The organism is Dyella agri (assembly GCF_044904705.1).
Taxonomy (GTDB): domain Bacteria; phylum Pseudomonadota; class Gammaproteobacteria; order Xanthomonadales; family Rhodanobacteraceae; genus Rhodanobacter_A; species Rhodanobacter_A agri.
This window is the reverse complement of the sequence record NZ_JADIKL010000015.1, coordinates 1-57,098: the sequence shown is the minus strand read 5'-3', so window position 1 is coordinate 57,098 and position 57,098 is coordinate 1. Positions and strand designations below refer to the sequence as shown.

Genomic DNA, 57,098 nt, shown 5'->3' with positions numbered 1-57,098 from the left:
CTTCACGCCGCGCTCGATCAGCAGCTTGGCGAATTCCCACACCTTGTGCTGCGCCTGCGCCACCGCCATGCCGTAGCCCGGCACGATCGCCACGCGCTCGGCATAGGCCATCATCACCGCCGCGTCGGCGGCCTCGATCGGCTTCTGCGCGCCGGCGATTTCCTGCGCCGCACCGCCCGCCGCCGCGCCGAAGCTGCCGAACAGCACGTTGCCCAGCGAACGGTTCATCGCCTTGGCCATCAGCTGGGTCAGCAAGGTACCGGCCGCACCCACCACCATGCCGGCGATGATCATTGCCTCGTTGCCCAGCACGTAGCCCTCGAATGCCACCGCGAGGCCGGTGAAGGCGTTGTACAGCGAGATCACCACCGGCATGTCGGCGCCGCCGATGGGCAGCGTCATCAACAAGCCGAACAGCAGGGAAAGGACGAAGAAGGCCGCGATCACCGGCAGTTCGAGGTGCCCGGTCAGCAGCATCGCGCCATGCACCAGCGCCAGCAGCAGCACCAGCAGATTCACCACGCGCTGGCCGGGGAACACGAAGCGCTTGTCCATCCAGCCCTGCAGCTTGGCGAAGGCGACCAGCGAACCGGAGAAACTCACCGCGCCGATCAGCGCGCCCAATACGCCAAGCAGCAACGCCACCGGCGACAGCGGGGCCACCGCGGCAACCTGATGCAACGCACCCATCGCCCAGCTTTCCGGTCGCAATGGCGACGTATCCGGCACCGCCACCGCGGCGCGCTGCACGTGCGCCACCAGCTCCGCCGCGCCGATGCCCGCCGCCGCGCCGCCGCCCATGCCGTTATACAAAGCCACCATCTGCGGCATCGCGGTCATCGCCACGCGACGGCCGCTCCACCAGGCCGCAGCCACGCCGATCAGCACCGCGGCAAGGATCAGCCCCCGGTTGTGTATGTCGGGCAGCGCGAACGTGGCCAGCACCGCCAGCAGCATGCCCACGCCTGCCCACACGATGCCGCCGCGCGCAGTGCGCGGCGAACTCATGCGTTTCAGGCCCAGGATGAACAGCAGTGCGGCGAGGAAATAGCAGGCCTTGACCAAGGTGGGCAGCCAGCTCATGCCTTGTCCCCCGGCTTGCCGGCGCTGGGCTTGAACATCTCCAGCATGCGCTCGGTGACCACGTAGCCGCCGGCGGCGTTGCCGGCGCCGAGCAGCACGGCGAGGAAGCCCAGGCCGGTCTCGAACGGCGTGGAGGCATGGCCAAGCGCTATCATGGCGCCCACCAGCACGATGCCGTGAACAAAGTTGGAACCGGACATGAGCGGGGTGTGCAGGATCACCGGCACCCGCGCGATGATCTCGTGGCCGGTAAACGCGGCCAGCATGAAGATGTACAGCGCCAGGAACCCGTCGATCATGACCCCGCCCCCAATGAGTGCCGCCTGCCGGAACACCGGCATTCCCGCATCATACGGGTGCCGGTCAACCCGCGCGAGCCTGCAGCGTTGAGCACGGGTGTCGATCCGATGGAGCCCAGGCATGCATCTGCCGACGATGCGGACGAGGCGGCCATGAACAGCCTCGCCGGCGCACTCGATTCCGAACTGCTGGCCGAGACTGCGCAGGAGACCCCGGCCACCCTCGACGCCTTTCTGGCGCAGGTGGAGCGGCGCGCCTTCCGCGTGGCCGAACTGAACCTGCGCCAGCGCGAGGACGCCATGGACGCGGTGCAGGACGCCATGTTGCGGCTGGTCAAGCATTACCGCGACAAGCCGGCCGGCGAATGGGCGCCGCTGTTCTGGGGCATCCTGCGCCGCCGCATCGTCGACCTGCAGCGCCGCCGCAAGGTGCGCTCGATCGTGGTGGGCTGGCTGGGCGGCGGTCGCGACGACGAAGGTGACGAGTTGCCCAGCTGGGAGCCGGCCGACCACGGTCCGGGTCCGTTGGATCGCGTACAGGACGCGCAGTCCTGGAGCGACCTCAGCGCCGCGCTGCGCGAATTGCCGCAGCGCCAGCGCGAGGCCTTCATGTTGCGCATGCTCGAGGGTCTGGACGTGGCCGAGACGGCGCAGGCGATGGGCTGCTCCGAAGGCAGTGTGAAAACGCATCTGTCGCGCGCCATGCAACGGCTGCGCACGCAATTGGAGGACTGGCGATGAACACGCCTGACACGCGCAGGCCCGATACGGGCAGGCCGGACAACATGACGGACAAGCCGCTGGAACAGCGCGCCCGCACCCTTTACCACGAGGCCGCGCGGCGCATCGACCCGACCACCGCCGGACGCTTGCGCGCCGCGCGCCGCGAAGCGCTGGCCGGCACGCAGCACGGGCATCGCCCGCACCACCTCGCCCGCTGGCTGGTTCCGTCCGGTGCCTGCGCGATGATCGCGCTGGCCGCCTTGCTGGCATGGCCGTCCGCGCCGCGCCCGACCGCCGAAGCCCCGGCCACCGCGGCCACCGCGGCGGCCGCCGCCGGCAACGGCAGCGAGACCGACAATGCGCTGCCGCCCGACCCCGAGCAGGCCGATCCCAACCTGTACCAGAACCTCGACTTCTACGGCTGGCTGGCCGCCAACGACAGCCAGCCGCCCACCCACTGAATCCATGACCTCATCCGCCCGCCCGCTGCTGTCGCTTGCCCTCGCTGCCCTGATCGGCGGCCTCGTCGCGCCTGCGCTGCACGCGCAGAACGCGCCCGCGCCGACCACATGGAACAGCCTCACGCCTGCCCAGCGCGACGTGTTGGCGCCTTTGCATCAGGAATGGAACAGCATGCCGCCGCGGCGGCAGCAGCGCCTGCTGGAGAAAAGCGAGCACTGGGTGACCCTGCCCCCCGGGAAGCGCGACGAGATCCGCGAGCGGATCCAGCACTGGCAACAGATGACGCCGAACGAACGCCAGCAAGCACGCGAGAACCAACGCCTGTTCCACCAGCTTCCGCCCGCACAGCGCGACCAGCTGCACGCGGCCTACCAGCGTTTCCAGCAGTTGCCGCCGGAGCGTCGCGCCCAACTGATGAAGCAGTGGCACGCGATGCCGCCCGCCCAGCGGTTGCGCTGGCTGCACCAGGCCCCGGGGCGCTGACCGGCGCGGGGCGCCGGTGCGATCAGCCTTTGAACAACACCTCGCCGGCACGCACCAGGCAGCTTTTCGCCACCAGTTCGTCGTCGTAGTCCGGCTGCAACGCCCCGTCCTTCAGCAGCAGTTCGGCGAAGTTCGCCACGTTGCGCGCATACATCTCCGAGGCATGCAGCGGCGCGCCGGCCGGCAGGTTGAGCGGCCCCAGGATGGTGACGCCGCCGTGCTCCACGCGCTCGCCCGGCCGGGTCAGCTCGCAATTGCCGCCGCTCTCGGCGGCAAGGTCGACGACCAGCGCGCCAGGCTTCATGCCCGCGATCATCGCGGCCGACAAGATCTTCGGCGCCGGCCGGCCCGGCACCGCCGCGGTGGAGACGACCACGTCGAACACCTTCAAGTGTTCGGCCAGCGCCTGTTGCTGCGCCGCGCGCTCCTCCACCGACAGCTCGCGCGCATAACCGCCGCTACCCGCGGCACTGACACCGAGGTCGAGGAACTTGGCGCCCAGCGACTCGACCTGTTCGCGCGTCTCCGGGCGTACGTCGTAGCCCTCGGTCTGCGCGCCCAGCCGGCGCGCGGTGGCGATCGCCTGCAGGCCGGCCACGCCGGCACCGATCACCAACACCTTGGAAGGACGGATGGTGCCCGCGGCAGTGGTGAGCATTGGGAAGAACTTGGGGCAGGCCTCGGCGGCGATCAGCATGGCGCGGTAACCGGCCACCGCCGCCTGCGAGCTCAGCACATCCATCGCCTGCGCCCGCGTGGTACGCGGCAACAACTCCAGCGAGAACGCGCTGAGCCTGCGCGCGGCCAACGCCTCGATACGCGACGCCGCGCCGTAAGGACGCAATTGCCCCACGACCACGGCGCCTTCGCGCAAGGCTGCGAACACCGCATCGTCCGGCGGCAGCACGCAGGCCAGCAGGTCGGCCTGTGCCAGCACGCCCGCGGCGTCGGCGAAATCCGCATTCGCATAAGCGTCGTCCGGGAAACCCGCGGCCGTGCCCGCGCCGCGCTCAAGCAGCACGCGCAAGCCCTTGCCGCTGAGCTTCTTCGCCATCTCGGGCGTGATCGCCACACGGCGTTCGCCGGCGGCGGTTTCGCGCAAGGCGGCAACGGTGATCGGCATGGCGCATCCCCTGCTGGAAGATCATTGCATCTTGCCACGACTGCGCGCGTTTGGACGCCTCGCCCACGGCGCGCTACTCTGACCCGCCGCCCGGGGGAACACGGAGAACACGATGTCCGTTTCCATCCCGCATGACGAACTGCTGGCGCTGGCGCGCGCCGCACGCGAACAGGCGCATGCCCCGTATTCCGGCTTCGCTGTGGGCGCGGCCCTGCTGGCCCGCGACGGCCGCCGCTTCGCCGGCTGCAACGTGGAGAACGCCTCCTACGGCCTGTGTAACTGCGCCGAGCGCACCGCCTTGTTCGCCGCCATCGCGGCCGGGTGCAAGCCGGGCGACTTCGCGGCGATCGCGGTGATCGCCGACACCACGTCGCCGGTAAGCCCCTGCGGCGCCTGCCGCCAGGTACTCAGCGAGCTGTGCGACGGCGATATGCCGGTGTTGCTTGCCAACCTCAACGGCGATACCAGCCAGACCAGCGTGGCGGCACTGCTGCCCGGCGCGTTCACACTGCCCCCGCGCCGAGCGCCTGTTCAATAGCTTCGCATCGCGCGGGTTACCATGCGGCTTTCCGCGACGCGATCCCGCCATGGCCACCCCGCTCGAGCTGCTGCAGCAGCGCCACTCCGTTCCCTCGCGCCAACTGGGCGAACCTGCGCCCGACGAAGCCACGCTGCGCGACCTGCTCGACGCCGCGATCCGCGTGCCGGATCACGGCAAGCTGGTGCCGTTCCGCCTGATCCGCCTTGCGGGCGAGGCCAAGCTGCGCTTCGGCGAGCGATTGGCAGAACTTGCGATCCGCAAGCAGCCCGAACTCTCTGAAGCCAAGCGCGAGAAAGAACGCCTGCGCTACACCTTCGCACCGTTGGTGATCGCGGTGGTCGCGCGGTTCGACGACAGCAGCACCGTGCCGGAGATCGAACAGCGCCTGTGCGCCGGCAATGTGGCCTACAACATCTTGCTCGGCGCGTATGCACTGGGCTACGGCGCGCAATGGCTCACCGGCTGGGCCGCCTACGATCCCGACGTGGCATCCCTGCTCGGCCTGGCCGCCAACGAGCACGTGGTCGCCTTCGTGCACCTGGGCACGCCGCAGGTCGAGGTTCCCGACCGCGAACGCCCCGCGCTGGCCGACCTGCTGAGCACGTGGGCGCCGTGAACGCGAACCGTCGCAACGCCGCGCATCTGGTCGACGGCAGCCTCTACGTGTTCCGCGCCTGGCATTCGATGCCGGACGAATTCCACGACGCCGACGGCCATCCAGCCAACGCCGTGCACGGCTACACGCGCTTCCTGTGCGAACTGCTGGAAAAGGTGCGGCCGGAGCGCCTGGCAGTGGCCTTCGATGCCTCACTCACCAGCTCGTTCCGCAACGCCATCTACCCGCCCTACAAGGCCAACCGCGAACTGCCGCCGCCCGACCTGGAACGCCAGTTCGTGCTGTGCCGCGAAGTCACCGCGGCGCTGGGCATCCCGGTGATGATCGACCACAGCTACGAGGCCGACGATCTGATCGGCAGCGCGCTGTGGAACCTGCGCGCGCATGGCGTGCCCGGCGTGATCGTCTCCGCCGACAAGGACTTCGGCCAGCTGCTGGGCGAGCACGACGAGCAGTGGGACTACGCCCGCAACCTGCGCTGGGGCCCCGCCGGCGTGCACGAAAAACTCGGCGTGCACCCGCACCAGGTGGCCGACTACCTCGCTTTGTGCGGCGATGCGGTGGACAACATTCCCGGCGTGCCCGGCATCGGCGCCAAGACCGCCGCGGCCCTGCTCAGCCACTTTGGCAACCTCGAAGCGCTGCTCGAACGCGTGGACGAAGTGGCCTTCCTGCGCCTGCGCGGCGCCGCCAGCTGTGCCGCGAAACTGCGCGAACACGGCGAACAGGCACTGCTCTACCGGCGGCTTACCCGCATCGCGCTCGATGCGCCGGTGCCGGAGGGTGCCGACGCGCTGCGTCGCCGGCGCGGCGACGGCAGCGCGCTGCAGGATCTGTGCGAACGCCTGCGCTTCGGTCCACTCACGCGTAGCCGGCTGAGCGCTCTGGCCGGCGGGGATGCGGACGACTGAAACGCCGCGGCGTGCCATCATCGGCGCATGCAAGGCGTACCCGGCCAGTTCGATCACCCCGCCGACACGGCGCAGTTCCGGCATCCGCCACACCGCGCCGTCATCGAGCTGTATCGCGCGCATATCGTGCGGCACGCCTTCGATCTGCATTGCCATGACGGCTTCGGCCTGGGGGCGATCGAATCCGGCGTGGAACGGTTCCGCTACCGCGGCGCCGAACACCTGGCGCCGCCTGGCTCGCTGGTGACGATGAACGCCGACGAGCTGCACACCGGCAGCGCCGAGACTGCAGGCGGCTGGCGCTACCGCATGATCTATATCGACCCGGTGCTGACGGCACAGGTCTCCGGCGAGCCAGGCTGGTGGTTCGACCAGGCGGTGCGCACGGACCAGAGTGGCGCACACGAAGTCGCCGCCCTGCTCGACGCGCTCTGGCAAGCCGACGAGCCACTGGCCTTCGACAGCTTGCTTGCGGTGCTGCTCGACCGTTTCCGCACACATGCCCGCACGCCACGCCCGGCGCCGGTGCAGGCGGCCATGCGCTTCGCGCCGGTGATCGACTATCTGCATGCGCACCTGGCCGACCGCCTCAGCCTCGACCAGCTGGCCGCCGTGGCCGGACTCAGCCCGTTCCATTTCCTGCGCCAGTTCCGCGCGCAACATCACGCCACCCCGCAGCAGTTGCTGATGGCGTTGCGGCTGTCCCGCGCCAAGCGCCTGCTCGATACGGGCGAGCCGCCGGCCCAGGTGGCAGCGGCCACCGGCCTCAGCGACCAGGCCCATCTCACCCGTGCGTTCGTGCGGCGCTATGGCGTGACGCCGGCGCGCTACCAGCGACAGGTACGAAGCTGAGCACGGGCACGCCCACAGCAATCTGCTTCAAGACGGACGCCCCGCGGCACGCCACGCTGCGCGCATGTTGAAAGGAACCCTCTACGCACTCGTGGCCGGCCTGATGTGGGGCATGGTCTTCGTCGCGCCCTTGTTGTTGCCGGACTACCCGCCGGCCTTGCAGTCGGTAGCGCGCTATCTCGCCTTCGGCCTGATCGCGCTGCCGCTGGCGTGGCTGCACCGCGGCGCGTTGCGCCGGCTCGACCGCGCCGACTGGATCGAGGCGATCAAGCTCGTCACGGTGGGCAACCTGCTGTACTACCTGTGCCTGGCCAGCGCCATCCAGCGCGCCGGCGCACCACTGCCCACGATGATCGTCGGCACCTTGCCGGTGGTCATCGCCATCGCCGCCAACCTGCGCAACGGCCGACGCGATGGCCGGCTGCCATGGCTGCGGCTGGCTCCCCCGCTGCTGCTGATCGTCGCCGGCATCGCCAGCGTGAACCACGCCGAGCTGGCCGCGTTGCGCCACACGCACGAAGACCTCGCGCGCTACGCCGCCGGCGCCCTGTTCGCCTGCGGCGCCGTGGCCTGCTGGACCTGGTATCCGCTGCGCAACGCCGACTGGCTGCGCCATCACCCCGACCGCAATCCGCGTGCCTGGGCCACGGCGCAAGGGGTGGCCATGCTACCCCTGGCAACGCTCGGCTATGCCATGGTCTGGGGCGCAATGAAGGTCGGCGGCAACGCTTTTCCGATGCCGCTGGGGCCGCACCCCGCGCTGTTCGTCGGCCTGATGGCGGCAATCGGCCTGTTCGCCTCGTGGCTGGGCACGCTGTGCTGGAACGAGGCCAGCCAGCGCCTGCCCACTGCACTGGTCGGTCAACTGATCGTGTTCGAGACGCTTGCCGCGCTGGTCTATGCCTTCGTGCTGCGCCATCACCTGCCGGCGCCGCCGGCCCTGTTCGGTATCGCGCTGCTGGTGGCCGGCGTGGTGCTGGCCGTGCGCGTGAAACCCGTGCTGCTGCCCGTCGCCGAAGCAGGTGGCGGCCCCATCGCGGGCTGAGTGTTCACCCGGCCGGGTCCGCCTGTCCAACTTGAGGGTGGAGTGCAGCGAACGCCGGCACCTGGTCAACTCCGACAACAATCGCCCGGCTTGTCGAAAAGACTTCTGCCCGCTCGTCGCTGCCGTGAAAGGTCGCCATCGCGACCTCGCTCCGCAAGGAAACCCTCATGAGCCTGTTGCTCTACATGCACCCCTTGTCCTCGTTCTGCCACAAGGTACTGATCGCCTTGTACGAGAACGACACGCCGTTCGAACCGCGCATGGTGCGTCTGGACGACGAAGCCTCGCGCGAGGATTTCCGGAAGGTGTGGCCGATCCTGCGCTTTCCGGTGCTGCGCGATGAGGCGCGCGGCCGGACCGTGCCGGAGTCCAGCATCATCATCGAGTACCTGGCGCTGCACTATCCCGGCCGCACGGCGCTGCTGCCCGCCGATCCGCAGGCCGCGCTGGAAGTACGCGAGCGCGACCGTTTCTTCGACCTGTACCTGCACGTGCCGACGCAGAAGATCATCACCGACCGGCTACGCCCGGAGGACGGTCACGATCCCGTCGGCGTGGCGCAGGCGCGTGCGCAGTTGCGCACGGCCTATGCGCTTGTCGAACAGGACATGCGCGAGCGCACCTGGGCAACCGGCGATACATTCACCATGGCCGACTGCGCGACGGCGCCGCCGCTGTTCTATTCCGACTGGGCCGAGCCGCTGGACGACTTCCCGCATCTCGCCGCCTACCGGCGGCGATTGATGGAGCGCCCCTCTTTCGCCCGCGCGTTGCGCGAAGCGGAACCGTACCTGCAATACGTGCCAAAAGCGTAACCGCAGGAGCGCACCCCGTGCGCGATGGCTCTGGCCTCGGTCAAGCGCCAGGGCATTCGCGCACTGGGTGCGCTTCTACACCACAGCTTTCAGCCCAATGCCAGCACGTCGCCCAGCAAGGCTTGCGCCGTGACCTCCGGCCCCGCGCCCGGCCCTTGGATCACCAGCGGCTGGGTGTGGTAACGGGTGGTGGTGAGCGCGAACTGGTTGTCGGTGCCGTAGAGGCGCGCGGCGGGATGGTTGGCCGGCACCTCGGACAGGCCCACGCGGGCCCGACCGCGCTGGTTGAGCCGGGCCAGAAAACGCAACACGTTGCCGCGCGCCTTCGCCTCGGCGTGGCGGGCGGCAAGCGGCTCGTCGAGCTCTTCCAGGCGATCCAGGAAAGCCTCCGTGCCCAACGCTCGCAATGACTCGGGCACCAGGCCTTCCACCTGCACCTCGTCCCAGCCCAGCGCGAAGCCGGCGTTGCGGGCGATGATGAGCAGCTTGCGCGCCACGTCCTCGCCCGAGAGATCGGCGCGCGGATCGGGTTCGGTGTAGCCGCGCTCGCGGGCCTCGCGCAACAGCACGGAGAACGGCCGGCTGCCGTCGTAGCTGTTGAAGAGGTAGGAGAGCGAGCCGGAGAACACACCTTCCAGCGTGAGCAGCGCGTCGCCGCACTGGCGCAGCCGGCGCAGTGTGGAAAGCACCGGCAGGCCGGCGCCCACGGTGGCGGAATCGCCATAACGCGCACCGTTGGCCAACGCAGCCTGCAGCGTGCGCCAGCCCGGCAGTTCGCCGCCGCCCAGCGACTTGTTGGCGGTAACCACGTGGTAGCCATGTGCCAGCCATTCCGCATGGCGCGCCGCGAGTTCGGCGCTCGCGGTGGCGTCCACGATCACCTTGATCGCCGCGCCGCTGGCATCAAGCGCGGCGAGCAAGGCCGCGTCGTCGCGCTGCGCACCAGTGCTCTTCAGCTGCTCGCGCAGGTTGCGTTCGGCAAGCTTCACGGGTTCGGTCTGCTGACGGCGCGAGTTGGCCGCGCCGACCAGCCGCAGCGAGGCGGCGGCTGGTGTATTCAGCAGCTTGAGGAAAGCTCCGCCGACGACGCCGGTGCCGAGCAGCACCACGGCAATGGCGGGCACCGGCTCACACTCCGCCGCCGGCACGGCCTGGGCCAGCACCGCGTTCATGCACCCACCGCGCGTTTGGATTTGCTCGCGGCCACGGCGCGCGCCAGCCCGGCATCGAGGTCACGCAGCAAGTCGTCGCCGTCCTCGATGCCCACCGACACGCGCAGCAAGGCATCGGCGATGCCGGCCTTGCGGCGCGCTTCCGGCGCCATCGCAGCATGGGTCATGGTGGCGGGATGCGCGATCAGACTCTCCACGCCGCCCAGCGATTCGGCCAGCGAGAAGTATTCAAGGCCATCGACGAAGGCAGCGATCTGTGCCTCGTCGCCTTCCAACTCGAAACTGAGCATGGCGCCGAAACCCTGTTGCTGGCGCGCGGCCAGCGCGTGGTACGGGTTGGACGCGAGGCCGGGGTAGTACACCTTGCGCACCGCGGCATGGCCGTCCAGGTGCGCGGCGATGCGCTCGGCGTTCTCCTGGTGCTGGCGCAGGCGCACGCCCAGCGTGCGCAGGCCGCGCAGGGTGAGGTAGCTGTCGAACGGCGCGCCGGTGAGGCCGTTGCAGTTGCCCCACCACTTGAGCTGCTCGGCCAGCTCCGGCGTGCGCGCCACCACGGCGCCGCCCACCACGTCGCTGTGGCCGTTGATGTACTTGGTGGTGGAATGCACCACCACGTCGGCGCCCAGCGCTAGCGGCTGCTGCAGGGCGGGCGAGAGGAAGGTGTTGTCCACCACCACCAGCGCGCCCGCGGCGTGCGCGGCCTGCGCCACGTGGCGGATGTCGGTGATGCGCAGCAGCGGGTTGGACGGCGTTTCCACCCACACCAGCGCAGGCTTGGCGGCAAGGCCGGCAGCCAGCGCTGCGGGATCGGTGAGGTCGGCGAACTGCACCGCGAAGCGGCCTTTCTTCGCCCAGGCGTCGAGGATGCGCCAGGTGCCGCCGTAGCAATCGTGCGCGGCCAGCACCGTGGCGCCGGCCGGCACCAGTTCCAGCGCCAGCGCCACTGCGGCCATACCGCTGGCGGTGACTACCGCGCCCGCGCCCTGCTCCAGCTCGGTCAGCGCATTTGCCAGCAGATCGCGCGTGGGGTTGCCGCTGCGCGAGTAGTCGTAGGGGCGCTTCTTGCCGAAACCCTCGAAGCTGTAGTTGGTCGACAGGTGCAGCGGCGGCACCACCGCGCCGTGCTGGGTATCGCTCTCGATGCCGGCGCGAACCGCGCGGGTACAGGGGGATGTGGTTTCGCTCATGGTGGTACTCCCGAAATTCAAAGTCGCGATGGTGTCGTCGTAGTGAGGCTCAGCGCAGGGCTTCGCGCAGCAGTGGCGCGAGTTGCTCCGGCTCCTTGAGGAAGGCGTCGTGGCCGTAGGGCGACTCCACCACTTCCAGCGTGGCCGGGCCGCGCAGGCGGCGCTGCAATTCGCAAAGGTCGGCCAGTGGCACGAGGCGATCGGAGGGAAAACCGATCAGAGTGGCCGGCAGCGGCACCTGCTCGGGGGCCACGTCATGCAGGTCGATGGACTCGGACAGCGCCAGGAAGCGCTCGGCGTCGAAGCGCTCGACAAAGCGGCGGCCCTGGTGCTCCAGGTAATCCTCGACCGGGAAATGGAAGCGATCCCCGCGCCATTCCGGCCCGCCGGCGAAACGGCGGCCGAACTCGGCACTGCCGCGATAAGTGGTCATCGCCAGCTGGCGCGCCAGCGCCAGCGCCTCGTCCAGCTGGCCGCTCTGCTGGCCTAGCCGCACGATGCCGCGCTGCACGCTGCGCTGCGCGGTGGAGAGCGGATGCGCGCGGTGCGCGCCACACAGCAGCACCAGCCGCCCCACCCGTTGCGGGTGCCGCGCGGCGAAGGCCAGCGCCACCATCGCGCCATAGGAGGAACCCACGAAAGCGTGCGCCCTGGCGATGCCGAGCGCATCCAGCAGCGCTACCAGTGCGTCGGCCTGATCCTCGCTGGAGATGGTGGCGGTGCCGAGTTCGGCCGGGGTGAGCCAGTCGATCGCCAGTACGCGGAAGCCGCTGAGGTCGATCGCGGCGCCCTCGGCCACCAGTTCCTGCCACCAGCCCGGCGCCGCATCGGCCGGCGCGGTGACGTCGCGGTTCGCGGAGATGCCGCCCTGCACGATCACGGTGGGTGCATCCGGCGCACCGCTCCACAGGTAGCGCACATCGACCTCGCGCGGGCCGCTGCCGTACTTCGGGTTGAGCACCAGCCGCCGCGCGCTGCGCTGCACGCCAAGCCCGCCACGCGCACGCGGCGCGACGGGAAGCGCGATCACCTCGGCGCTACAGGGGGTGCGGGTTTCGGGCAGCTGGCTCATGCGTCTCTCCGTTCGGCATCGCCCTGCGGATGCCGGAGAGGAGCCCCGCGCGTACGGCACGAAGCCGACTGCGCAAGCCGCCCATCTGCCGGCGGGCGCCATGCGCCGCCGCAGGAGTTGGCACCGTCGCGGAACATTCCGCAGGTTGCCCCGGCTTCAAAGGGCCTGTCCCTCAGCCGGTCTCGATGAGTGCGGACGATATTGCCGATGCCCCGCCATCCTGTCAATAGACGTCTAAACGTCTGGACGTTCATATGCATATTCGTGATATGTATTGGCCGTCTGCGCAAAGGCCGGCGCAAGCTGAAGCCCCACCTGCGCCTGGTGCCCGCGCCTCACCCCCAATCCCCTGCCCCAGTGCCGACCAAGAGCATCCAAGCAGGCCTTTCCGCCCGCGTGGGCCGCACCCCGTTGATCCGCCTGCGCTATGCCAGCGAGCTCACCGGCTGCGAAGTACTGGCCGACGCCGGCACGCGCTACCAGGCCAAGCTGTTCAATCCCGCCTTCCTGCGCGAGAAGGGCATCCCGGTGCCGGCGTGGCTGGAGCAGGCGTTCCCGACCGGGGCACCGATCCGGCCACCTCATGCGGAAGTCGCGCCTCGCGCCTTCGCAAAAGCACTCTGAGGTACCGCCCCGGCACGGCCATCGGCAAGCCAGTGCCGTTTCATGCGCTTCCTGCTAGCTTGCGCGCATGAACGCCCCCACGCCCCCCGATTTGCGCGCCGCGCTGCGACGCGACGGCTTCACCTTCGTCACCGCCGATGCCATGCGCGGCCTGCTCGACGCTGCCACGCTGGCCGACTGGCCTGCCTTCGCCGCGAGCTGGGACGATCTCGGCGAAGACAGCTACCTCGCCGCACGCGGCCGCCAGCGTCGCCGCCGGCACGCGGTGTTCGCCGCCGATGCCGACGGCACGATCCGCCGCGAACCGCACCAGCCGCATTACCAGAGCCTGGCCTACAACACGCTGCAGGGTGACATCGAGCGCTGGTTCGAACCGGTCGTGCCGGCGATCGCGGACAGCGCCAGCCTGCAACGCATCCTCGCGTTCTGCCGCGACGGTTTCGGCGCACTGGCGCCGGCGGCACAGCACTGGCGCATCGAGGTGCATCAGTTCCGCATCGAGGCAAGCGCCGGCGAGGCCGGCGAACCCACGCCCGAAGGTGTGCATCGCGACGGCGTGGACTATGTGCTGGTGCTGCTGATCGACCGCGAAAACATCGAACGTGGCACCACCACCATCCATGCGCCCGACGGCCGCGAACTGGGCCAATTCACCCTCGCCCATACCTTCGACGCCGCCCTGCTCGACGACCACCGCGTGTTCCATGGCGTCACCCCGGTGGTGCCCAAGGATCCCGGGCGGGCGGCGCATCGTGACGTACTGGTGGTGACGTTCAAGGCGGCCTGAACCAGGCCCTGCATGACAGGCGGGCCGCCCCGCTACAATAGGCGGTTCACGCTACGCGCCTACCCCATCGCCATGTCCAGTCATCTCGCCGAAACCCACCGCCGCCGCACCTTTGCCATCGTCAGCCATCCTGACGCGGGCAAGACCACGCTGACGGAAAAGCTGCTGCTGTTCGGCGGCGCGATCCAGATGGCCGGCTCGGTGAAGGGCCGCAAGGCCGCGCGCCATGCAACGTCCGACTGGATGGCGCTGGAGAAAGAGCGTGGCATCTCGGTGACGTCGTCGGTGATGCAGTTCCCTTACGAGGGCAAGATCGTCAACCTGCTCGACACCCCCGGCCACGCGGACTTCTCCGAGGACACTTACCGCGTGCTCACCGCGGTGGACTCGGCGCTGATGGTGATCGACTGCGCCAAAGGCGTTGAGGAACGCACAATCAAGCTGATGGAGGTGTGTCGCCTGCGCGACACGCCGATCATGACCTTCATCAACAAGCTCGACCGCGAAGGCAAGTCGCCGATCGAACTGCTGGACGAGGTGGAATCCGTGCTCGGCATCGCCTGTGCGCCGCTGACCTGGCCGATCGGCATGGGCAAGCGGCTGAAGGGTGTGTACCACCTGCTACTGGATGAAGTGCACCTGTTCGAGCAGGGCAAGAACTTCACCCGCCAGGACTCCACCATCTTCAAGGGCCTGGACGCACCGGGCCTAGAAGCAGCCATCGGCAGCGAGGCGCTGGCCGAGTTGCGCGACGAGCTGGAGCTGGTACAGGGCGCCGCGCCCTCCTTCGACCTGGACGAGTACCTCGCTGGCAAGCTCACCCCGGTGTTCTTCGGCTCGGCGGTGAACAACTTCGGTGTGCAGCTGCTGCTGGACTTCTTTGTCGAGCACGCGCCCGCGCCACGCGCACGCACCACCACCTCGCGCGAAGTGCAGCCGGAGGAGGAAAAGCTCACCGGCTTCGTATTCAAGATCCAGGCGAACATGGACCCCGCGCACCGTGACCGCGTGGCCTTCATGCGCGTCTGCTCGGGCACCTACAACGCCGGCATGAAGATGATCCAGACGCGCACGAACAAGGAAGTGCGCATCGCCAACGCGCTCACTTTCATGGCCTCGGACCGCGAGATCGTGGAAACCGCCTACCCCGGCGACGTGATCGGCCTGCACAACCACGGCACCATCTCCATCGGCGACACCTTCACCGAGGGCGAGCCTGTTTCCTTCACCGGCATCCCCAACTTCGCGCCCGAGCTGTTCCGCCGCGCCCGCCTGCGCGACCCGCTGAAGATGAAGGCGCTGCAGAAGGGCTTGGCGCAGCTGTCCGAGGAGGGTGCCACCCAGTTCTTCCGCCCCTTGATGTCGAACGACCTGATCCTTGGCGCGGTGGGCGTGCTGCAGTTCGACGTAGTGGCTTACCGGCTCAAGGACGAGTACGGCGTGGACGCCGCGTTTGAGCCGGTGACCGTGGCCACCGCACGCTGGGTGCATTGCGACGACGCGAAGAAGCTGGAGGAGTTCCGCGAGAAGAACGCGATGAACCTCGCCATCGACGCCGCGGGCGAGTTAGTCTACCTGGCGCCCTCGCGGGTGAACCTGCAGCTGGCGCAGGAACGTTCGCCGGCGGTGCGCTTCTCGGCCACGCGCGAGCACGCGACCGCGATCGAGGCGTGACCTCTGGCAAGGCATGACTGAGGTCACTGGGCGCCGACTTGCGGCGCCCGGCAGACTCATGCCCACCAACAATCACCAAGGGGTTTTCATGATCGTCTCCGGCCAACAGGTCGCTTTCGTCACGCCCGCAGGCACGCCCGGCTGGCAACGCTGGATGGTGTTTTCGCCACTGGCGCGGCTGCTCGCCTTCGTGATCGTGTTCATTCCCGGCGTGAGGCTGGTGGAATTCGCCATGCACATGCTGGGATGGACCAGCAAAGGCACGCCACTGCAGGCAGGGCTGGGCCAGATGGTTGGCCGCATCCTCCCAGCCCTGGTGGCCTACCTGGTGGTGACCTTCTTGATCGAGCGCCGCAAGCCGGCCGAACTGCTGTCGCGCAACGCTGCATCGCGGGCCATCGTCGGCATCGCGGCTGGCGCCGCCCTGTTCAGCACCGTGGTCGGCGTACTCTGGCTGCTGGGTGTCTACCACGTCACCGGGTTCAATCCGCATGCCAACTGGGTGACACCGTTGCTGATGGTAGGTATCGGTGCCGGCGTGGGCGAGGAGATCATGTTCCGCGGCGCGCTGTTCCGCTTCGTGGAAGAAGGCCTCGGCACCTGGGCGGCGCTGCTGGTTTCGTCGCTGTTCTTCGGCCTCGCCCATGCCGCCAATCCTGGCGCCACGGTGTGGAGCTCGCTGGCGATCACGGTCGAGGCGGGGCTGCTGTTCGGCCTGCTGTACAACGTGACCCGCTCGCTGCCGCTCTGCATGGGCCTGCATGCAGCCTGGAACTTCTGCCAGGGCACGGTCTACGGCATCCCGGTGTCGGGCATGAAGGCCGATGGCTGGCTGGTGTCCACGCGCACCGGGCCAGACTGGCTCAGTGGCGGCGTGTTCGGCGCCGAGGCTTCGGTGGTGGCCTTGACGCTGTGCCTGCTGTGCTCGACGGCCCTGCTGGTGCTGGCCCTGCGTCAGCGCTCGCTGGTACCGCCCAGCTGGCGGCGCCGCTGAGCCCGCGGGGCGCCCGGCTATGGCTGGGCGCCCGCAACGGTTACCCTGTGCGCAGCAGCAGCCCCGCGCACGGCAGGGACGTGCGACGGCCAGTCCACCGACATGCCCGGCGACACGACCATGCCCGCGACTAACCGCACGACGCCCCGCAAGTACTCCTGGCTGGCCAACCAGCCGATCCAGCGCAAGATCCAGCTGGCCATCGCGCTGCTGCTCGGCGTGGCGCTGGCTGCCAACCTGATCACGCTGGATTCGCTGCGCCAGCAGGACGTGGCGCGGCACTGGTATGTGCATACCTACGCCGTGCTGCAGCAGATCGACGAAATCCACGATACGACCGCGGCCGCCCAGCTCGGCGTGCGAGGCTATCTGCTGAACCGGCGCACCGAGGAACGCGACGCCTACCTGACCGGCATGCAGGCACTCGGCGGACAGCTCCGCCAACTGCGCGAACTGACCGCAGACAACCCGTTGCAGCAGACGCGCATCGACCGGCTCGAAGCCGCGATCGCGCAATGGCACCAGGAAGCAGACGACCGCGTGGCGGTTCCGATGGCACGCTTGGACACACTGGATCCGACGCAGCAGGCAGCGGAGCTGCAGCGCATCCAGGCCATTTACATGGATCACCGCTCGGTGCGCGCCAGCGACATCCTCAACCTGCTCGCCCAGATGACCAGCAGCGAACAGAGCCTGCTGGCCAGCCGTACCGCGCGCCTGGACGATCTGATGGCGCGCACCCGCGTGATCGACGCGGTGGTCACCCTGCTCATGCTGGTGCTGGGCCTCTGGGTGATCGTGCTGTGCTACCGACTGATCACCCGGCCGCTGCGGCGCATGACCGACAAGATGAACCAGCTCGCCGCGCATGACCATAGCATCGTGATCCGCCAGATAGAGCGTCGCGACGAGATCGGCGAGATCGCCCGCGCGCTGCAGGTATTCAAGGAAATGGCCATCGAGACGCACGACAATGCCCGGCTGAAGAGCCAGGTCGCGGCGATCTCGCAGCAGCTGCAGGAGGCCACTACCCACCGCGGGTTCGCCGAGCAGCTGACCGAAGAGCTGATGCCGCTGCTCAAGGCCGGCGTCGGCGTGCTCTACCTGCACGACGAAGCCAGCGGCCGGCTCGACCTGATCGGCAGCTACGGCCTGCGACTGGGCAACCACCCCGCCGTGCGCTACATGCCGGGCGAGGGCCTGGTCGGCCAGTGCGCACTGGACCATCAGCCGATCGAACTGGATCATCTGCCGGACGACTATCTGCGCATCGACTCCGGCAGCGGCAACGCGCTGCCGCGCCATCTGCTGATCCTGCCCGTGCTGCTGCGCGACCGTCTGCTCGGCGTGCTGGAATTCGCCGGTTTCGAATCGCCAACGGCGCTGCAGCGGCAGCTGCTGGAACAGCTGCTGCCGCTGGTCGCCCTGTCACTGGACAACCTCAATCGCGCGGTGCGTACGCAGGATTTGCTCGAACAGACCCAGGAACAGGCCGACCAGCTGCGCGTCGGCAGCATCACGATGCGCCAGCAGCAGGACGCGCTGCGCGAGTCGCACGACCACCTGGAAACGAAGACGCTGGAACTGGAGGAACAGTCGCAGCGCCTGCTGGTTTCCGAGGAAGAGTTGCGCGTGCAGGCGGAGGAACTGCAGGCTTCGAACGAGGAGCTGCGTCTGCAGAGCGACACCTTGCAGGAACAGAAGCGCACGCTGGAGGCATTGCAGGCGGAGACGTCTGAGAAGGCACAGGAACTGGCGCGCGCCAGCCAGTACAAGAGCGAGTTCCTCGCCAACATGTCGCATGAGCTGCGCACGCCGCTGAACAGCTTGCTGATCCTCTCGCGCAGCCTGGCGGAGAACACGGGCGGCCGGCTGGACAGCGAGGAGGTCGAATCGGCGCAGATCATCCACGACGCCGGCAGCAGCCTGCTGCGCCTGATCAACGACATCCTCGACCTGTCCAAGATCGAGGCCGGCAAGATGGAGCTGGCGCTGGACGACTACGCGCTGGAGGACCTTGCCCGCAGCCTGCGCCGCAACTTCGACCACGTGGCCCGCGACAAGAAGCTGGACTTCGGCGTGCAGGTGGCCGATGGACTGCCCGAGCGTACCCACACCGATCCCGGCAAGCTCGAGCAGATCGTCAACAACCTGCTGGCGAACGCTTTCAAGTTCACCGCCACCGGGTCGGTGCAGGTACGTATCGGGCGCCCGGCAGCCGACCTGGCGCTGCCCGCGACACTGGCGGGCCAGCCGCTGTTGGCGATCAGCGTGACCGATACCGGCATCGGCATTGCGGCCGACAAGCAGGAAAAAGTGTTCGCCGCGTTCGAGCAGGTCGACTCCAGCACTAGCCGGAACTACGGCGGCACCGGCCTGGGCCTCAGCATCTCGCGTCGCATGGCCGGGCTGCTCGGTGGCGACATCATGCTGCGCAGCGAAAGCGATCGCGGCAGTGAATTCACGCTGTTGCTGCCGGAGCATGGCGTACCCGCCACCTCGGCCACGACCACGACCACGGAACCGCCCGCCGCGGCACCGCCACGGCCGCTGCCCAACCTGGCGCTGCGGCCAGGCACCCTGCCCGACGATCGCGAGCGCCTTGTCCCGGGCGAGGCACCCATCCTGATCGTCGAGGACGACCCTGCATTCGCGCGCATCCTGGCCGACATGGTGCGCCAGAAGGGCCATTCCATGCTGCTCGCTACCGACGGCGAGAGCGGGCTGGAGCTGGCACGCCGCTATCGCCCGCTGGGCATCCTGCTCGACGTGATGCTGCCGGGTATCGACGGCTGGACCGTGATCGAGCGATTGCAGGCCGATCCGAGCACGCGCTCCATCCCGGTGCATTTCCTCTCCGCCGCCGATGGCGCCGAGCACAGCCGCGAACTCGGTGCGGTGGGCTTCCTCACCAAGCCGGTCAGCCGCGAACAGATCAACGATGCGGTCGACCGCCTGCTGCACGTGGCGCGCGACCGCACGCGCCGCCTTCTGGTGGTGGACGACGACGTAGCCGAACGCAGCGCGCTGCGCAACCTGCTGCGGCAAGACCGCGTCGAGATCGACGAGGCGGGCTCCGCCGAGCAGGCGCTGGAACAGATCGCAGGCGGCGCCTACGACTGCATCGTGCTCGACCTCGGCTTGCCGGGCCTCTCCGGCATGGAGCTGCTGGAACGCCTCGCCGCCGGTGGCAGCGTGCCGCCAGTGGTGATCTATTCGGGGCGCGATCTCAGCCGCGAGGAGAACCTGCGCATCCGCCAGTACACCGACAGCATCGTGATCAAGGGAGCGCGCTCGCCGGACCGGCTGCTGGATGAAGTCAGCCTGTTCCTGCACCGTATCCGCCAACAGCCTTCCGCGAGCGCGGCCGATATCGCCGACGGGCTGCAAGGCCACCATCTGCTGCTGGTGGACGACGACATGCGCAACCTGTTCGCCTTGTCGAAGGTGCTGCGCGGCTGGGGGCTCAAGGTCAGCATGGCGCAGGACGGCCCCAGGGCGCTGCGCATGCTGGAGGAGGAGGATGCGCTGGAACTGGTGCTGATGGACATTATGATGCCCGGCATGGACGGCTATGAGGCGATCCGGCAGATCCGTGCCCAGTCACGCCTCGCCCAGCTGCCGATCATCGCGCTCACTGCCAAGGCCATGCGCGGCGACCGCGAACAATGCCTCGCCGCCGGTGCGAACGATTACCTCTCCAAGCCGGTCGACCTCGACAAGCTCAATTCGATGATCCGCGTCTGGCTGCGCCGCTGACCATGGACCGTGCGTCCGACGACATCGAGCTGGAGGGCATCGAGCTGGACCTGTTCGTCGAGGCGATGCGGCGGCGCCATGGCTACGACTTCAGACAGTACGCGCCAGCCTCGCTGCTGCGCCGCGTACGCCAGCTGGCGACGAACTTCGGCGACGGCGCGATCAGCGCGCTCACCCACCGACTGCTGCACGAGCCGGAGTTGCTGCCGCAATTGCTGGAAGGACTGTCGGTACCCGCCTCGGACATGTTCCGCGATCCCTCCGTATTCCGTACCCTGCGCGAGCAGGTGCTGCCGATGCTGGCCTCGTACCCGCAGATCACCATCTGGCAGGCGGGTTGCGCGCACGGCGAGGAAATCTATTCGCTGGCCATCCTGCTGGAGGAGGCCGGGCTGTACGAACGCAGCCAGATCTTCGCCACCGACCTCAGCGCCCGCGCGCTGGAGCGCGCGCGCGAAGGCATCTACCCGTTGCGCGTGGCCCAGCAGTGGTCGCGCAACTATCTGGCGGCAGGCGGCAACCACTCGCTGGCCGACTACTACAGCGCGCGCTACGGTCTGCTCAAGCTCGATCGGCGGCTGCGTCGCCATGTCACCTTCGCCCAGCACAACCTGGCGACCGACACGGTGTTCTGCGAGGCGCAGCTGGTGCTGTGCCGCAACGTACTGATCTACTTCGCCAATCCGCTGCAGCAGCGTTGCCTGGCGCTGTTCCGCGATTCGCTGGTGCGTGGCGGCTTCCTCTGCCTCGGGCTGCGCGAACGCCCGGACTCCGCCGAAGCCGCGGCCGATTTCGCGCCCGTCGACGCCAATCTGCGGATCTACCGGCGCAGCACTACAGCCGCGACGGAACCGGCGCCATGAAGCGCCCGGCCGCCATCGTGCTGGGTTGCTCGGCCGGCGGCCCCGAGGCGCTGAAGGCCGTGCTGGGCGGGCTCGATCCGCACCTGCCGCAGGCGGTGCTGGCCTGTTGCCACACCGGCTCGGAAACGGTGGAGCTGCTGTGCGAACTGCTGGCCCGCGCCTCGCGACTGCCGGTGATCGAGGCCGCGGAACGCGCACCGGCGCGCGGCGGCGTGGTACAGGTCGCCCCCGCCGGCTACCACCTGCTGGTGGAACACGATCTGCATTTCACGTTGTCGGCGGATCCGCGCGTCAACCTGTCGCGCCCCTCGATTGACGTCCTGTTCGCCTCTGCTGCCGCAGCATGGCGCGACGCCGTGGTCGGCGTGGTGCTCAGCGGCGCCAACGCCGATGGTGCCGACGGCCTGCGCGAGTTGCGCCGGCTCGGCGGCTGCGCCATCGTGCAGTCGCCTGACAGCGCGGTGGCGCGCACGATGCCGCAGGCGGCTATCGACCGCGCCGGCGCCGACCACTGCGTGCCACTCGATGCGATTGCCCCTTTGCTCAACCAGTTGTGCCTGCCATGAACGAAACGCGCCCCAAACTCCTGATCGTCGACGACACCCGCGCCAACCTCGTGGCCATGCGCCACCTGCTCGGCGACTGCGGTGCTGAACTGGTCGAGGCAACCAGTGGCAACGAAGCGCTGGCGCTGTGCCTGGAACATGCCTTCGCGCTGATCCTGCTCGACGTGAACATGCCCGACATGGACGGCTTCGAGGTGGCTACCCTGCTCGGCGAGACCGAGCAGCTGCGCGACACACCGATCATCTTCGTCACCGCCGCCTACGCCGACGACCTCAACCGCCTGAAGGGCTACCGCTCCGGCGCGGTGGACTACATCGCCAAGCCGATCAACGACACCATCCTGCGCTCGAAGGTGCGCGTGTTCCTCGAACTCTACAATGCGCGCATGCAGTTGCAGGAAACGCTGGGCGAGCTGTCCGATCGCAACCGCCAGCTGCAGGAAGAGATCGCCGAACGCCAGCGCATCGAAGCCCAGGTGCGCCACCAGGCCACCCACGACATGCTCACCGGCCTGCCGAACCGCGCTCTGTTCCACGAACGCCTGCGCGGTGCCATCGCACAAGCCGTGGATCACGGACGCGGCTTCGCACTGGCCATGCTCGACATCGACGGCTTCAAGGCCGTCAACGATACCCACGGCCATCCTGTCGGCGACGCCTTGCTGGTAGCCATCGCCGCTCGCCTGCGCGAGCACGTGCGCGCCGGCGACACCGTGGCCCGGCTGGGCGGCGACGAGTTCGCGCTGATTCTCGAGGACGCCACCGAACTGCAGCTGCTGCTCCAGCGCTGCCAGCAGCTGTGCGACCTGCTCGCCCTGCCCTATCCGCTGCCTACCCCGTCCGGCGAAGTGGTGGCCCGCGTCAGCGCCAGCATCGGCATTGCACTGTGGGCTGCCGAAACGTCCTCGGACGAGGCCTTGATCCAGGCAGCCGACCGCGCACTCTACCGGGCCAAGCGCGCCGGCAAGAACCGCTGCCTGCTCGACGTACTGGACGCCGCCTGACAACCCGCCTGCGGCAAGCGAACGGGGCGACGCGCGCCCCGTTCGTTGCTTACCACGGCTGCGACGCGGCTACGCCACGTCGGCCAGAGGCTTGCGCTGCTCGTCCATGCGCGCCGACGCCGCACGCAGCTCGGACGGATCGAAGTCGTCCACCGAGATGAACTCGAACACCGCCGCGTGGACCCGCTTCAGCAGATCGTGCTCGGCCTGGCCGATGACGTTGGCGGCCAATGCCTCGGCCAGCTGGCCGTCGTAGTCGTGCGCCTTGAACTGGCCAGCCTTCAGGCCCTTCAGGAACTTGCGCTCCACCGGCTCGGCGGCGATCACGTCGGGCAGCAGCGCGTTCATGCGGCCAACCGTGTTGTTCGCGGTGGGCGTGAGGTACACCCATTCCGTGAGGCGCGCGCGCGCTTCGTTCGGCGCGGTGAGCAACGCCGCCACGCGACGGCCCAGGCGATCGGTCGGCGGCACCTCGCGGCGGCCCAGCGGGAACACCAGCGCGCGCAGCAGCCACGCCACCGGACGCACCGGGAAGTTGCGGATCGCGCCGTCCAGCGCGTTCTGGATCAGCCACATGCACTCGTGGAAACCCCAGGCGAGGAAGGGGCGATCCGCCTCCGGCCGGCCGGTGTCCTCGTAGCGCTTGAGCATCGCGCTGGCGATATACAGGTAGCTCAGCACGTCGCCTAGACGCGCCGAGAGCTTCTCCTTGAACTTCAGCTTCCCGCCCAGCACGCCCATGAAGGTGTCGGCGCACAGCGCCAGCGCCGCGGAGTAGCGGTTGAGCTTGCGGTAGTAGCGGCGCGTGTAAGCATCGCCCGCGGCTTCGCCCATGCGGCCGCCGGACAGCCCCATCGCGAAGCTGCGCACGGCGTTGGAGAAGCCGAAGCCGATGTGTCCGAACAGCGCCTTGTCGAAGCTGCGCAGGCGATCGCCGTAGTCAGCGATCGACAGCGCCTGCATTTCCTTCAGCACGTAGGGATGGCAGCGGATCGCGCCCTGGCCGAAGATCATCAGGCTGCGCGTCATGATGTTCGCGCCTTCCACCGTGATCGCGATCGGCACGCTGGACCAGCCGCGCCCGGCGTAGTTCTTCGGGCCGAGCTGCACCGCCTTGCCGCCGTGCACGTCCATGGTGTCGCCGGCCACCACGCGCGCCCATTCGGTGGCGTGGTACTTGGCGATCGCCGACGGCACCGCCGGCTTCTCGCCGCGATCCACCGCCGCGGCGGTGGCGCGCGACAGCGCCGTGGTGGCGTAGGTGAGACCGCCGATGCGGCCGAGCGCTTCCTCCACACCCTCGAAGCGGGCGATGGCGAGGCCGAATTGCTTGCGCATGCGCGCGTATGCGCCGGTGGCTGCGGCCGAGCCGCGCATGGCGCCGGTGGCATTCGACGGCAGCGAGATCGCACGCCCCACCGACAGGCATTCCACCAGCATGCGCCAGCCGTGGCCGGCCATGTGCGGTCCGCCGATGAGTGTGCTGAGCGGCGCGAACACGTCCTTGCCGTGGATCGGACCGTTCTGGAACGGGATGTTGAGCGGGAAATGGCGGCGGCCGATCTCCAGCCCCGGCGTCGAACGCGGCAGCAAGGCGAGGGTGATGCCGAGGTCATCCTTGTCGCCGAGCAGGCGCTCGGGGTCGTACATGCGGAAGGCCAGGCCCACCACCGTGGCGATCGGCGCCAGCGTGATGTAGCGCTTGTCGAAGGTGAGCTTCACGCCCAGTGTCTCGACGCCGTCCACCACCTGCTTGCAGACGATGCCGTAATCGGGAATCGAGGTGGCATCGGAACCGGCGTAGGGGCCGGTGAGCGCGAAACAGGGGATCTCCTCGCCCACCGCGAGGCGTGGCAGGTAGTAGTTTTTCTGCTCGTCCGAGCCGTAGTGCAGCAGCAGCTCCGCCGGGCCCAGCGAGTTCGGCACCGCCACCGTGGACGCCACCGTGGCCGACATCGTCGACAGCTTCTGCAACACCGCCGAATGCGCCAGCGCGGAGAACTGCAGGCCGCCGTACTGCTTCGGAATGATCATGCCGAAGAACCGGTGCTTCTTGATGAAGGCCCAGATTTCCGGCGGCAGGTCGGCCAGCTCGTGGGTGATCTGCCAGTCGTCGATCATCGCGCAGAGCTCTTCCACCGGGCCGTCGAGGAAGGCTTGTTCCTCCACGCTCAGCTCGGGCTTCGGCTGCTTCAGCAGCTCGTGCCAGTCCGGCTTGCCGGAGAACAGCTCGCCCTCGAAGCCCACCGTGCCGGCTTCCAGCGCGGTCTGTTCGGTCTCCGACAGTTTCGGCGTGACCTTGGCGAACAGCTTCAGCAGCAGCGCGGTGATCTGCCGGCGGCGAAAACCGTCCATCAGCAACGGCACCGCGATGCCTAGCTCGACGATCAGCAGCAGGATCATCGTCCACGGCGCGCCGGCCGCCAGGCCCACGACCAGCGTGGCCACAGGGGCGGCGACTGCGAACATGCGCAGGCTGCTGCGGTGGTAGGCGCAGGCGCCGCTCGCGATGAGCGCCGCCAGCAGGGTCAGTATCACGGCCATCTCGACATCCTCGTTGCGGTCATGCTTGTTGCGGTCGGGCGATGCGCGCGCCCGGCCGGGCGTCTGCATCGTCCAGTGAATGAATGAAACCTGCGATCTCGCGGGTGAACGCATCGTTGGCGTCGCCCGCCAGCATATGGGTGGCGCCGGCCACCTCGACGTGACGCGCGTGCGGCACCAGCTGCAGGAATTCGGCGACCGTGGCGTGCGAGACCACGTCGCTGCGCTCGCCCGAGAGCAGCAGCACCGGCACGTCCACCCGGGCTGCGGCGGCGAGCAGGCGCGGCTGGTAGCGCTCGCTCTCCTGCACCAGATCGCCGCCCAGCAGAGCCGGGTCCCAATGCCAGCGCAGGCGGCCATCGACGCCTTCGCGCAGCAGCGGGCGCAACTGCTCCTCGCTCTTGCGGCCACTGCGTTGCGGCAGGTAGACGGCAATCTCCTCGGCGGCCTCGGCATAGCCGGCGAAGCCATCCGGGTGCGCCTGCATGAAGGCGAGGATGCGTTCCACGCCGCGGGTCTCCCAGCGCGGCGTGATGTCCACCAGCACCAGCGCGCGGAACGGTGCCGGCCGCGTTTCGCCGGCGGCCACCAGCCCCAGCAGGCCGCCCATCGAGGCGCCCACCAGGATCGGCGGTGCCGGTTGCGCGCGCGCCAGCATCAGCATGTCGTCGGCGAACTGCTGCATGTGATAGCTGCCGCCTGGCAGGGGGTCGCTCTCGCCATGGCCACGCGCATCGAAGCTGACGCAGCGGCAACCTCGCGCCGCCAGCGTCGCAGCTGCGCCGGTCCACGCGCGGCGGGTCTGGCCGAAGCCGTGCGCGAACAGCAGGGTTGGCGCACTGTCGGCACCATGTGCTTCCACGGCCAGACGCAGGCCGTCGCCGGTCGCGGCGAACTCGGTACGGCTGGCGGATGTCGATGGCGCGAATTTGTCCATACGGGTGAGTATGGATCGCCCGATCCAGCACAGTCAACCCGGTACCGCCCGACCCGGCGTGCCGCTGCCGTGGATTACAAAGCCGGGCACAGCGGCTACCATACGGTCATGGATTCCAGCCCCAAACCGGAACGCACCCGCCTTACCGCGGAAGATTGGGAAGTTGCCGCCCTGCAGATGATCGCCGACCAAGGCGTGGGCGCACTGGCCGTCGAGGCCCTGGCTCGCCAATTGGGCGTCACCAAGGGCAGCTTCTACTGGCATTTCCGCACCCGCGAGGCCTTGCTGCAGGCAGCGCTGGAGCGCTGGGAGCAGTACGGCGAGCGCGAAGTGCTGGGCCAGATCGAACAGATCGCCGATCCGCGCCAGCGTCTGCCCGAGCTGTTCCGCCGCGTGGCGCACGAACTGCAGCCGCACCGCGTCTACGCCGCCCTGTTGAAAGCACTGGACCATCCGCTGGTGGTGCCGGTGATGGCGCGGGTATCGCAGCGGCGCACCGAATTTCTCAACACTGCCTATCGCGAAGCCGGCCTGCCGCCGCGCGAGGCACTGAATCGCGCGCGGCTTACCTACGCCGCCTACGTCGGTTTCCTGCAACTGAACTTCACCCTGGGCCTGCCGCGCATCAACCACGAGGAATTCGACACCTACGTGGAACACATGATCGCTACTCTGATCCCGGCCTGATCCACCCCGTAAAGAGCTTGCGAAACGGCGCCACGGCGCCGTTTTTTCCATCTCCTGCTGCATGCAACCTTGCAATGCCAGTGCATGCAAACTACGGTTCCTCCTCTCTTTTGTCACAAGACCAGTGAGGAACACGATGGCAAGCACCTTGGAAGCGCTCGAACGCTGGGTCAACGAGGTGGCGGCACTCACCCGCCCCGCGCAGATCCACTGGTGCGATGGCTCGGAGGACGAGTACCGCACCCTGGTGCAGCAGATGCTGGCCGACGGTACCCTGATCGAGCTGAACCAGCAGACGCACCCGGGCTGCTACCTGCACCGCTCCCACCCGTCCGATGTGGCACGCGTCGAGCACCTCACCCTGGTCTGCCACCCGAACCAGGAAGACACCGGCCCGAACAACCACTGGATGGATCCGGCCGAGGCGCACGCAAAGATGGACGCGCTATTCGCGGGCTGCATGGAAGGGCGCACCATGTACGTGATCCCGTACTGCATGGGCCCGATCGACTCGCCGCTGTCGCGCTGCGGCGTGGAGATCACCGACAGCCCCTACGTGGTCGCCAACATGAAGATCATGACCCGCATGGGCAAGGCGGCGCAGGAGCGGATCGAGCGCGAGGGCCTGCTCTCGGACGGCGTGTTCGTGAAAGGCCTGCACTCCACCGGTGAGCTCGACCCGGATCGCCGTTTCATCATGCACTTCCCCGAGGAGCGCACGATCAAGTCCTATGGCTCCGGCTACGGCGGCAACGCTCTGCTGGGCAAGAAGTGCCACGCGCTGCGCATTGCCTCCAACCAGGCTCGCGACGAGGGCTGGCTGGCGGAGCACATGCTGATCGTGGGCATCGAGAATCCCCGGGGCGAAACCCATTACATCGCGGCTGCCTTCCCCTCTGCCTGCGGCAAGACCAACCTCGCGATGCTGATCCCGCCGGAGGGCTACCGCAGGGACGGCTGGAAGGTGTGGACGGTGGGCGACGACATCTGCTGGATGCGCCCGGGCGCGGACGGCCGGTTGTACGCCATCAACCCCGAGGCCGGCTTCTTCGGCGTGGCGCCGGGTACCAGCGACAGCAGCAATCCGAACGCACTGAAGAGCATTGCGCGCGACACCATCTTCACCAACGTTGCCGTCACCGCCGACAACCAGCCGTGGTGGGAAGGCCTGCCCGGCACGCCGGTCACCGACTGGCAAGGCCGCCCCTACGACCCGGCCAACGGCCCGGCCGCGCACCCGAACTCGCGTTTCACCGTAAGCGCAAAGCAGTGCCCCACCTGGTCGCCGAAGGCCGAGGACGCGCAAGGCGTGCCGATCAGCGCCATTGTGTTCGGCGGCCGCCGCCCCTCGCTGTTGCCGCTGGTGATGGAAGCGCGCGACTGGACCCATGGCGTGTTGATGGGTGCGGCGATGGGCTCGGAAACCACCGCCGCGGCCACCGGCGCGGTCGGCGTGCTGCGCCGCGACTCGATGGCGATGAAGCCGTTCGCCGGCTACCACTACGGCGACTACTTCGCGCATTGGCTGTCATTCGATCGCCCAGGCGCCAGGCTGCCGAAGATCTACCACGTCAACTGGTTCCGCAAAGGAAGGGACGGCAAGTTCCTTTGGCCGGGCTTCGGCGACAACCTGCGCGTGCTGGAATGGATGATCAACCGCGTAGAAGGCAAGGTCAGCGGCGTGGAGACGCCGATCGGCACCTTGCCCGCCACCGGTGAACTGAAGCTCGATGGCCTCGCCATCGATCCCGCCACGATGGACGAGCTGCTGACGATGGATCGTGCGGGCTGGCAGGCCGAGCTCGCCGCCATCGGCGACTACCTCGACGGTTTTGCACCGCGCCTGCCCGCGGCCCTGCGCGCCGAGCAACAACGCGTGGCCGGAGCGCTGGGCGACATGCCGCGCGAGGCGGCCACCGCTTGAGAGTCCGTTTGCATCGTCGCGGACCGATCCGGCCGCGGCGATGCAAACCCTGGCGCCACGGGCGGCATCCAAGCTGGCAAGATGATCGCCGCCTGTCCAACCACCGACCGTTCGATGCCGCCAGCCCCCGTTGCCGCAGACAACGACACCGACGACGTGCGCGCGGCGGTGGCTGGCGACCGCCATGCGTTCCAGCGGCTGTACCGCCGGCACGTCGACCGCATCCACGGCGCGGTATACCGGCTTGCCGGCTACGACCACGCCCGCGCCGAGGACCTCACCCAGGAGGCCTTCGTGCGCGCCTGGCAGAAGCTGCCCGGCTTCCGCTTCGAGAGCGCCTTCGGCACCTGGTTGTACCGGTTGTCGATCAACGTGGCGCTGATGGAGATCCGCGCCCGCCGCGCCGATCCGGTTGGCTACGTGGACGAGGAGAGCTTGCCCGAACAAGGCGAGACGCCGTTCTGCGCCGCCGAGCGCAAGGAGCTCGAACGCGCCATCGGCAAGCTGCCGCCGCGCGCACGCGCCGTGCTGGTACTGCACGATGTGGAAGGCTGGCGGCACGAGGAAATCGGCGACGAACTGGACATGGCCGTCGGCACATCCAAAGCGCAACTGCACCGGGCACGGCAGTTGCTGCGCAAGGCCTTGGGAGAAACACCATGAACGAATTCGAATGGCGGCAGCAGATGCGGAACCTGCGCCAGCCGACGGCACCGCGCCGCGACCTGTGGAACGCGATCGACGCCGCGCTGGAAGCGCGCGGTGACCATGCGCCGGCCACGCCGGTCACGCACCACGCATCGCCGCAGCCCTGGTTGCTGGCCGCAGCGCTGGCCGCCGCCTTCCTGCTGGCAGGCGGCATCGGCCTGCGCCTGCATCGCAACGCCAGCCCCATGATGGACGGCGCAGCTGCGCTGGCGCGCGCGCCATCGCCCTGGAACCCGTCCGATCCGCGCTTCAGTGGCGCGGCGATCGAACTGGATGCGGCGCGACTCGAATTGCGGCAGGCCATGCAGCAATCCCCCCACTCACCATCGTTGCAGCGCCTGCTGGCGCGTACCGAACAACAACAGACGCAACTGCGCCAACTCGTCCACGAGGCCGGCTGAACCACCGCCAGGAACGACCATGAAAATCTCCCGTTACGCTCCACTGTTGCTGTGCCTGTGCATCGGCCAGGCCCTGGCCGACACGCCGATCAACCTGCAGCATGCAGCCACGCCCACCGCGCGCATCAGCATCAGCAACGTCGCCGGCGAAGTGCACGTCACCGCCTGGGATCGTCCTGCGGTGCAGGTGGGCGGCCAACTCGGCGACGGCGCCAAACCGCTGGCGATCACCGGCAGCGACGGCAACCTCACGATCCAGGTGCAGCCGCAGGGCAGCAGCGGCAGTTGGTTCAACTGGGGCAACGACAGTCACATGGGACCGACCACGCTGGATCTGCGCGTGCCGCGCGGCGCCACGCTGGACGTGCGCGTGGTCAGCGCGCCACTGGTGATCGACGGCATGGACGGCGGCAGCATCACCGTCAACGCGGTGAGCGGCCGCGCACGGATCAACGCCCGTACGCCCTCGCTCAATGTCGACAGCGTCAGCGGCAACATCGAACTGGCCGGCCATGCCACGCAGGCCAACCTGCAGACGGTCAGCGGCGACATCCTCGCCCCCGTACTGGGCGAACAGGCGAAGCTGCAGACTATCTCCGGCCGCATCCAGGCCAACGGCGGCCCGTGGCGCCAGTTAACACTGAGCACGGTGTCGGGCGACGTGCAGCTCGCGGGCGGCCTCACGCCGGACGGCAAGCTCGGTGTCGACAGCATGAGCGGCAACGTGCAACTGCAACTGCCTGCCGGTACCTCCGCCGCCGTACATGCCAGCAGTTTCAGCGGCGATCTGCGCAGCGATTTCGGCACGGCGCAGAAATCCGAACACGGCCCCGGCAGCAAGCTCGACGCGCGCATCGGCAGCGGCAGCGGCGCGATCGACATCCAGACGTTCAGCGGCGACCTGCGCATCCGCACGTCGAACTGAACCGCGCACTCCCAAACGAAAACGCCGTCGCTATGCGACGGCGTTTTCGTTTGGGATCAGAGATCCTGGTGATATTGCACGTAAGGCGTGCGCGACTGGTCCGGCTCGGGACCCATCGGCGTGTTCGCCGGCGTGCCCGACGACCACAGGTTCTGCGCGCCCACGCTCAGCGAGCCCTGCCACGGCAGGTGCCAGGTCACGCCAAGATCGATGCTGTTCCAGCGACGGTCGGGACCGTAGTTGTTGCCCGGCACGCCGGCCAACGGCTGCATGGTGCGACCGATCAGGGTGCCGCTGACGGGGCCGTGGTCGACACCGAAACTGATCGCCTTCTGATCCAGCGTGCTGATGCCCAGCAGGTTGCCGGGCAGCAGGTGGATACGCCCAACGCTGGCGCCCACGTCGATGCCGCTCTTGCTGCCCAGCGCCAGTCGGCCCTGCGCATTGAACTGGGAGCTGCTGTCGAAACCGGAAAGGCCATCGACGCTCGGCGCCACGCCGGGCAACACGCGCGGCAGGCTGGGGATGCTGTTCGGGGTGCTGTTGGTACCCACGCTCAAGCCGAGGCTGTAACGCCCATCGCTGTAGGTGGCACCCACCTCGCTACCGACCACTCGCAGCAGGCTGTTGACCCAGGACTGCTGACTGACATCGGCATGCGCCTGCCAATTCTGCGTCAGGCCGTATTGCAGGCCCGTGCTCATCACGCTGGTTGCGTCGACGGCATGGAAGGACAGCGGGGAGTCGCGCTGGGTCAGCGCGCCGTTGCGGCTGTCTGCCTTGAGCACGAGCAGGCGGCCGTCCGTGCCACGCCACAACGGCACCACCAGACCCGGCTGTACCTCAGCGACCTGCGCCGGCGGCTGCTTCAGCAGTTGCGCCGCCAGCTTGCCGTTGGCGTCGTCCACGCCTTGCCCGGCCGCCGCGAACGGCAGCAGGCACAGCAGCAATGGAACGAACAGGCGACGCATGGCAAACCATCCGATGCAGTGGATATCGGCCGTATTTGGCGACCAAACTATATCTCATTTTACATTTAACTAACACCCCCACAAGCCCTCGGTACAGTAATCGATGGCATCCTGTGACAAGCGTCTCTATAGACCGGCTTGCGCTCCGCGGGGTTCCTGCTGGCGGCGGTACCGGTTCGCAGGATATAAGGGGCGACGCAGCCTTTCCCGACTCGCTGGGCCCGACCTCATTCATGAATGCAGCCCCCACTTCACGCCATACGCCAGCGCCGCCCACGGCTGACGGACTGGGTGGCGTGCCGGCGGCGATCGAGCAGCTGCTGAAGGCCCACGACAATGCCAGCGTGCTGGAAATCTGCGAGCGCCTGCTGAAGGACTTCGGAATAGCCGGCCGGCTGCAGTGGCGGCCACTGGATGCCGACGATGCCGAGCCAGCCGGCTGGCGGCTCGACCTGGCCGAAGACACCCAGCGCCAGCACATACTCACGCTGAGCTGCGACGAACCGGTCGCCGATACCGTCCGCGACAAGCTGGCCTGGCTGGGCCGCTTGGCGGACACCCGCCTGCGCCAGTTGGCCGAATCCAGCCGCCTGTACGAGGCGATCTCGCGCCTGGCGCTGGCCGAACGCCTGCAGCGCGCGCTCTATGCAATCGCCGAGCAGGCCAGCGCCGAGCACGACATGCCCGCGCTGATGCGCTCGCTGCACACCATCGTCAGCAGCCTGATGTACGCGGAAAATTTCTATATCGCGCTGTACGACCAGGCCAGCGACAGCGTGCGCTTCCCGTACTACGTCGATACCCTCGATACCGAACCGCCCACCCCGGGGCGCAGCGTTCCGTTGCACGAACTGCTGCACGGCATCACCTGGAACCTGCTGCGCCAGGGGCGGCCGCTGTTCGGCGCCGCCGACGAGCTGGCGCAGGAGCTCGGCGGGCAGTTCCAGCTGCATGGCCCGCGTTGCGAACACTGCATTGGTGTGCCGCTGTTCCGCGCCGGGCAGGTCGTCGGCTGCATCGTGGTGCAGAGCTATCGCGCCAACGTGCGCTACACCCGGCACGACCTCGACCTGCTTAGCTACGTGGCGCAACACGTGCAGACGGCGATCGAGCGGCGCAGCGCCCACGTTGAACTGGAACGCCGGGTTGCCGACCGCACCACTGCGCTGCGCGAGGCAAACCGCGTGCTGCGCCAGCAGGTGCTGCAACGCCAGCGCGGCGAACGGCTGCAGGCATCGCTGTTCCGCATCGCCGAACTGGCCAGCACCACCGACAGTCTGGAGGATTTCTACCCCGCTGTGCACCGCGTGATCGGCGGCCTGCTGTATGCGCGCAACTTCTACATCGCGCTGAGCGAAGAGGAAAACCAGCTGATCACCTTCCCCTATTCGGTGGACGAGGTGGACAGCGAGCGGCCGCCACGCAGCCACGGCGGCGGCGCCACCGAATACGTGCAGCGCACCGGCCGGCCGCTGCTGGCCGACGCGGCGACGATCGACCGGCTGTTCGCCGCCGGCGAGATCACCCGCTTCGGCTCGCGCTCGGTGTGCTGGCTCGGCGTGCCGTTGATCTGGGGCGACAAGGTGCGCGGCGTGCTCGCGGTGCAGAGTTACTCGCCCGAACATACCTACACCGAGCGCGACCAGGAGCTGCTGACCTTCGTCAGCTACCACGTCGCCAACGCCCTGCAGCGCAAGCACGCCGACGCCACGCTCAAGCAGGCCTACGCCAGCCTCGAGCGCCGTGTGGTCGAGCGCACCCGCGCGCTGGGCCTGGCCAACCGCGACCTGCGCGAGCAGATCGCCGAGCGTGAGCGCATCGAGCGCCGGCTGAAGTACGAGACCCTGCACGACTCGCTCACCGGACTGCCCAACCGCACCCTGCTGCTGCAACGGCTGGAGCAGGCCATGCAGCGCTACCAGACGAACCCGAAAGAGCAGTTCGCGGTGTTGTTTATCGACCTCGACCGCTTCAAGGTGATCAACGATTCGGTCGGCCACCTGGTCGGCGACGACCTGCTGTTCCAGGTCGGCGGCCGCATTCGTGCCTGCCTGAAGACCCGCGACGTGGTGGCGCGACTGGGTGGCGACGAGTTCGCCGTGCTGCTGGAGCACGTGTCCGACGCGGCCGCGGCGCGACGGATCGCCGAACACGTGCTGGGTGAACTGCAGACGCCGTTCCGGCTGGGTGCGCGCGAGATATTCACCTCCGCCTCGATCGGCATCGCGATGGCCGGCGCGCACTATCGCCAGCCCGAGGAATTGCTGCGCGACGCCGACTCGGCCATGTACCACGCCAAGGACGGCGGCCGCCATCGCGCCTCGCTGTTCGACGATCGCCTGCGCCGCGAGGCGTTGTCGCTGCTGCGCATGGAAAGCGACCTGCGCCATGCGCTGACCCGCCGCGAGTTCGTGCCGTTCTACCAGCCGATCGTCTCGCTGGTCGATGGCCACGTCACCGGCTACGAGGCCCTGCTGCGCTGGAACCACCCCGAACGCGGCCTGCTGCTGCCGCAGGACTTCCTGCTGATCGCCGAGGATACCGGTTGCGCCGAAGCGATCGACTGGCTGATCTTCGAGCAGGTCTTCGCCCAGGTCACCCAGCTGGTCGGCGACAAGGGCACCGTCAGCATCAACGTCTCCGGCCTGCATTTCCGCTACGCCGATTTCGACGCCCGCCTGCTTGCGCTGCTGGAGAAGCATCGCGTACCGCCGTCCAGCATCCGCATCGAGGTGATCGAGCGCACCCTGCTGGACAATCCCACCCAGGTGAAGCAAATGCTACAGAACCTGCGCCACCAGGGCGTGGGCATCGCGCTCGACGATTTCGGCACGGGCTATTCCTCGCTGAGCTACCTGCACCAGTACCCGTTCGACACGCTGAAGGTCGACCGCTCCTTCGTCACCGAGCTCGGCGACGACCGCAAGGACCAGGGCACGGCGGTGATCCGCGCGATCCAGGTGCTGGCCGATTCGCTGGGCATGCAGGTGATCGCCGAAGGCATCGAGCAGGCCGCGCAGCGGCAGGCCCTGCTCGATGTGGGCTGCCGCTTCGGCCAGGGTTTCCTGTTCGCCCAGCCACAGGCCGCCGAATACTGGCTGCGCCCGGAGCGCCGCCTGTCACGGTAGGCGACGGCGCCCCGCCCGGCGCCGTTACTGCGTCGTGCCGGAGACGCTCGCGCCGCCCGCATCGCGCAGCAGATGCTCTGCATCGACCCGGTCGAACTCGTAGCGTTGCGCGCAGAACTCGCAGTTCACCTCGATACGGCCGTCCTGCGCATCCAGCGTCGCCTCCACCTCGTCGCGTCCCAGCGAGCGCAGCATCGCCACCACCCGCTCGCGGCTGCAGCTGCAGCCAAACGTCAGCGGACGCGGCTCGAACAGGCGCACGGACTCCTCGTGGTACAGGCGGTACAGCAGCTGCTCCGGCGCGGTGGCCAGCAGCTCCTCGGCGCCCAGCGTGGCGGTGAGGTGCAGGATCCGCGTCCACGCATCTTCATCCTTCGCCCCGCCATGACCGCCTTCGTCGGGCAGCTTCTGCAGCATCAGGCCCACCGCATGCTCGCCGTCGGCGGCGAGCACCAGCCGCGCAGGCAACTGCTCGGACTGGGCGAAGTAGTTTTCCAGCACGCCCGCCAGATCCGCCGCACGCAGCTCCACCAGCCCCTGGTAGCGCCGGCCGCGCTCCACGTTGCCGATGGTGATCGCCATCACCGCCTGCGGCAGCGCATCCAGCGACAGCGGCTGCGGCAACGGCGCCTCCCAGCGCGCCAGCCCGCGCAGGCGGCCCTGATCGGTGCATTCGGCGAACAGCACGCGCAGCGCGCCGGCGCTCTTCAGCTGCACCGACAGCTCGCCGTCGAGCTTGATGTTGGCGGTCAGCAGCGCACTCGCCGCGAGCGCTTCGCCGAGCAGTTCGCGCAGTGGCGCCGGGTAGTCGGCACGACCGGCCACCTCGCGCCACGCCGGCCCCAGGCGCACCAGGGCGCCGCGCACCCCGGCGCGTTCGAGCAGGAAACGGTGCAGCACATCTTCGACAAGTACGGTTTCCACGCAATCACCTCGCAAAACTATCCCCGCAAGATAAGGGCAGATGGCTGGCGTGCAATGGCTGGTCCAGCGCCATGCCTATACTGCCGCGTATCCCTGCCCTGGACTGCCATGCTCCGTCGCCCGTTCCTCCGTCGCCTGCTTCGCTGGACCGTGCTCGCCGTACTGGCGTGGATCGCCGTCACCTGGCTGGCGGTGCTGGTGCTGCGGTTCGTGCCGCCGGTCACCTCGGCAATGATGCTGAAGCACCGCATCGGCACCTGGGTGCACGGCGAGCGCGATTTCCGGCTGCAGCAGCACTGGGTGCCATGGTCGCAGGTATCGCCATGGGTTCCGCTGGCGATGGTAGCCGGCGAGGACCAGAAGTTCCCGTTCCATCACGGCTTCGACTTCGACTCCATCCACCAGGCGCTCGACGCAGCCGACGATGGCGCGCGCCTCCGCGGCGCCAGCACGATCAGTCAGCAGACCGCCAAGAACCTGTTCCTGTGGAACGGCCGGAGCTTCGTGCGCAAGGGGCTGGAGGCGTATTTCACCGTGCTGCTGGAGCTCACCTGGCCGAAACAGCGCATCCTCGAGGTGTACATGAACATCGCCGAGCTGGGCGACGGCATCTACGGCGTGGGCGCGGCCAGCGAGGCCTATTTCCACGCGCCGCCCGCACGCCTCAGCCCAGCGCAGGCAGCAAGGCTGGCTGCGGTGCTGCCCAGTCCGCGGCGCCTGCACGCCGACCGCCCCAGCGCCTATGTGCTGCGCCGCGCGGACTGGATCGAGCGGCAGATGCGCCAGCTCGGCGGACCGCCGTACATCGAGGGCCGCCGCTGAGGTCTGACCTTTGCGGCACCATGATCGCGGAAACCAAACGGGCGGCGATCCCTGCCGCACTTTGGCTTGGCTTTTGTGATCGTCCATGATCGCGAGTGTCAAACGGGCATCCATCCCTGGCCGCACTTTTCAAGAGGGCGCTTCACGATCCCGCTACACCCTCCGCGGACGACGGCGCTAGACTGGCTCCACCCTCATTCGCAGGGTTCAACCGGAGATCCAGGCATGCGTCAGGTCAGGCATCTGCTGGAAGGCAAAGGTGGCAGCATCTACACCATCGCGCCGGACGCGCCCGTGCTGGAAGCGATCAAATCGATGGCCGAACATCGCATCGGCGCGCTGCTGGTGATGCGCGGCGAACAGCTGCTGGGCGTAGTGTCCGAACGCGACTACGCACGCAAGGTGATCCTGCAGGGGCGCTCCTCGGCGCAGACCGCGGTAGCCGAGATCATGCGTGGCGATCCGCTCACGGTGGGGCCGCAGACCGATGTACTCGACTGTATGCGCCTGTGTACCGACAGCCGCGTGCGCCACCTGCCTGTGCTGGACGGTGGCAAGGTGGTGGGCGTCATCTCGATCGGCGACCTGGTGAAGGCGGTGATCGACGCCCAGGCCGAGCAGATCGAGCACCTGGAACGTTACATCACGGGCTGAGCCGCGCGGCGCGGGGCGCCGGGGATTCCGGCGCCAGATCGGGCGACCAGCCGGCGCGACGCGACACCCAAGTGGCCAGCACCGCCACGCCGACACCCGCCAGCGCCAGTCCGGTGACGCCCACGCCCAGCAAGCGCAGGCCGCTCACCCCAGTGGTCACTACCAGGTCACCGAAGCGCCACACCGCGGTTTCCACGAAGTTCTTGCCCTTGTAGCGCGTCTCGCGCGGCACCCGCGTATACAGCGCATCCACCGCCGGCTTGGTCATGCCGTAGGCGAAGCCACGCGTGGTCGCCATCATCACCGCCAGCAGCGATACACCGTAGCCGGATATCACCACGGCACCGTGGCCGCCAAGCGCGACCATCAGCAGCAGCAGCACGTTCACCACCGCAGGCAGCACCAGTGCCCAGCCGGCACCGCGGCGTATCAGCAACCAGCGGGTCAGGGTGAGCTGCAGCAGCGCACCAAGCGTATTGGTGGCCAGGTCCAGATCGTTGTAGAACATCGTGCGTGCCACGTTGTCGACGAAATGCGCCTTGGCGTAATCGGCCACCAACGCGTAGGCCAGGGTGCCGATGCCGTCGCCGAACAGCATCAGCAATGCCATGTAGCGCAGGAACGGCCGCGACCACAATTCGCGCACGCCGGCCCAGAGCGAACCGCCGATCGCCTCGCCGCCCCGCTGACCGGGCTTCGCCTGTTCGTGCCGCGCCGACAGCCACAGCAGCAGCGCCAACGCGATCGCCAGCGCCAGCGCCGATACCACCAGCAACGGCGCCACGCCAAGCCAGCGCACCAGCCAGCGCGTCAGCAACGGGCCGAAGATCGCCCCGGCCATGCCGCCCAGTGCGATCAGCGAGAACACCCGGCGCGCCCGGCCGCTGCTGAAGATGTCGGCCATGAAGCTCCAGAACAGCGACACCACGAACAGGTTGAACACACTGCCCCAGACGAAGAACAGCACGCCAAGCTCGCGCGCGCCGATGCGGTCCTGTGCCAGGAATGCCGGCACGAAAGCCAGCAGGCAAAGAATGAAGAAGCTGTAGCTCCAGCCCAGCAGCCGTCGCCGCGGGAAACGCGCCACCAAGGTGCCGAACACCGGTGTCAGCAGCAGCATCGCCACGAATACGGCGCCGTAGAACAACGGCAGCGACTGCGAACCCACCGCCCCGATCAGCTGGTCGCGCACCGGGCGGATGATGTAGTACGCGGTCATCACGAAGAAGAACGCCAGCGCGGAAAGCACGGGTTCGGCGCCCTCACGGGTCGCGGCGGCACGGATCGGACTCACCAAGGACATCCAGCACGGGCAAGACCCCGGAGGCTGCAAGGCTAACACGCGCTCCGGGCACTCCCCCTCATCGGCTGTCGGTGGCTCGGAGCCGCGCCGGGTGAACCTGTGCTTGCATTGCGGGTCACATCACCCGCCGCCAGGGCGAACCGCGTTGTCCCCGCGCGCAAAGTGCCGGAGAATCGATGTTTCCATGCGGCCGGCAGACGCCGTCTGCGGCTCTCGTTTCCGGCGCCTCCGCGCCGACCAGCCTTGCGAAGAACATGCAGCCTCGATACCTGCCTCTCGCCCTGGCCTGCGCCATCGGCCTTACCTGCACCAGCCTCCGTGCCGCGCCGGCCGGGCAAGCCAGCGCGCTGCCGCCGGCCAGCGCGCACATCACCGCGGCGGAGCTGCCGGCGACACGCGTCAAGGCCACGCTAGACGACTACCGTCGCTGGCTGGACGAACTCGACACGCGCCGCGGCGTCGCCGGCCTCGCCACCGCAGTGGTGGTCGACGACAAGGTGGTGTTCGAGCACACCCTCGGCTATGCCGATGCAAGCAAGCAGACACCGATAACACCGGACACCGTGTTCCGGCTGGCTTCGCTCTCCAAGGCCTTCGCCACGGCCGTCACCGGTGTGCTGGTGGACAGCGGCAAACTGCGCTGGGACATGAAGCTGGTCGACGTGCTGCCCTACTTCAAGCTCAAGGACCTGCAGGCCACCGACCAGGCCACCGTAGCGGACATCCTCGGCCAGCGGCTGGGCCTGCCGCACAACACCTACGACAACCTGCTCGAAGGCGACGTGTCCTACCAGGAGCTGGTGCGCAAATTGGATGAGGTGGACAACACCTGTCCCCCGGGCCAGTGCTACGGCTACCAGAACGTTGCCTTCAGCATGATCGGCGACGTGCTGTTCGCGCGCACCGGTAACTTCTTCGACCGCCTCGTCGGCCAGCGCATCTTCCAGCCGCTGGGCATGCAGACCGCCAGCTACGGGCGCTACGGGCTGGAGTCCAGCAAGAGCTGGGCGCACCCGCACCGTCCCGGCAGCAACCACAGCTGGATTCCGTTCGAGCCCAGCGAGACCTATTACCGCGTGGCGCCGGCCGCCGGCGTCAACGCCAGCATCCGCGACATGGAGCAATGGCTGATCGCGCAGATGGGTGGCCGCCAGGACGTGCTGCCCACCTCCTTGCTCGACGTCCTGCACGCGCCCGACGTGAATACCCCGACCGAACTGCGCGCCACGCCATGGCGGAGTGCGCGGCTCAGCGCCGCCTATTACGCGCTGGGCTGGCGCGTGTACACCTATGGCGGCGAGACGCTGATCTACCATGCCGGCGCGGTGGCCGGTTACCGCACCATGATCGGCTTCTTCCCGAAATACCACGCCGGCGTGGTCACGTTGTGGAACTCCACCGGCCCGATGCCCAGCGGCTTGATGCCGATGGTGCTCGACAACCTGCTCGGCCTGCCGCACGTGGACTGGGCCGGCGTGGAAAGCCCCGAACCGGCCAGGGCCGCGCCTGCCAAGACGCAGCCCTCGCACAAAGCACGCGCGCGCCGCCACCGCTGATCCGGCGCCATCGGCAAATCCAAACGAAGACGGCGCATGCAACGCATGCGCCGTCTTCGTTTTTCCGGATGGCCAGGGAAATCAGCGGCCGGTGCTGAACTCGATCTTTTGCTGTTTGGTGCTGGCCACCGCGGTACCGTCGCGCATCGCCGGCTTGAAGCGGTAGCGGCCCACGGCTTCCATCGCGGCGCGATCGAACACATGGCGCGGCTGTGCATCGACCACGTGCACGTCCGTGGTGCGGCCTTCCGGCGTAATCGTGAAGCCCACCACCACCCAGCCGCTCTGGCCCGAGCGCAGGGCCGCCGTGGGATAGTTCGGATTCGCCGCCTTCAACAGCACTGCGTCGGCGGTCGGCGCACTGGCCACTGCAGCCTGGGCCGCCGCTGCAGGCTGCGCCTGCTCAGGTGCAGCCGCCTTTTGCTGCTGTTCGGCTCGCTGCTGCTTGGCCTTGGTCGCCTCGGCAGCCAGCTGCGCCTGTTGCTGTTCGGCCTGCTTCGCCGCCTCTTGCTTCTCGGCGGCGGCCTTCTGCGCGGCCAGCTGCGCAGCCTTCTGCTGGTCCTGTGCCTGCTGTTGCTGCTGGCTGGCCAGCTTGCGCTGGGCGTCGAGCTTGGAGCGCAGGATGGTCAGCGTGTAGTTCGCCGGATCGGCCTTGGCCAACAGGTCGATCTCGCGCTGCGCCTCGTTCAAGTCGCGCGAGTTGACCGCCTGCTCGGCATCCGTGGCGGCATACGGGAAGGTCTCGCGCAAAGCGCTGGTCGCCACCGGGTTGTCCGGCTGCTTGGCCAACACGCGCAGATAGAACTCGAACGCGTTGTTGCCCGCCGGCGCCAGCAGGCGCTGGTCCTTCAGGGCTTTACTGGCTTCCGTCAGCAGCTGGTTGACGTCCATCGCCTGCACGTTGGCCGGCACGGCTTCGGTCGGCGTTTTTGCCGCCGACACGGCGGGTACGCCGCCAGTATCCAGCTGCATCTGCTGCTGGTAGGGACGGACGATCAGCAGCCACGCGGCGGCAGCGAGCGCCGCGACGATGGCAACGATGGCGACGGCAACGGGCCGGACGGCTCCGCGCGCGCGGCGGCGCGCGGCAAGTATGTATCGGGTATCCATGGTCTCTCACCGAGTGTCGACAGATACCCGCGCTTTTTCCCCCTGTGCATCCAGGAGCGGCGTGTCCCCTGACTACGTCGCGGCGCGGATGTGCAAAAGGTAACCGCATTGCGCCGGACGGCGCAAATCGCAGAGTTTTCCGCCGCAAGCCGTGACGCATGCCGCTGCAGCCCGGCGGGCGTCGTGCTGCAGAGGCAGGGCACCCTGGCGACGGTATCGGCGCCGGCGATTTCCGGCGCTACAAACGAAACGTCCCGGCAGGGCCGGGACGAAGTTTCCGAATCGATCTCCCCGCGCTGGGCACCGCGGGGAGGCAAGTCGATGATGCCTATTGTGTGATGCTTACTTCTTGGCGGTCTTGCTGGTCTTGACGGCCTTCACCACCTTGGCGGCGGCAGGCTTCTTCGCAGCGGCCTTCTTCGCCGCCGGCTTCTTGGCGACCTTCTTCGCCGTGGTCTTCTTTGCAGCCGCCGGCTTCTTGGCGGCAGCCTTCTTCGCCGCCGGCTTGCGGACGGCCTTCTTCGCAGCAGCCTTCTTGACGGCCGGCTTCTTGGCGGCGGTCTTCTTGGCAGTGGTCTTCTTGGCGGCCTTCTTGGCAGCCGGCTTCTTCGCAGCGGATTTCTTGGCAGTGGCCATGGTTCGTCTTAGCTCCTCATCGGTTGGCAGTGGTTGCCCAGTAAAAGCGTGGAGGAACGCCTCGACCAGCAAATCGCTGTTGGTGGCGTGCCTCAAATTTTTCACCTGACGTTCTGTGCGCAGGTCGGACAGCGTTCGCAATACGTGGAGCGGAATCGAAACGGTGATCTTGCGTACCGCATTCGCCTTCTCTCCATGCTCGACGTAAGGCTTGATGTATTTCGGTGTTGCCATGTTGCCGTTCCCCATGAACTTGGGCGAAAGCTATTCCGTAAGATTTCAGCTGTCAATGGATTTTCGTCGGCAAATCAATCCGTTTCGCCAAGGGGCGCCCGGCACCCGCGCGGGCGGCACCCGCACTCCGATGCCAGCGCCATTTTTGTTTGGATGTCTATACATCCAAACTAAAACAAGACCATTTTCTCTGCAGCCATGAGAAAACCCATGAAACAAGGGGTTTTCGCTCATTGACTGCGAATAACACGGAATGCACGTCAACATCGCGCCACTACATCGGCATCGCGCCCCGAACACCCCGCAACGACGTCCCGCCGAGATGAACGGGACGCGACCGGATTTTTCACGAAAGGTCCGCCAAGGGGGTGATCGCCACCGGCAAAGGCATCGAACGAACGCCTTCCGGCGACTCGTCGCGGCGGCAACGGAGGCGCCGGCAAGGGCCACCGAGACGACGGCGACCATGCCACCGGCATGCGCCCACGCTTCAAATGGCCGTCCATTTGCGGGATAGCCGCGACGCCGGATGCCGGAAACGACGACGGCCGCACAAGGCGGCCGTCGTCAATCCACTCGGGAGCAAGAACGCTCAGTGATCCTCGTTCTCGATCAGTTCCTCGTAGGCGCTGGCGTCGAGCAGACCGTCCAGCTCGGCACGATCGCTGATGCGCACCGTGAAGATCCAGCCTTCACCGTAGGCATCCTCGTTGATGGTTTCGGGCTTGTCGTTGAGCGCCTCGTTGACCTCCACCACCTCGCCGGAAACCGGCGAGTAGATGTCCGAGGCGGCCTTCACCGACTCCACCACCGCGGCGGCATTGCCGGCCGTGACGCTGGCGCCGATTTCCGGCAACTCGACGTAGACCAGGTCGCCGAGCTGGCCCTGGGCATGGTCGGAGATGCCCACGCGCACCAGGCCGCCGTCCTCGACGCGGGCCCACTCGTGGGATTTGTTGAACTTCAGGTCGCCGGGGATCTCGCTCATGGTCGGGTCCAGTTTCGGGTCAGGGGACAGGCGGCCATTCTAGCCGCAAGAAGCTTTGGGGTAAGAGACTGCTCAGATGCCTTCGCAGGGCTTGCCGTCGCGCACGAACGGGTACTTCACCAGGCGCACCGGCACCTCGCGGCCGCGGATGTCGACGCGGATCGCCCCGGGCTCGCCGGCGGGGATGCGGGCAAACGCCACCGCCTTCTCCAGCGTGGGGGCGAAGCTGCCGGAAAGTATCTCTCCCTCGCCGTTCGCGGTGAGCACCTTCTGGCCGTGGCGCAACACGCCCTTCTCGTCCATCACCAGGCCCACCATCACGCGCGGCACGCCATCCGCCTTCTGCTTTTCCAGCGCGGCGCGACCGATGAAATCACGGCCTTCGTCCAGCGCGATGGTCCAGCCGAGGTTGGCCTCCCACGGCGAAACGGTCTCGTCCATGTCCTGGCCGTAGAGGTTCATGCCCGCCTCCAGGCGCAGCGTGTCACGCGCGCCCAGGCCCGCCGGCTTCACGCCGGCAGCAGCCAGCGCCTCCCACAACGCCACGGCATGCTCGTCCGGCACGATGATTTCGAAGCCGTCTTCGCCGGTGTAGCCGGTGCGCGCAACGAACAGCGGCATGCCGTGCGGGCCCTGCGCCGCGGCAGCGGCGAACTTGCCGAGCTTCTCAATGCGCGGACGGTCCACCTCGTGCAGCAGGCCCAGCACCTTGGCACGGGCGTTGGGGCCTTGCACCGCGATCATCGCGAACTCGGGGCGCTCCTTCACTTCGACACCGAAGGCCTTCGCCTGCTGCTCGATCCAGGCCAGGTCCTTGGCACGGGTAGCGGCATTCACCACCAGCCGGTAATGCTCGTCGCCGAGGAAGTACACGATCAAGTCGTCGATGACCCCGCCCTGCTCGTTCAGCATGCACGAGTACAGCGCCTTGCCGTGCACCTTGAGCTTGTCCACGCTGTTGGCCAGCAGGTGGCGCAGGAAATCCTTCGCGCGCGCGCCGTGCAGGTCGACCACGGTCATGTGCGAGACGTCGAACATGCCGGCGTCGCGGCGCACCGCGTGGTGTTCCTCGATCTGCGAGCCGTAGTTGATCGGCATGTCCCAGCCGCCGAAGTCGACCATGCGTGCGCCCAGCGCGCGATGGGTGGCGTTGAGTACGGTCTTCTCGGTCATCGCGGAGGTGCCTTGCGGGGAAGGGAGACGGCCATTATCCCCTGCCCGCGCACGCCATTCCAAGCCGGGCTTCAATGCGCCGACGTATCGATGCAGCGGAAGGTGAGGTTGATGCGCGGCGCGGCCAGTCCGAGCATGCGCGGCAAGTCGTGGCGGTATAGCCGCTGGGTGCTCCCGGCCATGCGCAGCAGGCTGCCGTGCGGCAGTGGCAAGGTGCAGAGGTCGCCGGGCTGCGCCGGCTCGCCGCGTGCACGGCGACGACGGAAACGGAAGCGGCGTTCCGCACCAAGGCTCAACGAGGCAATCACCGGCTGCGCGCCCAGCTCCGGCTCATCGTCGCTGTGCCAGCCCATCGCGTCGTTGCCGTCGCGGTACAGGTTCGCCAACACGCTGTTGAAGCGCGCGGCGCAAGCCTGCTCGATGCGTTCGCGCAGCCCGGCCAACGCCGCCGGCCACGGCCGCGGCTCGAAGCGGGTGCGCGAATAGGTATAGGCGGCGCCGGGGTCGCCGATCCAGCAGCTCAGCCTGGGCGAGGCCAGTTCACGGCCGAACAGGCGGATGCGATGGTTTTCCCAGGCGATCGCCTCCCGCAGTTCGGCGAACAGTGCATCAGCTTCGTCCCTGTCCAGCCAATGCGGCCATAGCGACACATCGGCCTCTGGCAGCGCAATGCGCTGCCAGAGGCCGGATGCCGGCGCTCCGCTCATCGCTCAGACCGCGTAGTCGCCGTCGTCCACCGGCGCGGCGATACGCTCCAGCAGTTGCTCGGTCAGCTGCTCGGCCAGTCGCTCGGCGCGTTCGCCCGCCGTGTGCAGATGCACCTCCGGCGCTTCGGGGGCCTCGTAGGGCGCGTCGATACCGGTGAAGTTGCGGATCTCGCCGGCGCGCGCCTTGCGGTACAAGCCCTTGGGATCGCGCTGCTCGCATTCCGCCAGCGGCGTGTCCACGAACACCTCGACGAACTCGCCCTCGTCGAACAGCTCGCGCACCGAACGCCGCTCGCTGCGGTACGGCGAGATCGCGCTGACCAGCACGATCAAGCCCGCATCCACCATCAGGTGCGCCACCTCGCCGATGCGGCGGATGTTCTCCACGCGGTCCTCGGGGGTGAAACCCAGGTCCTTGTTGATGCCGTGGCGCACATTGTCGCCGTCGAGCAGGTAGGTGTGGTGGCCCAGCGCGTGCAGACGTTTCTCGACCAGGTTCGCGATGGTGGACTTACCGGCGCCGGACAGGCCGGTGAACCACAGGCACAGCGGCCGCTGGCCCAGGCTGGCTCCACGCACGGCCCGGTCCACGTCCACGTGCTGCCAATGCACGTTGGCGGAACGCTTCAGCGCGAAGTCCAGCATGCCGCAGGCCACGGTGGCATTGGTCTGGCGGTCGATCAGGATGAAGCCGCCCAGGGTGTGGTTGGTGGCGTACGGCTCGAACGCGATCGCCTCGTCCAGGCCCACCGTGCAATAGCCCACTTCGTTGAGCGAGAGATGGCGCGCGGCGAGCCGAGCCTGGGTGTTGACGTCGACCTTGTGCTTGATCGACATCACCCGTGCATTGACCGTGCGCGTGCCGATTTTCAGCCAGTAGGTGCGATTGGGCAGCAACGCGCTGTCGCCCAGCCACACCACATGGCAGGCGAACTGGTCAGCCACCGGCGCGGGCCGCAGCGCATCGGCGATCACGTCGCCGCGGCTGGCGTCCAGCTCGCGATCCAGGCACAAGGTCACCGCCTGCCCCTCGCCAGCGCTGTCCAGGTCGCCGTCGGCGATGACGATGCGGGCGATGCGCGCACGCTGCACGCCGGGCTGCACCACCACCTCGTCACCCTTGGCCACGCGGCCGCCACAAATCGTGCCGGCGTAGCCGCGGAAGCTCTGGTCAGGCCGATTGACCCACTGCACCGGCATGCGGAAGTCGGCAGCGCGGGCAGGCGTGGCATCAGCCGCATCCAGCAGCTCCAGCAAGGTCGGCCCCTGGTACCAGGACAGGCGCGTGGAGCGCGTGCCTACGTTGTCGCCGCCGGGAGCGATCACGGGCAGGCAGTCGACCTTGGCGATGCCCAGTGTCTGCGCCAGCGCGCGGTAGGCCTCGGCGATTTCCCGATAGACGCGCTCGTCGCAGTCCACCAGGTCCATCTTGTTCACCGCCAGCACCACCTGGCGGATGCCGAGCAGGCTGCATATATAGGTATGCCGGCGGGTCTGCGGCAGCAAGCCCTTGCGCGCATCCACCAGCACCACTGCCAGTTCGGCGTTCGAGGCGCCCGTAGCCATGTTGCGGGTGTACTGCTCGTGACCGGGGCAATCGGCCACGATGAAGCTGCGCCGCGCGGTATGGAAATAGCGGTAGGCCACGTCGATGGTGATGCCCTGCTCGCGCTCGGCGTCGAGGCCATCGGTGAGCAGGGCGAAATCCAGCGCATCGCCCGCGTCGGCATGCAGCCGGCGACTGTCGCGGGCCAGCGCGGCGAGTTGGTCGTCCGGCACCATGCCGGCGTCGTACAGCAGGCGACCGAGCAAGGTGCTCTTGCCGTCGTCCACGCTGCCGCAGGTGATGAAGCGCAGCAGGCCCTGGCCGGCATGGTTGGCGTTGACGGCGCCCATCAGAAATAACCCTCTTGCTTCTTGCGCTCCATCGAGGCCGTGGGATCGTGATCGATCACCCTGCCCTGGCGCTCGGAGCTCTTCGAATCGGCCATCTCCTGGATGATCTCGTCCAGCGTGCCGGCATTCGACTCCACCGCGCCGGTAAGCGGATAGCAGCCCAGGGTGCGAAAGCGCACCATGCGCGTCTCTACCTTTTCGCCCTCGCGCAAGGTGAAGCGCTCGTCGTCCACCATGATCAGCGCGCCATCACGCGCCACCACCGGACGCGGCTTGGCGAAGTACAGCGGCACCACCGGGATGCCCTCGCGGCGGATGTATTGCCACACGTCCATCTCGGTCCAGTTGGACAGCGGGAACACACGCACGCTCTCGCCCTTGCGGATCAGCGTGTTGTAGGTGTGCCAGAACTCGGGACGCTGGTGCTTGGGATCCCAGCGGTGCTGCGCATTGCGGAACGAGAACACGCGCTCCTTGGCGCGGGACTTCTCTTCGTCGCGCCGCGCGCCACCGATGGCCGCATCGAACTGGTACTTGTCCAGCGCCTGCTTCAAGCCCTGCGTCTTCATCACGTCGGTGTGCACGGTGGCACCGTGGGTGAGCGGCGAGATGCCCTGGCGCACACCCTCTTCATTGATGTGCACCAGCACCTCGACATCGCCCTGTGCGGCGACCTGGTCGCGGAAGGCGATCATCTCGCGGAACTTCCAGGTGGTGTCCACGTGCAGCAGCGGAATCGGCGATTTCGCGGGATGGAACGCCTTGCGCAGCAGGTGCAGCAGCACCGAGGAATCCTTGCCGATGGAATACAGCATCACCGGCCTGCGGAAACTGGCCGCCACCTCGCGGAAGATGTGGATGCTCTCCGCCTCGAGCGTGTCGAGGTGGGAAGGCGCCTGCGCGATGTCTTTGCTCATGCCTGGAACCGTGACTGACCGGGGGCGTCGGCGCAAGCGCGCGACGCTGGATCGGCGATGTTACGCGATCCCCGGCCCGCACCCGAAATAACCGGAGCCGCCCGCTGCGTCCGCATGCGGCATATGCCGGTCAGGCGATCGCCGGATAGACCGGATCGGCATCCAGCGTGGCCGAGCACACCGCGGCCAGCTCCAGCAGGCGCAGGTCCGAACCGCGGCCACCGACCAGTTGCAGGCCCACCGGCAGGCCGTTCGATAGCGTGCCCATGGGAATGCTCACCGCGGGGCAGCCGGCAAGACTGGCGAAACTGGTGAGGTCGGCCTGATTGTCCGGCGCCAGGCCACCAAGCGGGAACGCACCCTGCGGCGTGGTGGGCAGCACCAGCACGTCGATCTGCGAGAACAGCCGACGCATCTTCAAGGTGGCCGCGTCGAGCACGCGATCAGCCTTGGCATAATCGGCGGCACTCTTGTGCTCGGCATAGCGCAACAGCTCGCGGAAGCGCGGCGAGACCGGGTGCGCCGTGTCGGCAAGATCCGCAGCAAAGCTGCCCAGCATCTCCGCCTCCATCAGCAACAGGCCGGCACGGCGGGTGCGGGCAAAATCCCAGTCGGCGAAGTCCACCGTGCGGCGCTCGCCGAGCGCGTGGGCGAGCCTCGCCACCGCCGATTCGAACAGCGCGGCCACCTCAGGCTCCACGCCCAGCGCCGCCAGATCCGGCAACAAGCCACTGCGCAGCTTGCCCGGCTCCCAGTCTGGCAGCGCCAGCGCCACGCGGCGGCGGCGCGAACGCGCATCGTCGGCGTCGTAGCCGGCCAGCACCTGCAGCAACACGGTGAGGTCGGCCACGCTGCGCGCGATCAGTCCCACCGCATCCAGCCGTCGCGCCGCCGGCACCAGGCCGCGTGCGGATATCTCGCCATGGGTGGGCTTCAGTGCGTACACGCCGCAGTAACTGGCGGGAATGCGGATCGAGCCGAGGCTGTCCGACCCCACCGCCGCCGCGGCCAGGCCCGCGGCCACTGCGACCGCGGAACCGCCGGAGGAACCACCGGCGGTATAGCCGCACTTCCACGGATTGTGGGTGGGGCCGTAGTGCGGGTTGTCGGTGGCCGCCCCCAGTGCACCCTCATCCATGTTGGTCTTGCCGACCAGCACCGCGCCCGAGGCGCGCAGTCGCGCCACCACGTGCGCGTCGTCCGTCGCCGGCCTTTGGCGGCCGGGCAGGCCGGCACGGGTGGGCCAGCCGGCGATGTCGAAGTTGTCCTTGACCGCTACCGGGATGCCGTCGAGCCGGCCGATCACGCCATCGCGGCGTCGGTGCTCGGCGGTGCGCGCTTGTTCTTGCAGCAGGCCGGGACTCAGGCCTACGTAGGCGTTGAGTTGCGGATTGATGCGCTCAATCGCCTCCTGGGTCGCCTCGGCCAGCGCCTGCGGATGGGTGCGGCCGATCGCCATCCAGTGCAACAGCTGGCACACGGTCGCGCGGCGCAGGTCCAGGTCGGTGATCGGCGGCAGCGAACTCATGGCATTCCTTAGATGTGCGCTCATCCATGAACGCGAAGATCAAGAAGCGGCCATTCCTGGCCGCACTCTTCAATGGGCGTGGGCGGATTATCGCCATCACCCGTGAAGCCCGCGCAAGCCCGGAGCGCCGGGTTTGTCGCGTAGCACGCGAAACCGGACAATAACGCATTCGACGCGTCGCGCCGGCCAGCGCTGCGACTGGTGCCCCCTCGCTTTTGAATAGCGTGGTGGCTTGGCGTCCGATCCCCCATCCGAAGGAGATTGGACGTGAAGAAGCGGTTTACCGAAGAGCAGATCATCGGCTTCCTAGGTGAGGCGGAGGCCGGCACGCCGGTGAAGGAGCTGTGCCGGCAGTACGGTTTCAGCGAGGCCTTGTAGTACCTGAGGCGTAGCAAGTTCGGCGACATGAGCGCGCCCGACGCCAAGCGCCTGAAGGAGCTGGAGGCGGAGAACGCGCGACTGAAGAAGCTGCTCGCCGAGCATGTGCTTGAGAACACGGTCATCAAGGACACCCTGCGAAAAAAGTGGTGAGCGCACCGGCTAGATGCGAGCCGGTGCAGCGAATGATCGACATGGGCCTCAGCAAACGGCGATCGCCGGCACGAGCGCCAGCGCGTATCGCTATCCAACGCACCCGGATCACAACATGGAACCCCCGCAACGGATCCTGGCTCTGGCGCGGCGACACAAGCGCTACAGCACGGGGATGATCCATCTGTAGCTGCGGCTGGCGGGATTGCAGGTGAACTACAAGCGCGTGGAACGGCTGTATCAGGAAGCGAAACTGCAGGTGCGGCAGCCCGGGCGAAAGAAGGCGCCTGTCGTCTAACGGCAGCCTCTCGCCCGACCGAAAGCAGCCAACGAGGTCTGGTCTATGGACTTCGTGTTCGATCGCACGGCCGAAGATTGCGTCATCAAATACCTGACGGTCGCCGATGACGCCACCCACCAAGCCGTGGTCACCGAGGTGGAGCGGGCGATCGCCGGCCTGGGCGTGACGCGCGTGCTGGATAGCCTGGCGCTCAGTCGCGGCCTGCCCGAGGTCATCCGCACCGACAACGGCAAGGAGTTTTGCGGCAAGGCGATGGTCACCTTGGCGCATGAATTGAATATGGTGTGCAACTTTGTCTGATCGAACCGGGCAGGCCGAACCAGAACGCCTACATCGAGTCGTCCAACGGACGCCTACGCGATGAATCCCTCAACGAGCAACGATTCCCCAGCCTGCTGCACGCACGCGCCGAGATCGAAAGTTGACGGCGGGGATACCAACGAGAAGCCACCGAAGAAAGCGTTGGCCGGGCTGACACCTGCCGCCTACGTGAAGCAGTTGAAGCGACGTTGGACTCCAAACCGTCCAGCTGCTTAACGCGGAGGGAAGTCGCAGGGTATTGATGATGCCATTCTAGATTGACTCGCCACTGCAAGTACCTGTCTTTCCCCAGCCATAGGGAATATCGCAAGTTAATACGATATAGCGATTTTGTTGTGGCTGTCGCAATATTTTGCCGACAAATCGACCCATCGCCACCCTTTCGGCACATAACATCCGCTCAGCAAAATTCGTTTGACAGCGCAATTGGCACCTGATTATGTTTGGCGCCCATTCCGGGTGAATCCATTTACCCGGAAGGTGAGACTCCATGGAATGAGTCACCGCCGAATGCTTGAATCGGGGTGCGGCGGCCCATGCCATGGATACTTGGCCTTTTCTCAGGGGAAATCCATGCACACCCGAAATCGCCTTCGGGCGACGCTCCTCAGCGTTGCCTGCGTCGGCGCGATGCCCGTTGCGCAAGCGGCTACCGGCCACTTGACCTTCCCGGCGCCAAACCTGGTCGTGGCACCGGCCGTGGCGCAGATCACCGCCACCGTCGACAACAGCAGCCGGGTCGCCGTGCCGGGCACAGTCATCACCGCCGCCTCGCCGCGCTTCGACCGCGGCCTCGTCAACGCCAACTTGCAGTTGGGCGAGCTCACCCTGATGCTCAAGCGCAGCCCCGAGCGCGAAGCGCGCGCCGAGGCCTACGCGCGACAGCTGACCGACCCGCACTCTCCCTATTTCCACAAGTGGCTGACGGCCCAGCAAATCGGCGACCTGTTCGGCCCTTCCAAGCAGGACATCGCGAAAGTCACTACCTGGCTCACCAGTCGGGGCTTGCAGGTGGATGGTGTCGATCCGACCGGCTTGCGCGTGCATTTTTCCGGCAACACCACAACCGTGCAGAATGCCTTCCACACCGAGCTGCACAACTACGTCGTCAACGGCGTCGTGCATTTCGCCAATGCCACCCCACAGCAGATTCCCGCAGCGCTGAGCCCAGTGGTCGCCGGCGTAGCATCGCTGAATGACTTCAAGCCTGCACCGCAAATGCGTGAAGTCGGGCCAGTGCACAAGGCCGCCGCCGGCATCTGGAAAGCCGCCGACGGCAGGACCACGCCGTTGTTCACCAATAGCCCTGGCCAGTACGACATGGCTCCGGCGGATTTCAACACGGTCTACAGCGTCACTCCGTTGTGGACTCAGGCCACCCCTGTACGCGGCGGCGGCCAGACCGTGGCCGTCCTTGAGCGCACGAATATCCAGGCGGCCGATGTCAGCACATTCCGCAGCGCATTCCTGCCGGCCAATGCCACGGGCACGGTGACCTATGTGCAACCCGCCGGCCCCCAGGCCTGCACCAGCCCCGGCACCAATGGTGACGAGGGTGAGGCGGCTTTGGACGCCGAGTGGGCCGGTGCTGCGGCGCCGGATGCAAACGTCATGGTGGCCTCGTGTGCCGATAGTGCCACGAACTTCGGCCCATTCATCGCAGCGCAGAACATCCTGGCGAACAACACTGCCCACGTCACCATCATGAGCCTGAGTTATGGTGGCTGCGAAGCACAACAAGGCACCGCCGGACTCGCCGAGGTCAACGGATTGTGGCAGCAGGCCGCGCTACAAGGCGTCACGGTGTTCGTGTCCACCGGTGATTCCGGTGCAGCCGGTTGCGACCAGAACCAGCCGTTCACCACCGCAGGCACGGCCGTCAACGGGCTCGCTTCTACGCCGTACAACGTCGCCGTCGGTGGCACCGATTTCTACGATGCGGGCCCGAACGGAAACTTCGCGAACCAGGCCAACTACTGGAGCCCGACCAATGCGCCCAACGGTGCGTCGGCGCTGGGCTACATCCCGGAACAGACATGGAATGACTCCTGCGCCAGCAGCGTGCTGACGGCGCTTGCAGGCAGCCTGGGCCACCCCGGGACGCAGGATGGCGAATCGTTCTGCAACACAGCCTTCGGCGCGAACTTCATCAACACTGGCGGCGGCAGCGGCGGCATCAGTAGCTACATCGCCAAGCCGACCTGGCAATACGGCGTGTACGGTACCCGCAACGACGGCGCGCGCACGCTGCCGGACGTCTCAATGTTCGCCGCCAACGGCCTGTACGGCCACTCGTTGATCTACTGCATGTCCGACGTGAGCCAGGGCGGTACTCCCTGCACCTACACCGTTGCGGGCGACGTGAATGCCAACAGCGCCGGCGGAACCTCCTTCGCGGCGCCGGCCATGGCCGGCGTGCAGGCGCTGATCAACGAGGAAACCAGTGTTGGATTCGGACAACCTGCCGGAACTGCATATCTTCTCGGCAATGTGCTGCCTATCTACTACGACATCGCCATGCGCGAGTACGGCAGCGTACAGTCACCCAACGCCACCGGGCTGGCAGCATGCAATTCGGAGACGGCTGGCCTGACGGGCAACGGCTGCCCGTTCAACAACGTCACCGTCGGCGACATCGACGAGCCCTGCCTGCCATTGAGCCCGGATTGCTACAGCCGGCCAGGACACCAGCACGGCGTATTGAGCACGTCGCGGTCGCAATTGCAGCCGGCCTATCTCACGGGTGCCGGTTACAACTACGCCACCGGCCTCGGTTCCGTGAACGCAAGCATCCTGGCAAGTGCCACTTTCAACGAGGAACGCACTTACTCTGCCGGCGCCATCGGTGTCGTCAGCGACTTTCTTGGCGGCGCCTCGGCCGATGCCGCCGATGGACACAGTGATATTGCCTATATCGATCCGAGCAACAACACGCTGACCGAGTTGGGCATGAGTGGACCAACGGTCCTGCAGTCGCACACGCAACCGGTTGCTGCAGGCTATTCGATTGGCGCCATGACCGACCTGGACGCGGAGTCCTCGGCCGGACTTCATAGTTCCGGCGCACTTGCCAGTTTTGCATTCACCAACCCGGCCACCCGCCAGCTCTATATCTGGGTGAACGATGGCAATGGCGGACGTACGGCCTATAAGGTAGGCGCACCATATCCGGATGGATGGACACTGGTTGGTAGCGGCACGGTGGACGCATCACTTCACAGTGCCCTGATCTGGCAGAACGAAACCACCGGTCAGGTGGGCTGGTGGGATCTGACCTTCACGCCAGGCAGCAGCACCGTAGGGGTGACGGCTACCGTGTTGTCCACCACGCCCGGCTACAAGCTGACGCTCGCCGACCTCAACGGCGATGGGTACATGGACTTCGTGTTTACCGGACCCAACAACGATCTGTATGCCTGGATCAATGATGGGACCGGCCATTTCAGCCATCATTTCGTCACCAACTTCCCGGCCGGCTGGGTCTTGCAAGGCGCCGGCGACGTCAATGGCGATGGCAAGAGCGACTTGCTGTTCACCAACGACACCACGAATCAATTCGGTTGGTGGCTCATGAATGGCAGCACCGTCATGTACAGGGGTGTCCGCTCCATCACGCCGGGCTATCAAATCTCGACGATCGGCGACTTCAATGGTGACGGCCTGGTCGACATCCTTTGGACGGACGCGGCGGGCGATGCCTACGACTGGCAAAGCACCGGCTCAAACTTCCAGAGCTTCCGACTCAACGATGCCACAGGGGCTCCCGTGACACTGCCTGCCGGCGTGCAGGTTCAGACAAATCGTTATCAGGGACTGCTGTTCTAGGCTAGTTCGCGACTAGTGCTGCATGAACAGGCCGGCCTTCTGCCGGCCTGTTCCATTGGCTCTTTTGGAGTTAGTCCATCAAGCATCACAGCCCCTTCATGTGCCAGGTGCGACATGCGTTATCGCGCCAGCATCAGCACCAACGCTCCGTCAAATCCGCGGTGAAATAGATGGCCTTTCAGGTACGCCATCAGACGCGAAGTCAGGAGCACTGAACCAGTCGTATGCTGGGCGCATCTGGCATGAGCCCAGCCGGTCACACCGGTTGGCTCAATGCCTTTTTGATAGGAGTCAACAAAAATGAGCCATCGCACGAAAAGCCGCATGCTCATAGCCGCCGCGACGGCGTTGCTGGGCCTGGTTGCCGGCACTGCCATCGCCAGCAGCAGTGACGGCAACAACTACGAGACGAGCAACACAATAAGTGCGCATCCAATGGGCAACCCGTATGCGCCGGCGTACGGCCATCCGTATCGCCATGGTGCCGTGCCGACCCGCGATGCCTATGGCCAGATGATGCAATACCGGGCGCCGCACATGTCCACAGCCTCCACCACCAGCCCGAATACGCTCAGTTACCACGGCGGTTACAACGGCATCGGCGTCACCAGCGGCATCCCGAGGGTATATCTGGTTGTCTACGGCAGCCAATGGGGTACCGCCAGCACCGACGGCAACGGCAACATGAACCTGTCCAGCGACGCGTTCGGTGCGGTGCCGTACCTGGAGAGCATGTTCAAGGGCCTGGGTACCGGGGGCGAGCTGTGGTCAGGCACCATGACACAGTATTGCGACGGCCCGGCAGTCTCGTCCGGCGCGACATCCTGCCCATCCGGTGCTGCATACATCAGCTACCCAACCGGCGGCGCAGCATTCGCCGGCATCTGGTATGACAACTCGGCTGCCGCGCCACCACAGGCGACCCAAGACCAACTCGGACAGGAAGCGCTCAACGCTGCGCAGCATTTTGGCAACACGACAGCTGCGTCCAACCGTTACGCGCAGTACGTAATCCTGTCGCCAACGGGTACTCATCCCGACGGCTTCAATACCCCCAGCGGCAATTTTTGCGCGTGGCACAGCGACGCCTGGGCCTCCTGGAGCGGTTACGTCGCATACACGAACATGCCCTACGTCAATGACACGAACTGCGGGCAAGGCTCCGTCAACGGCAGTTCCACGCAGGGCAACCTGGACGGCTTTTCCATCGTCGAGGGCCACGAGTACGCCGAGACCATCACCGATCAGATCCCGGACAATGGCTGGTTCAACACGAGTAACGCCTCAACCAATGGCGGCGAGTCCGGGGACGAGTGCGCCTGGATCTACACCGGTCAGGGTGCCCTCGCGGACGTGGTCATGGGCAATGGCAGCTACGCCATGCAAAGCATCTGGTCGAATGACACCAACGAATGCGATCTGCAGCATCCGATTGTAGGCACCCCACCGCCCCCGGTCATAGCCACTATCACCTATATCGACCCAGCGGCCAGCACATTGACCCTATTGGGTGTGAACGGCGCGACCGTCGTGCAATCGCAAACCCAGATGATCGCCGCGGGCTACACGATCGGTGCGATGATCGACTTGAACAACGACGGCATAGCCGATTTCGCGTTCACCAGCCCGACCACCCGCCAATTGTATGTCTGGCTGAACGATGGCAATGGCGGTCGCACTGCCTACAAAGTGGGGCCGCCCTACCCTGCTGGCTGGACGCTGGTCGGCGCCGGCAAGGTAGATGCCTCTGGCAAGAATGCGTTGATCTGGTGCAATGAATCGACTGGTCAGGTGGCCTGGTGGGAGCTGACCTTCATGCCAGGTAGCCCCCAGGTAACGGTGAGCTATTCCGCGCTGCTGCCAACCGCCGTCGATTACAAGCTGACGCTCGCCGATCTCAATGGCGACGGCTTTGTGGACTTCGTGTTCACCGGCCCCAATAACGACCTGTACGCCTGGATCAACGACGGCACCGGACACTTCACCCATCACTTTGTGAACGACTTCCCTGCGGGCTGGGTTCTGCAAGGCGCGGGCGACGTCGACGGTGATGGCAAGAGTGATTTGCTGTTCACCAACGACACTACGCATCAGTTCGGCTGGTGGCTGATGAATGGCAGCACCGTCGCTTCCCGAGGCACCCGCTCTATCGCGCCGGGGTACTGGATTGCGAAGATCGCCGATTTCAATGGCGACGGCAAAGCGGATGTCTTGTGGACGGACGCGGCGGGGGATGCCTACGATTGGCAAAGCACCGGCTCGGACTTCCAAGCCTACCGTTTGCACAATGTCGCAGGGGGGGCCGTGACGCTGTCTTCCGGGGCGATGGTTCAGGCGGCGACGCCCCTCCGTGGCAACTAGTTGAAATCGGCCCTGCACGGAAAGGGCTGGACTCTTGTCCAGCCCTTTTGACATGCGGTCGACCGATGCAGGGCGGCACGCACCGAAGCCTCAATCCCCACCCGCTCGCCGGACCGGACGGGCACAGCACGACCCTCGGCTCGAACCCGTCTAGGCATGGGTTACAATCGCCGTTTGCGTGACAAGGCAAGCGCCGAGCAGGCGCTTCGATTGAGGAAAGGCACATGAAAATTCTGGTCGGTTACAAGCGCGTTGTGGACTACAACGTGCGCATCCAGGTCAAGCCCGACGGCAGTGGCGTGGTGACCGATGGCGTGAAGCTCTCCGCCAATCCGTTCGACGACATCGCGCTGGAAGAAGCCCTGCGCCTCCGCGAGAAAGGCCTGGCCGAAGAAGTGGTGGTGGTGGGCATCGGCCCTGCCGACCTCACT

General features: G+C 67.2%; 47 protein-coding genes, 2 pseudogenes and 1 riboswitch (1 of these 50 running past the window's edge). Of the genes and pseudogenes, 30 read left to right on the top strand and 19 right to left on the bottom strand.

Annotated features, from left to right (window positions below; all coding sequences use genetic code 11):
* A protein-coding gene (locus ISP14_RS17915; protein WP_404542562.1) for an NAD(P)(+) transhydrogenase (Re/Si-specific) subunit beta crosses the window boundary here: on the bottom strand, nt 1–1,083 show its 5' portion. The gene continues 387 nt to the left of window position 1, outside the view; the window shows 1,083 of its 1,470 coding nt (coding positions 1–1,083); it begins with the start codon at nt 1,081–1,083; its stop codon lies off the left edge, out of view.
* A complete protein-coding gene (locus ISP14_RS17910; RefSeq protein WP_404542560.1) occupies nt 1,080–1,382 on the bottom strand; it encodes an NAD(P) transhydrogenase subunit alpha in 303 nt (100 codons plus the stop codon). Before ISP14_RS17910 ends, ISP14_RS17915 begins: the two co-directional genes overlap by 4 nt.
* Nucleotides 1,383–1,535: 153 nt before the next feature.
* On the opposite strand from ISP14_RS17910, the gene ISP14_RS17905 reads away from it, so the two are divergent.
* The 3 genes from ISP14_RS17905 to ISP14_RS17895 are packed head-to-tail and all read left to right on the top strand — an operon-like array spanning nt 1,536 to nt 3,050.
* Complete coding sequence (locus tag ISP14_RS17905) at nt 1,536–2,123, top strand: RNA polymerase sigma factor (protein WP_404542559.1); 588 nt, start codon at nt 1,536–1,538, stop codon at nt 2,121–2,123.
* Nucleotides 2,120–2,566: a hypothetical protein gene (locus ISP14_RS17900; RefSeq protein ID WP_404542557.1), complete on the top strand. Its 447-nt coding sequence runs from the start codon at nt 2,120–2,122 to the stop codon at nt 2,564–2,566. Before ISP14_RS17905 ends, ISP14_RS17900 begins: the two co-directional genes overlap by 4 nt.
* Before the next feature lie 4 nt (nt 2,567–2,570).
* Nucleotides 2,571–3,050: a DUF3106 domain-containing protein gene (locus ISP14_RS17895; protein ID WP_404542554.1), complete on the top strand. Its 480-nt coding sequence runs from the start codon at nt 2,571–2,573 to the stop codon at nt 3,048–3,050.
* Nucleotides 3,051–3,072: 22 nt separating this feature from the next.
* Here ISP14_RS17895 and ISP14_RS17890 read toward each other — a convergent pair whose 3' ends face one another.
* Nucleotides 3,073–4,173, bottom strand: coding sequence for an NAD(P) transhydrogenase subunit alpha (locus ISP14_RS17890; RefSeq protein ID WP_404542551.1), 1,101 nt, complete (start codon nt 4,171–4,173; stop codon nt 3,073–3,075).
* Between the two features lie 112 nt (nt 4,174–4,285).
* On the opposite strand from ISP14_RS17890, the gene ISP14_RS17885 reads away from it, so the two are divergent.
* From ISP14_RS17885 to ISP14_RS17860, 6 genes are all read left to right on the top strand, one after another.
* Nucleotides 4,286–4,711 carry a cytidine deaminase gene (locus tag ISP14_RS17885; RefSeq protein WP_449757837.1) on the top strand — a complete coding sequence of 142 codons (426 nt, stop codon included), beginning with the start codon at nt 4,286–4,288 and terminating at the stop codon, nt 4,709–4,711.
* 49 nt (nt 4,712–4,760) lie between these two features.
* Complete coding sequence (locus ISP14_RS17880) at nt 4,761–5,330, top strand: nitroreductase family protein (RefSeq protein ID WP_404542548.1); 570 nt, start codon at nt 4,761–4,763, stop codon at nt 5,328–5,330.
* Nucleotides 5,318–6,241 (top strand): 5'-3' exonuclease, encoded by a 924-nt coding sequence (locus tag ISP14_RS17875; protein WP_404542545.1) that lies wholly within the window; start codon nt 5,318–5,320, stop codon nt 6,239–6,241. The genes ISP14_RS17880 and ISP14_RS17875 overlap by 13 nt, the downstream gene beginning before the upstream one ends.
* Before the next feature lie 27 nt (nt 6,242–6,268).
* A complete protein-coding gene (locus ISP14_RS17870) occupies nt 6,269–7,093 on the top strand; it encodes an AraC family transcriptional regulator (protein WP_404542543.1) in 825 nt (274 codons plus the stop codon).
* A gap of 64 nt (nt 7,094–7,157) precedes the next feature.
* A complete protein-coding gene (locus ISP14_RS17865; protein ID WP_404542541.1) occupies nt 7,158–8,138 on the top strand; it encodes a DMT family transporter in 981 nt (326 codons plus the stop codon).
* Nucleotides 8,139–8,305: 167 nt separating this feature from the next.
* A complete protein-coding gene (locus tag ISP14_RS17860) occupies nt 8,306–8,953 on the top strand; it encodes a glutathione S-transferase family protein (RefSeq protein WP_404542538.1) in 648 nt (215 codons plus the stop codon).
* An 89-nt stretch (nt 8,954–9,042) separates the two neighbouring features.
* On the opposite strand, the gene ISP14_RS17855 is transcribed toward ISP14_RS17860, so the two are convergent.
* From ISP14_RS17855 to metX, 3 genes are read right to left on the bottom strand one after another with little or no spacing between them, the layout of a single operon-like run.
* The gene (locus ISP14_RS17855; RefSeq protein WP_404542536.1) at nt 9,043–10,125 is read right to left on the bottom strand and encodes a homoserine dehydrogenase family protein; all 1,083 of its coding nucleotides are present in this window, start codon (nt 10,123–10,125) and stop codon (nt 9,043–9,045) included.
* Complete coding sequence (gene metB, locus ISP14_RS17850) at nt 10,122–11,312, bottom strand: cystathionine gamma-synthase (RefSeq protein WP_404542534.1); 1,191 nt, start codon at nt 11,310–11,312, stop codon at nt 10,122–10,124. Before metB ends, ISP14_RS17855 begins: the two co-directional genes overlap by 4 nt.
* Before the next feature lie 49 nt (nt 11,313–11,361).
* Complete coding sequence (gene metX, locus ISP14_RS17845; RefSeq protein WP_404542531.1) at nt 11,362–12,384, bottom strand: homoserine O-succinyltransferase MetX; 1,023 nt, start codon at nt 12,382–12,384, stop codon at nt 11,362–11,364.
* A gap of 78 nt (nt 12,385–12,462) precedes the next feature.
* A riboswitch (SAM riboswitch) is annotated at nt 12,463–12,576 on the bottom strand.
* A gap of 204 nt (nt 12,577–12,780) precedes the next feature.
* Here metX and ISP14_RS17840 point away from each other — a divergent pair.
* From ISP14_RS17840 to ISP14_RS17805, 8 genes are all read left to right on the top strand, one after another.
* Nucleotides 12,781–13,008, top strand: a complete 228-nt coding sequence (locus ISP14_RS17840; protein WP_404542529.1) for a hypothetical protein — start codon at nt 12,781–12,783, stop codon at nt 13,006–13,008.
* Nucleotides 13,009–13,075: 67 nt separating this feature from the next.
* Entirely contained in the window at nt 13,076–13,795 is a 720-nt protein-coding gene (locus tag ISP14_RS17835; protein ID WP_404542527.1) for a 2OG-Fe dioxygenase family protein, read from the top strand.
* Between the two features lie 72 nt (nt 13,796–13,867).
* Nucleotides 13,868–15,469, top strand: a complete 1,602-nt coding sequence (locus ISP14_RS17830) for a peptide chain release factor 3 (RefSeq protein ID WP_404542525.1) — start codon at nt 13,868–13,870, stop codon at nt 15,467–15,469.
* A gap of 88 nt (nt 15,470–15,557) precedes the next feature.
* Nucleotides 15,558–16,463 (top strand): CPBP family intramembrane glutamic endopeptidase, encoded by a 906-nt coding sequence (locus tag ISP14_RS17825; protein ID WP_404542523.1) that lies wholly within the window; start codon nt 15,558–15,560, stop codon nt 16,461–16,463.
* 120 nt (nt 16,464–16,583) lie between these two features.
* The gene (locus ISP14_RS17820) at nt 16,584–20,222 is read left to right on the top strand and encodes a response regulator (protein WP_404542521.1); all 3,639 of its coding nucleotides are present in this window, start codon (nt 16,584–16,586) and stop codon (nt 20,220–20,222) included.
* 2 nt (nt 20,223–20,224) lie between these two features.
* Nucleotides 20,225–21,085 carry a CheR family methyltransferase gene (locus ISP14_RS17815; protein WP_404542518.1) on the top strand — a complete coding sequence of 287 codons (861 nt, stop codon included), beginning with the start codon at nt 20,225–20,227 and terminating at the stop codon, nt 21,083–21,085.
* Nucleotides 21,082–21,651: a chemotaxis protein CheB gene (locus ISP14_RS17810; protein ID WP_404542516.1), complete on the top strand. Its 570-nt coding sequence runs from the start codon at nt 21,082–21,084 to the stop codon at nt 21,649–21,651. Before ISP14_RS17815 ends, ISP14_RS17810 begins: the two co-directional genes overlap by 4 nt.
* Entirely contained in the window at nt 21,648–22,655 is a 1,008-nt protein-coding gene (locus ISP14_RS17805; protein WP_404542514.1) for a diguanylate cyclase domain-containing protein, read from the top strand. The genes ISP14_RS17810 and ISP14_RS17805 overlap by 4 nt, the downstream gene beginning before the upstream one ends.
* A gap of 69 nt (nt 22,656–22,724) precedes the next feature.
* On the opposite strand, the gene ISP14_RS17800 is transcribed toward ISP14_RS17805, so the two are convergent.
* Both ISP14_RS17800 and ISP14_RS17795 read right to left on the bottom strand, forming a co-directional pair.
* The gene (locus ISP14_RS17800) at nt 22,725–25,199 is read right to left on the bottom strand and encodes an acyl-CoA dehydrogenase (RefSeq protein WP_404542512.1); all 2,475 of its coding nucleotides are present in this window, start codon (nt 25,197–25,199) and stop codon (nt 22,725–22,727) included.
* A gap of 19 nt (nt 25,200–25,218) precedes the next feature.
* Nucleotides 25,219–26,136 (bottom strand): alpha/beta fold hydrolase, encoded by a 918-nt coding sequence (locus ISP14_RS17795; protein ID WP_404542511.1) that lies wholly within the window; start codon nt 26,134–26,136, stop codon nt 25,219–25,221.
* Between the two features lie 108 nt (nt 26,137–26,244).
* Here ISP14_RS17795 and ISP14_RS17790 point away from each other — a divergent pair, with 108 nt between their 5' ends.
* The 5 genes from ISP14_RS17790 (at nt 26,245) to ISP14_RS17770 (ending at nt 30,781) form a co-directional block, all read left to right on the top strand.
* Complete coding sequence (locus ISP14_RS17790) at nt 26,245–26,823, top strand: TetR/AcrR family transcriptional regulator (RefSeq protein WP_404542508.1); 579 nt, start codon at nt 26,245–26,247, stop codon at nt 26,821–26,823.
* 136 nt (nt 26,824–26,959) lie between these two features.
* Complete coding sequence (locus ISP14_RS17785; protein WP_404542506.1) at nt 26,960–28,747, top strand: phosphoenolpyruvate carboxykinase (GTP); 1,788 nt, start codon at nt 26,960–26,962, stop codon at nt 28,745–28,747.
* A gap of 114 nt (nt 28,748–28,861) precedes the next feature.
* Nucleotides 28,862–29,410, top strand: a complete 549-nt coding sequence (locus ISP14_RS17780) for an RNA polymerase sigma factor (protein ID WP_404542504.1) — start codon at nt 28,862–28,864, stop codon at nt 29,408–29,410.
* Nucleotides 29,407–29,856 (top strand): hypothetical protein, encoded by a 450-nt coding sequence (locus ISP14_RS17775; RefSeq protein WP_404542501.1) that lies wholly within the window; start codon nt 29,407–29,409, stop codon nt 29,854–29,856. The genes ISP14_RS17780 and ISP14_RS17775 overlap by 4 nt, the downstream gene beginning before the upstream one ends.
* Nucleotides 29,857–29,875: 19 nt before the next feature.
* Nucleotides 29,876–30,781, top strand: coding sequence for a DUF4097 family beta strand repeat-containing protein (locus ISP14_RS17770; RefSeq protein WP_404542499.1), 906 nt, complete (start codon nt 29,876–29,878; stop codon nt 30,779–30,781).
* Between the two features lie 56 nt (nt 30,782–30,837).
* On the opposite strand, the gene ISP14_RS17765 is transcribed toward ISP14_RS17770, so the two are convergent.
* Nucleotides 30,838–31,752, bottom strand: a complete 915-nt coding sequence (locus tag ISP14_RS17765; RefSeq protein WP_404542498.1) for a hypothetical protein — start codon at nt 31,750–31,752, stop codon at nt 30,838–30,840.
* 233 nt (nt 31,753–31,985) lie between these two features.
* On the opposite strand from ISP14_RS17765, the gene ISP14_RS17760 reads away from it, so the two are divergent.
* Nucleotides 31,986–34,880, top strand: coding sequence for a bifunctional diguanylate cyclase/phosphodiesterase (locus ISP14_RS17760; protein ID WP_404542497.1), 2,895 nt, complete (start codon nt 31,986–31,988; stop codon nt 34,878–34,880).
* A 24-nt stretch (nt 34,881–34,904) separates the two neighbouring features.
* Here the strand turns inward: ISP14_RS17760 and hslO are convergent, their stop codons facing one another.
* Entirely contained in the window at nt 34,905–35,804 is a 900-nt protein-coding gene (gene hslO, locus ISP14_RS17755; RefSeq protein WP_404542495.1) for an Hsp33 family molecular chaperone HslO, read from the bottom strand.
* Between the two features lie 108 nt (nt 35,805–35,912).
* Here hslO and mtgA point away from each other — a divergent pair, with 108 nt between their 5' ends.
* Together mtgA and ISP14_RS17745 are read left to right on the top strand one after the other, a co-directional pair.
* Nucleotides 35,913–36,626, top strand: a complete 714-nt coding sequence (mtgA, locus tag ISP14_RS17750; protein WP_404542492.1) for a monofunctional biosynthetic peptidoglycan transglycosylase — start codon at nt 35,913–35,915, stop codon at nt 36,624–36,626.
* Between the two features lie 225 nt (nt 36,627–36,851).
* Entirely contained in the window at nt 36,852–37,280 is a 429-nt protein-coding gene (locus ISP14_RS17745; protein ID WP_404542489.1) for a CBS domain-containing protein, read from the top strand.
* On the opposite strand, the gene ISP14_RS17740 is transcribed toward ISP14_RS17745, so the two are convergent.
* Nucleotides 37,270–38,583, bottom strand: a complete 1,314-nt coding sequence (locus ISP14_RS17740; protein ID WP_404542486.1) for an NTP/NDP exchange transporter — start codon at nt 38,581–38,583, stop codon at nt 37,270–37,272. The two genes, ISP14_RS17745 and ISP14_RS17740, sit on opposite strands and share 11 nt — an antisense overlap.
* A gap of 254 nt (nt 38,584–38,837) precedes the next feature.
* Between ISP14_RS17740 and ISP14_RS17735 the strand changes: the two genes are divergently transcribed.
* Nucleotides 38,838–40,139: a serine hydrolase domain-containing protein gene (locus ISP14_RS17735; protein WP_404542484.1), complete on the top strand. Its 1,302-nt coding sequence runs from the start codon at nt 38,838–38,840 to the stop codon at nt 40,137–40,139.
* An 81-nt stretch (nt 40,140–40,220) separates the two neighbouring features.
* Here ISP14_RS17735 and ISP14_RS17730 read toward each other — a convergent pair whose 3' ends face one another.
* The 8 genes from ISP14_RS17730 to ISP14_RS17695 all read right to left on the bottom strand — a co-directional run bounded on the left by ISP14_RS17730 (nt 40,221) and on the right by ISP14_RS17695 (nt 49,328).
* Nucleotides 40,221–41,249: an energy transducer TonB gene (locus tag ISP14_RS17730; RefSeq protein WP_404542481.1), complete on the bottom strand. Its 1,029-nt coding sequence runs from the start codon at nt 41,247–41,249 to the stop codon at nt 40,221–40,223.
* A gap of 342 nt (nt 41,250–41,591) precedes the next feature.
* The gene (metJ, locus tag ISP14_RS17725) at nt 41,592–42,119 is read right to left on the bottom strand and encodes a met regulon transcriptional regulator MetJ (protein WP_404542479.1); all 528 of its coding nucleotides are present in this window, start codon (nt 42,117–42,119) and stop codon (nt 41,592–41,594) included.
* Nucleotides 42,120–42,711: 592 nt separating this feature from the next.
* Nucleotides 42,712–43,107 (bottom strand): glycine cleavage system protein GcvH, encoded by a 396-nt coding sequence (gene gcvH / locus ISP14_RS17720; RefSeq protein ID WP_404542477.1) that lies wholly within the window; start codon nt 43,105–43,107, stop codon nt 42,712–42,714.
* Between the two features lie 72 nt (nt 43,108–43,179).
* On the bottom strand, nt 43,180–44,280 hold the full coding sequence (gene gcvT, locus ISP14_RS17715) for a glycine cleavage system aminomethyltransferase GcvT (protein ID WP_404542475.1): 1,101 nt from the start codon (nt 44,278–44,280) through the stop codon (nt 43,180–43,182).
* Between the two features lie 71 nt (nt 44,281–44,351).
* Nucleotides 44,352–44,987 carry an alpha-ketoglutarate-dependent dioxygenase AlkB family protein gene (locus tag ISP14_RS17710; protein WP_404542473.1) on the bottom strand — a complete coding sequence of 212 codons (636 nt, stop codon included), beginning with the start codon at nt 44,985–44,987 and terminating at the stop codon, nt 44,352–44,354.
* Nucleotides 44,988–44,990: 3 nt separating this feature from the next.
* On the bottom strand, nt 44,991–46,883 hold the full coding sequence (cysC, locus tag ISP14_RS17705; RefSeq protein ID WP_404542472.1) for an adenylyl-sulfate kinase: 1,893 nt from the start codon (nt 46,881–46,883) through the stop codon (nt 44,991–44,993).
* Nucleotides 46,883–47,800, bottom strand: a complete 918-nt coding sequence (gene cysD, locus ISP14_RS17700) for a sulfate adenylyltransferase subunit CysD (protein WP_404542470.1) — start codon at nt 47,798–47,800, stop codon at nt 46,883–46,885. The genes cysC and cysD overlap by 1 nt, the downstream gene beginning before the upstream one ends.
* Nucleotides 47,801–47,930: 130 nt before the next feature.
* On the bottom strand, nt 47,931–49,328 hold the full coding sequence (locus ISP14_RS17695) for an amidase (RefSeq protein WP_404542465.1): 1,398 nt from the start codon (nt 49,326–49,328) through the stop codon (nt 47,931–47,933).
* Nucleotides 49,329–49,595: 267 nt separating this feature from the next.
* Here ISP14_RS17695 and ISP14_RS17690 point away from each other — a divergent pair.
* The 4 genes and pseudogenes from ISP14_RS17690 to ISP14_RS17675 form a co-directional block, all read left to right on the top strand.
* Nucleotides 49,596–50,697, top strand: a pseudogene (locus ISP14_RS17690) (IS3 family transposase).
* A 357-nt stretch (nt 50,698–51,054) separates the two neighbouring features.
* Entirely contained in the window at nt 51,055–54,306 is a 3,252-nt protein-coding gene (locus ISP14_RS17685) for a protease pro-enzyme activation domain-containing protein (RefSeq protein ID WP_404542461.1), read from the top strand.
* Between the two features lie 300 nt (nt 54,307–54,606).
* On the top strand, nt 54,607–56,667 hold the full coding sequence (locus ISP14_RS17680) for an FG-GAP repeat domain-containing protein (protein ID WP_404542459.1): 2,061 nt from the start codon (nt 54,607–54,609) through the stop codon (nt 56,665–56,667).
* A 224-nt stretch (nt 56,668–56,891) separates the two neighbouring features.
* Nucleotides 56,892–57,098, top strand: a pseudogene (locus ISP14_RS17675) (EtfB protein); the annotation flags it as partial.

What these genes read in the sequence shown, in the direction of transcription:
- ISP14_RS17760 (WP_404542497.1), top strand. Translation starts at nt 31,986, where the DNA reads ATGAATGCAGCCCCCACTTCACGCCATACGCCAGCGCCGCCCACGGCT.
- metB (WP_404542534.1), bottom strand. Translation starts at nt 11,312, where the DNA reads ATGAGCGAAACCACATCCCCCTGTACCCGCGCGGTTCGCGCCGGCATC.
- ISP14_RS17800 (WP_404542512.1), bottom strand. Translation starts at nt 25,199, where the DNA reads ATGGCCGTGATACTGACCCTGCTGGCGGCGCTCATCGCGAGCGGCGCC.
- ISP14_RS17890 (WP_404542551.1), bottom strand. Translation starts at nt 4,173, where the DNA reads ATGCCGATCACCGTTGCCGCCTTGCGCGAAACCGCCGCCGGCGAACGC.
- ISP14_RS17835 (WP_404542527.1), top strand. Translation starts at nt 13,076, where the DNA reads ATGAACGCCCCCACGCCCCCCGATTTGCGCGCCGCGCTGCGACGCGAC.
- ISP14_RS17900 (WP_404542557.1), top strand. Translation starts at nt 2,120, where the DNA reads ATGAACACGCCTGACACGCGCAGGCCCGATACGGGCAGGCCGGACAAC.
- ISP14_RS17780 (WP_404542504.1), top strand. Translation starts at nt 28,862, where the DNA reads ATGCCGCCAGCCCCCGTTGCCGCAGACAACGACACCGACGACGTGCGC.
- ISP14_RS17865 (WP_404542541.1), top strand. Translation starts at nt 7,158, where the DNA reads ATGTTGAAAGGAACCCTCTACGCACTCGTGGCCGGCCTGATGTGGGGC.
- ISP14_RS17765 (WP_404542498.1), bottom strand. Translation starts at nt 31,752, where the DNA reads ATGCGTCGCCTGTTCGTTCCATTGCTGCTGTGCCTGCTGCCGTTCGCG.
- ISP14_RS17695 (WP_404542465.1), bottom strand. Translation starts at nt 49,328, where the DNA reads ATGAGTTCGCTGCCGCCGATCACCGACCTGGACCTGCGCCGCGCGACC.
- ISP14_RS17825 (WP_404542523.1), top strand. Translation starts at nt 15,558, where the DNA reads ATGATCGTCTCCGGCCAACAGGTCGCTTTCGTCACGCCCGCAGGCACG.
- metJ (WP_404542479.1), bottom strand. Translation starts at nt 42,119, where the DNA reads ATGGCAACACCGAAATACATCAAGCCTTACGTCGAGCATGGAGAGAAG.
- cysC (WP_404542472.1), bottom strand. Translation starts at nt 46,883, where the DNA reads ATGGGCGCCGTCAACGCCAACCATGCCGGCCAGGGCCTGCTGCGCTTC.
- ISP14_RS17785 (WP_404542506.1), top strand. Translation starts at nt 26,960, where the DNA reads ATGGCAAGCACCTTGGAAGCGCTCGAACGCTGGGTCAACGAGGTGGCG.
- ISP14_RS17805 (WP_404542514.1), top strand. Translation starts at nt 21,648, where the DNA reads ATGAACGAAACGCGCCCCAAACTCCTGATCGTCGACGACACCCGCGCC.
- ISP14_RS17680 (WP_404542459.1), top strand. Translation starts at nt 54,607, where the DNA reads ATGAGCCATCGCACGAAAAGCCGCATGCTCATAGCCGCCGCGACGGCG.
- ISP14_RS17775 (WP_404542501.1), top strand. Translation starts at nt 29,407, where the DNA reads ATGAACGAATTCGAATGGCGGCAGCAGATGCGGAACCTGCGCCAGCCG.
- ISP14_RS17735 (WP_404542484.1), top strand. Translation starts at nt 38,838, where the DNA reads ATGCAGCCTCGATACCTGCCTCTCGCCCTGGCCTGCGCCATCGGCCTT.
- ISP14_RS17745 (WP_404542489.1), top strand. Translation starts at nt 36,852, where the DNA reads ATGCGTCAGGTCAGGCATCTGCTGGAAGGCAAAGGTGGCAGCATCTAC.
- ISP14_RS17685 (WP_404542461.1), top strand. Translation starts at nt 51,055, where the DNA reads ATGCACACCCGAAATCGCCTTCGGGCGACGCTCCTCAGCGTTGCCTGC.
- ISP14_RS17860 (WP_404542538.1), top strand. Translation starts at nt 8,306, where the DNA reads ATGAGCCTGTTGCTCTACATGCACCCCTTGTCCTCGTTCTGCCACAAG.
- ISP14_RS17730 (WP_404542481.1), bottom strand. Translation starts at nt 41,249, where the DNA reads ATGGATACCCGATACATACTTGCCGCGCGCCGCCGCGCGCGCGGAGCC.
- ISP14_RS17710 (WP_404542473.1), bottom strand. Translation starts at nt 44,987, where the DNA reads ATGAGCGGAGCGCCGGCATCCGGCCTCTGGCAGCGCATTGCGCTGCCA.
- ISP14_RS17740 (WP_404542486.1), bottom strand. Translation starts at nt 38,583, where the DNA reads ATGTCCTTGGTGAGTCCGATCCGTGCCGCCGCGACCCGTGAGGGCGCC.
- mtgA (WP_404542492.1), top strand. Translation starts at nt 35,913, where the DNA reads ATGCTCCGTCGCCCGTTCCTCCGTCGCCTGCTTCGCTGGACCGTGCTC.
- ISP14_RS17855 (WP_404542536.1), bottom strand. Translation starts at nt 10,125, where the DNA reads ATGAACGCGGTGCTGGCCCAGGCCGTGCCGGCGGCGGAGTGTGAGCCG.
- ISP14_RS17895 (WP_404542554.1), top strand. Translation starts at nt 2,571, where the DNA reads ATGACCTCATCCGCCCGCCCGCTGCTGTCGCTTGCCCTCGCTGCCCTG.
- ISP14_RS17830 (WP_404542525.1), top strand. Translation starts at nt 13,868, where the DNA reads ATGTCCAGTCATCTCGCCGAAACCCACCGCCGCCGCACCTTTGCCATC.
- ISP14_RS17790 (WP_404542508.1), top strand. Translation starts at nt 26,245, where the DNA reads ATGGATTCCAGCCCCAAACCGGAACGCACCCGCCTTACCGCGGAAGAT.
- ISP14_RS17770 (WP_404542499.1), top strand. Translation starts at nt 29,876, where the DNA reads ATGAAAATCTCCCGTTACGCTCCACTGTTGCTGTGCCTGTGCATCGGC.
- ISP14_RS17910 (WP_404542560.1), bottom strand. Translation starts at nt 1,382, where the DNA reads ATGATCGACGGGTTCCTGGCGCTGTACATCTTCATGCTGGCCGCGTTT.
- ISP14_RS17820 (WP_404542521.1), top strand. Translation starts at nt 16,584, where the DNA reads ATGCCCGCGACTAACCGCACGACGCCCCGCAAGTACTCCTGGCTGGCC.
- cysD (WP_404542470.1), bottom strand. Translation starts at nt 47,800, where the DNA reads ATGAGCAAAGACATCGCGCAGGCGCCTTCCCACCTCGACACGCTCGAG.
- ISP14_RS17880 (WP_404542548.1), top strand. Translation starts at nt 4,761, where the DNA reads ATGGCCACCCCGCTCGAGCTGCTGCAGCAGCGCCACTCCGTTCCCTCG.
- ISP14_RS17795 (WP_404542511.1), bottom strand. Translation starts at nt 26,136, where the DNA reads ATGGACAAATTCGCGCCATCGACATCCGCCAGCCGTACCGAGTTCGCC.
- ISP14_RS17815 (WP_404542518.1), top strand. Translation starts at nt 20,225, where the DNA reads ATGGACCGTGCGTCCGACGACATCGAGCTGGAGGGCATCGAGCTGGAC.
- metX (WP_404542531.1), bottom strand. Translation starts at nt 12,384, where the DNA reads ATGAGCCAGCTGCCCGAAACCCGCACCCCCTGTAGCGCCGAGGTGATC.
- ISP14_RS17905 (WP_404542559.1), top strand. Translation starts at nt 1,536, where the DNA reads ATGAACAGCCTCGCCGGCGCACTCGATTCCGAACTGCTGGCCGAGACT.
- ISP14_RS17885 (WP_449757837.1), top strand. Translation starts at nt 4,286, where the DNA reads ATGTCCGTTTCCATCCCGCATGACGAACTGCTGGCGCTGGCGCGCGCC.
- ISP14_RS17870 (WP_404542543.1), top strand. Translation starts at nt 6,269, where the DNA reads ATGCAAGGCGTACCCGGCCAGTTCGATCACCCCGCCGACACGGCGCAG.
- gcvH (WP_404542477.1), bottom strand. Translation starts at nt 43,107, where the DNA reads ATGAGCGAGATCCCCGGCGACCTGAAGTTCAACAAATCCCACGAGTGG.
- ISP14_RS17810 (WP_404542516.1), top strand. Translation starts at nt 21,082, where the DNA reads ATGAAGCGCCCGGCCGCCATCGTGCTGGGTTGCTCGGCCGGCGGCCCC.
- gcvT (WP_404542475.1), bottom strand. Translation starts at nt 44,280, where the DNA reads ATGACCGAGAAGACCGTACTCAACGCCACCCATCGCGCGCTGGGCGCA.